This is a genomic window from Streptomyces fagopyri, from assembly GCF_009498275.1.
GTDB lineage: Bacteria > Actinomycetota > Actinomycetes > Streptomycetales > Streptomycetaceae > Streptomyces > Streptomyces fagopyri.
Genome location: NZ_CP045643.1, coordinates 2,412,274 through 2,469,944, shown reverse-complemented (window position 1 = coordinate 2,469,944; position 57,671 = coordinate 2,412,274). Strand labels below are relative to the sequence as shown.

The 57,671-nt window shown below is 73.6% G+C and carries 36 protein-coding genes and 1 pseudogene (1 of these 37 running past the window's edge); 19 read left to right on the top strand and 18 right to left on the bottom strand.

Translation table 11 applies throughout. From position 1 onward, the window contains the following. The first annotated feature begins 101 nt into the window (after positions 1-101). Positions 102-1,196, top strand: a complete 1,095-nt coding sequence (locus GFH48_RS10500; RefSeq protein ID WP_153288000.1) for an alanine racemase — start codon at positions 102-104, stop codon at positions 1,194-1,196. Between the two features lie 271 nt (positions 1,197-1,467). Here GFH48_RS10500 and GFH48_RS10495 read toward each other — a convergent pair whose 3' ends face one another. The 3 genes from GFH48_RS10495 to GFH48_RS10485 form a co-directional block, all read right to left on the bottom strand. Beyond that, positions 1,468-4,377, bottom strand: coding sequence for a glycoside hydrolase family 2 TIM barrel-domain containing protein (locus GFH48_RS10495; RefSeq protein ID WP_194280548.1), 2,910 nt, complete (start codon positions 4,375-4,377; stop codon positions 1,468-1,470). Between the two features lie 130 nt (positions 4,378-4,507). Beyond that, positions 4,508-5,830, bottom strand: coding sequence for an ROK family transcriptional regulator (locus tag GFH48_RS10490; protein ID WP_153292847.1), 1,323 nt, complete (start codon positions 5,828-5,830; stop codon positions 4,508-4,510). A gap of 154 nt (positions 5,831-5,984) precedes the next feature. After that, positions 5,985-7,235: an FAD-binding protein gene (locus GFH48_RS10485; protein WP_153287999.1), complete on the bottom strand. Its 1,251-nt coding sequence runs from the start codon at positions 7,233-7,235 to the stop codon at positions 5,985-5,987. A 179-nt stretch (positions 7,236-7,414) separates the two neighbouring features. Here GFH48_RS10485 and GFH48_RS10480 point away from each other — a divergent pair, with 179 nt between their 5' ends. The 6 genes from GFH48_RS10480 to GFH48_RS10455 all read left to right on the top strand — a co-directional run bounded on the left by GFH48_RS10480 (position 7,415) and on the right by GFH48_RS10455 (position 16,069). Next, on the top strand, positions 7,415-8,422 hold the full coding sequence (locus GFH48_RS10480) for a hydroxyacid dehydrogenase (RefSeq protein WP_153287998.1): 1,008 nt from the start codon (positions 7,415-7,417) through the stop codon (positions 8,420-8,422). Positions 8,423-8,569: 147 nt separating this feature from the next. After that, a complete protein-coding gene (locus tag GFH48_RS10475; RefSeq protein ID WP_153287997.1) occupies positions 8,570-9,232 on the top strand; it encodes a pyridoxamine 5'-phosphate oxidase family protein in 663 nt (220 codons plus the stop codon). Between the two features lie 72 nt (positions 9,233-9,304). Then, positions 9,305-10,660 (top strand): radical SAM protein, encoded by a 1,356-nt coding sequence (locus tag GFH48_RS10470; protein ID WP_153287996.1) that lies wholly within the window; start codon positions 9,305-9,307, stop codon positions 10,658-10,660. A 260-nt stretch (positions 10,661-10,920) separates the two neighbouring features. Continuing rightward, the gene (locus tag GFH48_RS10465; protein ID WP_153287995.1) at positions 10,921-12,399 is read left to right on the top strand and encodes a cellulose-binding domain-containing protein; all 1,479 of its coding nucleotides are present in this window, start codon (positions 10,921-10,923) and stop codon (positions 12,397-12,399) included. A gap of 335 nt (positions 12,400-12,734) precedes the next feature. Beyond that, positions 12,735-13,826 carry a ribosome small subunit-dependent GTPase A gene (gene rsgA, locus GFH48_RS10460; RefSeq protein ID WP_153287994.1) on the top strand — a complete coding sequence of 364 codons (1,092 nt, stop codon included), beginning with the start codon at positions 12,735-12,737 and terminating at the stop codon, positions 13,824-13,826. A gap of 770 nt (positions 13,827-14,596) precedes the next feature. After that, a complete protein-coding gene (locus tag GFH48_RS10455; protein ID WP_153292846.1) occupies positions 14,597-16,069 on the top strand; it encodes a DNA-3-methyladenine glycosylase 2 family protein in 1,473 nt (490 codons plus the stop codon). Here GFH48_RS10455 and GFH48_RS10450 read toward each other — a convergent pair. Further along, a pseudogene (locus GFH48_RS10450) lies at positions 16,011-16,388 on the bottom strand (PPOX class F420-dependent oxidoreductase); the annotation flags it as partial. The gene GFH48_RS10455 and the pseudogene GFH48_RS10450 sit on opposite strands and share 59 nt — an antisense overlap. Before the next feature lie 149 nt (positions 16,389-16,537). Between GFH48_RS10450 and GFH48_RS10445 the strand changes: the two are divergent. Further along, on the top strand, positions 16,538-17,782 hold the full coding sequence (locus GFH48_RS10445; protein WP_153287993.1) for an SGNH/GDSL hydrolase family protein: 1,245 nt from the start codon (positions 16,538-16,540) through the stop codon (positions 17,780-17,782). Positions 17,783-17,945: 163 nt separating this feature from the next. On the opposite strand, the gene GFH48_RS10440 is transcribed toward GFH48_RS10445, so the two are convergent. Continuing rightward, positions 17,946-18,428, bottom strand: a complete 483-nt coding sequence (locus GFH48_RS10440; protein ID WP_153287992.1) for a DUF456 domain-containing protein — start codon at positions 18,426-18,428, stop codon at positions 17,946-17,948. 36 nt (positions 18,429-18,464) lie between these two features. Then, positions 18,465-19,445 (bottom strand): helix-turn-helix transcriptional regulator, encoded by a 981-nt coding sequence (locus tag GFH48_RS10435; RefSeq protein ID WP_153287991.1) that lies wholly within the window; start codon positions 19,443-19,445, stop codon positions 18,465-18,467. Positions 19,446-20,757: 1,312 nt separating this feature from the next. Between GFH48_RS10435 and GFH48_RS10430 the strand changes: the two genes are divergently transcribed. The 3 genes from GFH48_RS10430 (at position 20,758) to GFH48_RS10420 (ending at position 25,422) form a co-directional block, all read left to right on the top strand. Continuing rightward, a complete protein-coding gene (locus GFH48_RS10430; RefSeq protein ID WP_407698624.1) occupies positions 20,758-22,326 on the top strand; it encodes a PP2C family serine/threonine-protein phosphatase in 1,569 nt (522 codons plus the stop codon). Positions 22,327-22,401: 75 nt separating this feature from the next. After that, positions 22,402-24,144, top strand: coding sequence for a pyruvate dehydrogenase (locus GFH48_RS10425; RefSeq protein WP_153287989.1), 1,743 nt, complete (start codon positions 22,402-22,404; stop codon positions 24,142-24,144). Between the two features lie 855 nt (positions 24,145-24,999). Continuing rightward, complete coding sequence (locus tag GFH48_RS10420; protein WP_153292845.1) at positions 25,000-25,422, top strand: ATP-binding protein; 423 nt, start codon at positions 25,000-25,002, stop codon at positions 25,420-25,422. Between the two features lie 172 nt (positions 25,423-25,594). Here the strand turns inward: GFH48_RS10420 and GFH48_RS10415 are convergent, their stop codons facing one another. Continuing rightward, on the bottom strand, positions 25,595-26,641 hold the full coding sequence (locus tag GFH48_RS10415) for a DUF2637 domain-containing protein (protein WP_153287988.1): 1,047 nt from the start codon (positions 26,639-26,641) through the stop codon (positions 25,595-25,597). 302 nt (positions 26,642-26,943) lie between these two features. Beyond that, positions 26,944-27,822 (bottom strand): (2Fe-2S)-binding protein, encoded by an 879-nt coding sequence (locus tag GFH48_RS10410; RefSeq protein ID WP_153287987.1) that lies wholly within the window; start codon positions 27,820-27,822, stop codon positions 26,944-26,946. A gap of 156 nt (positions 27,823-27,978) precedes the next feature. Here GFH48_RS10410 and GFH48_RS10405 point away from each other — a divergent pair, with 156 nt between their 5' ends. Continuing rightward, a complete protein-coding gene (locus tag GFH48_RS10405; RefSeq protein ID WP_407698623.1) occupies positions 27,979-28,860 on the top strand; it encodes a GntR family transcriptional regulator in 882 nt (293 codons plus the stop codon). Positions 28,861-29,378: 518 nt separating this feature from the next. Next, positions 29,379-29,684 carry a hypothetical protein gene (locus GFH48_RS10400; protein ID WP_153287986.1) on the top strand — a complete coding sequence of 102 codons (306 nt, stop codon included), beginning with the start codon at positions 29,379-29,381 and terminating at the stop codon, positions 29,682-29,684. Positions 29,685-29,755: 71 nt separating this feature from the next. Here GFH48_RS10400 and GFH48_RS10395 read toward each other — a convergent pair whose 3' ends face one another. Both GFH48_RS10395 and GFH48_RS10390 read right to left on the bottom strand, forming a co-directional pair. Continuing rightward, entirely contained in the window at positions 29,756-30,529 is a 774-nt protein-coding gene (locus GFH48_RS10395; RefSeq protein WP_153287985.1) for a hypothetical protein, read from the bottom strand. A gap of 149 nt (positions 30,530-30,678) precedes the next feature. Beyond that, a complete protein-coding gene (locus tag GFH48_RS10390; protein ID WP_153287984.1) occupies positions 30,679-32,352 on the bottom strand; it encodes a helix-turn-helix domain-containing protein in 1,674 nt (557 codons plus the stop codon). Positions 32,353-32,685: 333 nt separating this feature from the next. On the opposite strand from GFH48_RS10390, the gene GFH48_RS10385 reads away from it, so the two are divergent. The 5 genes from GFH48_RS10385 to GFH48_RS10365 all read left to right on the top strand — a co-directional run bounded on the left by GFH48_RS10385 (position 32,686) and on the right by GFH48_RS10365 (position 39,531). Continuing rightward, complete coding sequence (locus GFH48_RS10385) at positions 32,686-33,573, top strand: FAD binding domain-containing protein (protein ID WP_153287983.1); 888 nt, start codon at positions 32,686-32,688, stop codon at positions 33,571-33,573. Further along, the gene (locus GFH48_RS10380) at positions 33,573-34,145 is read left to right on the top strand and encodes a (2Fe-2S)-binding protein (RefSeq protein ID WP_153287982.1); all 573 of its coding nucleotides are present in this window, start codon (positions 33,573-33,575) and stop codon (positions 34,143-34,145) included. The genes GFH48_RS10385 and GFH48_RS10380 overlap by 1 nt, the downstream gene beginning before the upstream one ends. Before the next feature lie 2 nt (positions 34,146-34,147). Continuing rightward, positions 34,148-36,529 (top strand): xanthine dehydrogenase family protein molybdopterin-binding subunit, encoded by a 2,382-nt coding sequence (locus GFH48_RS10375; RefSeq protein WP_153287981.1) that lies wholly within the window; start codon positions 34,148-34,150, stop codon positions 36,527-36,529. 166 nt (positions 36,530-36,695) lie between these two features. Beyond that, a complete protein-coding gene (locus GFH48_RS10370; protein WP_153287980.1) occupies positions 36,696-38,153 on the top strand; it encodes an NCS2 family permease in 1,458 nt (485 codons plus the stop codon). Positions 38,154-38,379: 226 nt separating this feature from the next. Then, complete coding sequence (locus tag GFH48_RS10365; RefSeq protein ID WP_153287979.1) at positions 38,380-39,531, top strand: XdhC family protein; 1,152 nt, start codon at positions 38,380-38,382, stop codon at positions 39,529-39,531. Between the two features lie 54 nt (positions 39,532-39,585). Here the strand turns inward: GFH48_RS10365 and GFH48_RS10360 are convergent, their stop codons facing one another. After that, the gene (locus tag GFH48_RS10360; RefSeq protein WP_153292843.1) at positions 39,586-40,059 is read right to left on the bottom strand and encodes an SRPBCC family protein; all 474 of its coding nucleotides are present in this window, start codon (positions 40,057-40,059) and stop codon (positions 39,586-39,588) included. Between the two features lie 125 nt (positions 40,060-40,184). On the opposite strand from GFH48_RS10360, the gene GFH48_RS10355 reads away from it, so the two are divergent. Beyond that, a complete protein-coding gene (locus GFH48_RS10355; protein ID WP_153287978.1) occupies positions 40,185-41,192 on the top strand; it encodes a DUF2278 family protein in 1,008 nt (335 codons plus the stop codon). Between the two features lie 298 nt (positions 41,193-41,490). Here GFH48_RS10355 and GFH48_RS10350 read toward each other — a convergent pair whose 3' ends face one another. The 7 genes from GFH48_RS10350 to GFH48_RS10320 all read right to left on the bottom strand — a co-directional run. Continuing rightward, complete coding sequence (locus tag GFH48_RS10350; RefSeq protein WP_153292842.1) at positions 41,491-42,264, bottom strand: polysaccharide deacetylase family protein; 774 nt, start codon at positions 42,262-42,264, stop codon at positions 41,491-41,493. A 173-nt stretch (positions 42,265-42,437) separates the two neighbouring features. Next, entirely contained in the window at positions 42,438-44,183 is a 1,746-nt protein-coding gene (locus GFH48_RS10345) for an ABC transporter ATP-binding protein (protein WP_407698707.1), read from the bottom strand. 74 nt (positions 44,184-44,257) lie between these two features. Then, the gene (locus GFH48_RS10340; RefSeq protein ID WP_153287977.1) at positions 44,258-45,520 is read right to left on the bottom strand and encodes a glycosyltransferase; all 1,263 of its coding nucleotides are present in this window, start codon (positions 45,518-45,520) and stop codon (positions 44,258-44,260) included. Continuing rightward, entirely contained in the window at positions 45,521-46,324 is an 804-nt protein-coding gene (locus GFH48_RS10335; protein ID WP_153287976.1) for an alpha/beta fold hydrolase, read from the bottom strand. It abuts the gene before it with no gap. Between the two features lie 2 nt (positions 46,325-46,326). Then, positions 46,327-46,674: an acyl carrier protein gene (locus GFH48_RS10330; protein WP_153287975.1), complete on the bottom strand. Its 348-nt coding sequence runs from the start codon at positions 46,672-46,674 to the stop codon at positions 46,327-46,329. Then, on the bottom strand, positions 46,664-51,484 hold the full coding sequence (locus GFH48_RS10325; RefSeq protein ID WP_407698706.1) for a beta-ketoacyl synthase N-terminal-like domain-containing protein: 4,821 nt from the start codon (positions 51,482-51,484) through the stop codon (positions 46,664-46,666). Before GFH48_RS10325 ends, GFH48_RS10330 begins: the two co-directional genes overlap by 11 nt. A 44-nt stretch (positions 51,485-51,528) precedes the next feature. Beyond that, positions 51,529-57,671 carry the 3' portion of a type I polyketide synthase gene (locus GFH48_RS10320; protein ID WP_194280546.1) on the bottom strand. The gene runs 1,081 nt beyond the window's last position, so only the last 6,143 of its 7,224 coding nucleotides appear in the window; its start codon lies off the right edge, out of view; it ends in the stop codon at positions 51,529-51,531.

Sequence of the window (57,671 nt, the reverse complement as noted above, 5' to 3'; positions counted from 1 at the left end):
GCGGGTCGCGGCCGGCCGGGTACCGGCCGACGACCGACTCCGTGGAGGATCCGGGTTTCGCCAAATATGCACAGCCGTGTGGGGAGTGGGAGGCTGGTGTGGTGGTGGAACAGTTGCCCGAGGGGCTTGTCACGCCGGTTCTGGTCGTCGACGCGGACGTGCTGGACCGGAACATCGCACGGATGGCCCAGGCGGCCAGGACCGGTGGGTTCGCCCTCCGGCCGCACGCCAAGAGTCACAAGTGCGCGGAGATCGCGGGCCGTCAACTGCGGGCAGGGGCAAGCGGTCTGTCGGTGGCGACCCTGAGTGAGGCGGAGGTCCTCGCGGCGGCCGGTGTCGACGACCTCTTCGTCGCGTGTCCGCTCTGGCTCGACGCGGGCAGGGCGCGGCGGCTGCACCGGCTGGCCGACAAGGTCGCGTTGCGGGTCGGGGCGGACTCGGTGCAGGCGGTGCGGCGGCTCGCGGACGCGGTGCGGGGCAGCGACCGCCGGGTGGAGGTGCTCGTGGAGGTGGACTGCGGGGCCCGCCGTACGGGGGTGCGGGCCGCCGACGCGGGCCGGGTGGCCGAGGCCGGCGCCGACGCCGGTCTGCGTGTGGTGGGTGCGTTCACCTTCCCCGCGCACGGGTACGACCATGATCCCGGGGCCCGCGAACGGGCGGCCCGCGACGAGGAACAGGCGCTCGCGGAGGCCGCGGAGTCCCTGCGGGAGCGGGGCCTCGACGCCCAGGTCCTCAGCGGCGGCTCCACCCCGACGGCCGGCCGTCACCGGGCCGGCCCGGTCGGTGAACTCCGCCCCGGTGTCTATGTGTTCAACGACGCGCAGCAACTGGCCATCGGCACCTGCACGGCCGACGACCTGGCCCTGTGCGTCGCCACGACCGTCATCAGCAGACCGGCCCGGGACCGTTTCGTCCTGGACGCGGGCAGCAAGGTCCTCGGTGCCGACCGCTCGCCGTGGGTGACGGGGCACGGCCACCTGCCGCGGTACCCGGACGCCACGGTCACCGCCCTCTGGGAGCACCACGCGATGGTCCGCCTCCCCGAGGGCGCCCCCGCCCCCGCCCTCGGCTCGGTCCTCGCACTCGTCCCCAACCACGTCTGCACCCCGGTGAACCTCGCGGACGAACTGCTGATCGCCCGCGGCGGAGTGGAACTGGACCGGTGGCGGGTGGCCGCGCGCGGGGCCAACACCTGAAGTCCGGCCGCCGGTCCCCGGACGCTCCCGCGGTCGGCCGGGCCCGTCCGTCGGCCGCCCCGTCCGTCGGTCTGTCCGCCCGTCGGTCAGTCCGCCGCGGCCGCCTGAGTCCTCGCGCGCCCGTCGACCGCACGCCCGGCCGGCTCCTCGGGCGGCCCGCGATCCCCTCGGCGGGGGCTCCGGGGCCGCCGTTCGCGGGGACCCGCTGAGGCCGGCTCCGTCCGGGGATGTGGAGCCCCTGTCCGACCGTCCCGGCGCGACCCGGCAGGGGTCAGCCATCCGTCTCCGTGAGGTGGAAGGTGAACTCCGAGGGAACGGCGCGCAGTTGGTAGCGCGGTAGTACACCGGGGCCGCAGGACTGGGAGCCGATGCCGTGCTGGCCGTGGTCGAGGTTGACCCACACCGTGTCGCCCGCCGACAGGTCCGTCAGGTGACCGGCGGCGTCGAGCTGCTCCGACGTCCAGCGGCGCGCCGTGAACCAGAACTCCGGCTCACCGTCGACCCGCAGTCCGCCGATCTCCGCCCAGCGGACGTCGGCGCGGGCGCCGTTCTCCTGCGGACGGACGTACGGCGTCTGGAGCTCGTCGACCGTCGACTCCCAACGGGCGACGCGCGAAGCCGACTTGGTGTCCGGATAGCCCTCTCCGGGGCCGCCGCCGAACCACCTCACCCGGTCGGCCGTGCCCGCGAGCCCCAGCCGGACCCCGAGCCGGGGCAGCGGCAGCGTCCAGTCGCCCTCCGGAGCCACGGACACGGTCAGCCGCAGCCGGGTCCCGTCCGACGTCCACCGGTACACCGTGCGCAGGGCCGACTCCGCCGCCGCGGGCGCCACCCGGGTCCGTACCGTCAGCGCGTCGTCGTCCCGCTCCACCGCCTCCAGGCGGTGCCGCATCCGGTGCAGGCCCAGCTTCCGCCAGAGCGGGCCGAGGCGTGGATCCGTCTGCCAGGCGGCACCGTCGTCGTTGTCGGTCGGCGCCCGCCACACGTCCAGACGCAGACCGGTGACCGCGACCCCGCCGACCGAACGCAGGGCACCCGTACGGGCGTCGAACGCGGCGGGACCCAGAGTGATCAGGTCGTCGCCGTGAACCGGTCGCTCACCGGCGGTCATGGTGATCGGTGCGCGCGCGGCGACCGGGATCTGGGTCCAGGCCACCTCGTGGCCCTTCGGCGCCCACGCCGTGTCCGCGGCCAGCAGCGCCCGTACCGTCCACCCCGTCTCGGCGCCCCCGGTGCCGCCGACGGGCCGCTCGGGCAGTTTCACCACGGCCGACTCGTCCGGCGCCAGGGCGGGTACCGCGAGCGAGCCCGCCCCGACGGTCTCGCCGTCGACCTGGAACGACCACACGAAGGCCAGCGCGGAGAGGTCCGCGAAGTCGTGGGCGTTGGTGACCCGTACCGTCCCGTCGGTGCCGTGGCCGTCGATGCGGACCGGCTCGACCACCTTCTTGTACTCGGCCAGGCCGGGCGAGGGCGTCCGGTCCGGGAAGAGCAGCCCGTCGCAGACGAAGTTCCCGTCGTGCAGCTCCTCGCCGAAGTCACCGCCGTACGCGAACCCGTACCGCTGGTCCTGGACGCCGTGGTCGATCCACTCCCAGACGAAGCCGCCCTGGAGGCGGTCGTGGGCGGTGAACAGGTCCTGGTAGTCGGCCATCCCGCCGGGGCCGTTGCCCATCGCGTGCCCGTACTCGCAGAGCAGGAAGGGAAGTTCACGCCGTCTGCGCGGGCCGCCGTCCAGGCCCCGGCCGATCCGCTCGACCTCGTCGTGGGCGGTGTACATCCGTGAATACACGTCGGTGTCACGGCAGTCGTGGTCGCCCTCGTAGTGGATGGGCCGCGAGGGGTCCCGGTCGCGGATCCACTTCGCCATCGCGGTGAGTCCGCGCCCGGTACCGGCCTCGTTGCCGAGCGACCAGACGACGACGCAGGGGTGGTTCTTGTCCCGCTCGACCATGCGGGCCGCGCGGTCGAGCAGGGCCGGGGTCCAGCGGTCGTCGTCGGCCGGGTTGCCGCGCCAGCCCTGCGCGACGAAGCCGTGGGTCTCCAGGTCGCACTCGTCGATCACCCACAGGCCCAACTCGTCGCACAGGTCGAGGAAGGCGGGGTGCGGCGGGTAGTGCGAGGTGCGGACGGCGTTGACGTTGTGCCGCTTCATGAGCAGCACGTCCGCGCGCATGGTCTCCGGGTCCAGGGCCCGGCCCCGCTCCGGATGCCATTCGTGCCGGTTGACGCCCTTGAAGAGGACCGCCCTGCCGTTGACCCTGATCAGGCCGTCCTCCAGGGCCACCGTGCGGAAGCCGATCCGCAGGGTGACGCGCTCGCCGGCGGTCGCCAGCACCCCGTCGTACAACCGTGGTGTCTCGGCGGTCCACGGCTCGACCGGTACCGTCGCGGACTCGCCCGTCGCGGCGTCGATGCCGAGGGCGGGCACGGTGACCCGTCCGTCCACGTCGGAGTCGACGCGCAGCGTCCCGGCGCCCGTGGCGTGGTCGTACGAGGCGTGCACGAAGAAGTCGAGCACTCCGTCCGCCGGACGGTGCAGCAGGGTGACGTCACGGAAGATGCCGGGCAGCCACCACTGGTCCTGGTCCTCCAGGTACGAGCCCGCCGACCACTGGTGGACGCGGACGGCCAGCACGTTGCCCGTGGGTTTCAGGAGATGGCCCACCGCGAGTTCGTGGGGCAGCCGCGAGCCCTTGAACTCCCCGACGTCGGTGCCGTTCAGCCAGACCCGGGCGCAGGACTCGACCCCGTCGAAGCGCAGCACGGCCCCGCCGTCGGCGGGCCACCCGGGCGGCAGGTCGAAGGTGCGCAGATGGTCACCGGTCGGGTTCTCGGTCGGCACACGCGGCGGGTCGACCGGGAACGGGTAGCGGTGGTTGGTGTAGATCGGCGCGCCGTGTCCCTGGAGCACCCAGTGACCGGGCACGGACACCCGGGCCCAGTCGCCGGCGTCGTGGCCCGGCGCCGCGAAGGAGTCGTCCTGCGCGTCGGCGGTGGGGGACAGCCGGAAGCACCAACTGCCGTTCAAAGAAAGAGACATGGCGTCCGAGGACGTGTACCGGGCACGCGGCGGGAGTGTTTCGCCGCCGGGTGAGAGGTCCTCGACGTAGTCGACGGCGGACGGAGGATTCACGGGGCCTTGGACGGCCGGGAGCCTGGGCGGGGTGCGCGAGGACATGACTCTCCTGGTTCAGCCCCGGACGCCGGTCCGCGCGGGCTCCCGCACCGGTCGGTGCCGAGGAGCGGACGCACACGGACACCAGGGGCGCGACGAGTGGGACGGTGCGGCGGGAGCCTCCTTTCGGGCGTCATGACAGCGGTGCGGTACGGCCTTCCACAGGGGTGGAACCCACGGTGACCGGCCGCACGGTGACCGGCTCGGCGGGGAGGGGCTCGGCGGGGACGGAACGGCGCCCGGCGGTCGCGCCGTTCACGGGTCTGAGCCCCGCCGCGTCGAGGGCGCCTTCCAGGGCGAAGGTGGCGGCGCCCAGGCAGACCGGGTCGCCGGGAACGGGGGAGAGGACGATCTCGGTGGCGGCCAGCGGCCGTTGCAGCGCGTGCCGGGCGACGGCGTCGCGTACGTCGCGCAGCAGCGGTTCGCCGAGCGCGGCGGCGACCCAGCTGCTGAGCACCACGACCTCCGGGTTCAGCAGGTTGACGAGGGCCGCGATGCCCGCGCCGAGGTAGCGGGCGGTGTCCCGGACGACCTCGACGGCCACCGGATCGCCGGCGGCCGCGCCGCGCGCGAGCGCCTCGATCGTGGCGGTCTGGTCCCCGGGGCGCAGCAGCGGACTGTCCGGGCCGGACTCCCGCAGATTGAGCATGATGCCGGGCGCTCCGACGTACGTCTCCACGCAGCCGTGGTTGCCGCAGTGGCAGGGCCGTCCGTTCAGGACCAGTGTCGTATGGCCCCACTCGCCCGCGCTGTTGCTGACCCCGCGGTGCAGCCCGCCGCCGAGCGCGAGTCCCGCGCCGACCCCGGTGCCGAGATTGACCACGACCGCGTCCCCGCGTCCCCGTGCCGCGCCGAACCACAACTCGGCGACCGTGCAGGCGCGCAGGGGGTTGTCGAGGTGGATCGGGTGGGGGAGGCGCTCGGCGAGCAGGTCGAGCAGCGGTACGTCGTGCCAGTCCCAGTTCGGGGCGTACTCGGCGATCCCGGTGTCACGGTCGACCTGACCCGGCACGCTCACCCCGACGCCGAGGACGCGCGCGGCCCCGCCGCCGGCCCGGGCCACCACCGCTTCCACGGCGGAGGCGACCCGCTCGACGACCTGCTCCGGGCGGCTCTCGCCGGGCCGCATGTCCTCGGCGGCGCGGGCGAGGACGTTCAGCGCGAGGTCGAACAGCTCCACCCGGACGTAGGTCTCCGCGATGTCGACGCCGATCAGCGCGCCCCCCGACGCGTCGACCGCCAGCAGACCCCGCGGGCGGCCCCCCGCGGAGTCCTCGAACCCGACCTCGGTCAGCATCCCGAGGTCGAGCAACTCACCGACGAGCGTGGCGACCGTGGCCAGACTGAGGCCGGTGGCCGTCGCCAACTCCTGGCGGGAGACGGGGGACTTGGCGATGATCTGGCGCAGTACCTCGTAGCGGTTCGCGGTGCGGATGTCGCGTGACGTGCGCTTCAGGGGTCGTGCCACCTCGGTCCTCCGAACCACGAGCGGACTCCCGGACGGCTCGTCGCCGATCCGTGACGCGCGGTGCGGACCGGAGCCCCGGACGGAGTGCGTGGGCCCCGGCGCGGCGCAAGGCTACGGCCGGGCCGGGACGTTCGGCAAGGGGTTAGGAAAGGGGGTGGAGGAAGTCCGACACGAAGGCGTTGGCGAACTTGCCCGCCGGGTCCGTCGTACGGGCGAGCTCCCGGAAGTCGTCCAGTCGCGGATAGCGCCCGCGCAGCGCGTCCGGCGGCACGGTGAACACCTTGCCCCAGTGCGGCCGCGGATCGAACGGCTCCAGAACCGCCTCGACCCGCCCCACCACCGGCAGCACGGCCTCGGTGTCGTCGACCCAGGTGAAGTGCAGGGCCACGGTGTCCCGTCCGTGGGCGGGGCTCAGCCACTGCCGGTCGGCGGCGACCGTCCGCACCTCGCAGATCTGCAGCAGCGGAGCGACACTCCCGCGGATCGCGCCGAGCGCGCGCAGCGCGTCCGCCGCGTACGGGCGTGGCAGCAGGTACTCGGACTGCAGCTCGGACCCGCTGCTGGGGGTGAACTCCGCCCGGAAGTGCGGCAGTCGCTCGTGCCACGGGCCCGGGACACCGAACTGCCGGGTGCAGTTCCCGGCGGGCATCCCCGGGACCGGGTGCATGGCCTCGGTGGCGGGCGTGCCCCACGGGAAGTCCGCCTGCGGCTGGTCGGTGCGCCGTTTGAGCCACGCCTGCCTGAAGCCCGGCCGTCCCCAGTCGGTGAACAGACTCACGCTGTACGCGGCCGCCGCCACCGTCTCGAAGTCCGGCCCGTCCTCGGGGAGTTCGGTGAACACGTACTGGCTCACCTCGAAGTCCGGCTCCAGGTCGAGGGTGAGCGCGGTGACGACACCGAGCGCGCCGAGAGAGGTCACCGCCCCGTCGAAGCCGGCGTCCTCGCGGCCGATCGTCCGGGTCGAACCGTCGGCCGTGATCAGCTCCACCTCGCGGACCGCGGAGGCGAGCGAACCGTTGCGGACGCCGGAGCCGTGCGTGCCGGTCGCCACGGACCCCGCGACGGAGATGTGCGGCAGCGACGCCATGTTGTGGAGGGCGAGCCCGTGCTCGTGGACCCGGCGTGCCAGCTCCGCGTACCGGACGCCGCCCGCGACCCGGACCGTACGGGCCGTCGTGTCGACGTCCACGACCGGGGGCAGCGCGGACAGGGAGAGCAGGACGCCGTCCCGGCCGGGGTCGGCGATCTCGTTGAAGGAGTGCCCGCTGCCCAGCACCCGCACCCGGGCGCTCTTCGCGACCAGGGCGGCGAGCGCGTCGAGCGACCGTGGCCGGTGCAGTTCCTCGGCGGTGTACGTGATGTTGCCGGCCCAGTTGGTCAGGGGCTTGGTCATCCCTGTCGTCCCTCCCCGGGAAGTCGCGGTCGGTGGCCCTGCGGTGCGCGGTGGCCACGGCTGAAAACTACCTGGTCGCCCCGGGCGTCCCAGCGGCCCGTCCATTGACCCTCTCACGCGGCGGCGCCTAACGTAGAGAACGCTTTCTCCCGAGGTCACCGAGCCGGAAGGCCGACTCCTTGTCCGAGCGTCCCGTCGCGATGTTCGCCATGACCGCGGAGAACGTGCCGCGGATCTTCCCGCCCGGGGTACTGGCCCGGCTGCGGGACCTGGTCGACATCGATCCCGCCCTGGTCGCCGAGGACTTCACCCGGCCCGCCGTCCGTGAGGCGCTGGCCCGGACCGAGATCCTGATCAGCGGCTGGGGCTGCCCGCCGCTGGACGCTGCCGTGCTGGAGGCGGCGCCGAAGCTGCGTGCGGTGCTGCACGCCGCGGGCTCCGTGAAGGGTTTCGTGACGCCCGCGGTGTGGGAGCGGGGGCTCGTCGTGTCGTCGGCCGCAGGGGCCAACGCGCTGCCCGTCGCCGAGTACACGCTCGCCATGATCCTGCTCGCGGGCAAGGACGTCCTCACGCACCGGGACCGTCTGCGCGCCGAACGGGCCTTCCCGCACCAGGGCGTCCTTTTGGGCATCGGCAACTTCGGACGCCGGGTCGGTGTCATCGGGGCCTCGCGCACCGGGCGTCGTCTCATCGAACTGCTGCGGCCCTTCGATCTGCGGGTGGGTCTGGCCGACCCGTACGTGGACGAGGCCGGCGCCGCCGCGCTCGGGGTCACGCTGCTGCCGCTCGACGCCCTGCTCGGCGGCAGCGACGTCGTCAGCGTGCACGCACCGCAGACCGCCGAGACACGGCATCTGATCGGACGCCGCGAGCTCGCCCTGATGCCCGACGGATCGGTGCTCGTCAACACCGCGCGCGGCTCGCTCGTCGACCACGACGCGCTCGTCGAAGAGCTGCGGCCGGGGCGGCTCGGGGCGATTCTCGACGTGACCGAGCCCGAGCCGCTCCCGGCGCACTCCCCGCTGTACGACCTGCCGAACGCCTTCGTCACCCCGCACCTCGCGGGCTCCCAGGGCAACGAACTCGCCCGGCTCGGCCTGGTGGTCGTCGGGGAGGCCGAGCGACTCGCCGCGGGCCGGGTGCCGGAGTTCCCCGTGGACGAACGGGAGCTCGGCCGGATGGCGTGACGGGACGCGGGGCAGCGGCGGGATGTTCCCGGCGGCCGCCGGAAGCGCTTCACAGGACGGCGACGGATTTCGTCGAAAATGACACCTTGATCGACCTATTCAGTCGACAGCTGGTCTCGCGTCTGCGCTATCGGTAGCATCCGGCTCATGGCCCGTGATCCGCTCCCCGAGACCGACCTCACCCGTCACCGCCGTCTGCGCGAGCAGGGTTCCCTGGACAGGGACGACCTCGACGCCATCCTGGACGCGGGATTCGTCTGCCATCTGGGAGTGGTCGTCGAGGACCGGCCGTTGGTCGTGCCGACGGTCTACGGACGGGACGAGGAGTCGCTGTACGTGCACGGGTCGGTCGCCGGCCGGAGCCTGGCGGCGGAGTCGCCGGTCTGCGTGACCGTCACGCACGTCGACGGGCTCGTCCTGGCGCGGTCCGTGTTCGAGCACGGGGTGAACTACCGGAGCGCCATGATCCACGGCGTCCCGCGGAAGGTGACCGACCCGGCGGAGAAGACGGAAGGGCTGCGCCGCCTCACCGAGCACGCCACGCCGGGCCAGTGGGCCTACGCCCGCCGCCCCAGCCGCAGGGAACTGGCCGCGACCACCCTCCTTGCGCTCTCCCTCGAAGAGGCCTCCGTGAAGATCCGTACGGGCGCCCCGGACGACGGGGACGGCCCGGACGCGGCGCTCGGACTCTGGGCCGGGACGCTGCCGCTCACCGCGGTCTGGGGCGCACCCGACCCCGACCCCCTGCTGCAGCCCGGGCTGGCCCCGCCCGCGCACATCGCGCGACGCGAGGGGACCCGGCACGGCTGACGCACAGGCAGGGGCATACCGTGAGGAGTCGAGCCACGGGGCTCGGCACGAGCCGGGAGCGAGGAGAACGGGATGGACGGCAGCCGCACCGCGCTGGTCGAGGATCTGATGGAGCGCTTCCCGCACGTACCACGGGAAGCGGTCTTCAAGGAGGACCTGCTCCGCGGCGGTGTGGCCTTCGATGCCTCGGCGCTGAGCGACACCACCAACGAGGCGACGGGTGACGTCAAGCCGAAGTCGTACTTCATCTTCTCCTTCGACCACGGCACCCTGCCCGAGCTGGGCGAGGCGGCCCTGAGGCGCCCCCCGGAGGAGATCATCCTCACCGGCGGCCCGTACGACCTGCGGCGGACGGTCGTGTCCGTGCGCGTCAACCTCGCCTCGCCGTACCGGGTGGCCGCCGACGAGGACGGCGTGCTCGGGCTCTACCTCGACGGGAAGCGGATCTCCGACGTCGGCGTGCCGCCGATGCCCGAGTACTACCGGCACACCCTCTCCAGCGGGAAGTCCGTGATGGAGGTGGCTCCCACCATCCAGTGGGGCTACCTGATCTACCTCACCGTCTTCCGCGTCTGCCAGTACTTCGGCGCCAAGGAGGAGTGCCAGTACTGCGACATCAACCACAACTGGCGCCAGCACAAGGCGGCCGGACGGCCGTACACCGGCGTGAAGGACGTGGACGAGGTCCTGGAGGCGCTGGAGATCATCGACCGGTACGACACCGCCAAGGCGTCCACCGCGTACACCCTCACCGGCGGCGCCATCACCTCGAAGGTCGCGGGCCGTGACGAGGCCGACTTCTACGGGCACTACGCCAAGGCCATCGAGGAGCGCTTCCCGGGGCGTTGGATCGGCAAGGTCGTCGCGCAGGCGCTGCCCCGCGACGACGTACAGCGGTTCAAGGACTACGGGGTGCAGATCTACCACCCCAACTACGAGGTGTGGGACCGCCGTCTCTTCGAGCTCTACTGCCCCGGCAAAGAGCGCTACGTCGGCCGCGACGAGTGGCACCGGCGGATCCTCGACTCGGCGGAGATCTTCGGCGCGCGCAACGTCATCCCCAACTTCGTGGCGGGCGTGGAGATGGCCGAACCGTTCGGCTTCACCACGGTCGACGAGGCCATCGCCTCGACCACCGAGGGACTGCGCTTCTTCATGTCGCACGGCATCACACCCCGCTTCACCACCTGGTGCCCGGAGCCGACGACCCCGCTCGGCAAGGCCAACCCGCAAGGTGCGCCGCTGGAGTACCACATCCGCCTCCTGGAGGCGTACCGCTCCACGATGGACGACTTCGGGCTCTCCTCCCCGCCCGGATACGGCCCGCCCGGCCCCGGCAACGCGGTCTTCTCGGTCAGCTCCTTCATGGACAGCCTCCCGGCGCTGGAACCCGCGGTGGCGGACGTGAGCGGGCCGCCGGCTTCGTGACCGCCGGCTGACCGAGACGTCCGGGCCTCCCTTCCGTACTCCTACGGAAGGGAGGCCTTCCGTCGTGGCGGGAGAGGCGCCACGAGAGGCGCCGCAACCGCTTGCCCCATCAATGAATGCCTCGCTTGTCAGTTGTGTGGGAACCGTGAAAGGCTCGGGCCCCGTCGTTGAGATGGTTACCAACTCTCCAGTACGGAAGATGAGTTGGAATTTGCGTTCTTTGACGTAGCACATGGAAGCAGTTGATGCAGGAGCCCCCCATGCCCGACCTGCCGACCCCCCAGGACGCCGCCGAGGCCGCACTGCTCTCGGAGTGCTGGGACGCGGTCCTGTCGTACGCCGATCTGTGCACGTCGGGTTCGGCCGCGGCCACGCAACTGGCGACCGAGGCCTTCACGCACGGCATCACCGAACTGCGCGCCGCCACCGCGGCGTCGAAGACCACCGGCACCGGGCGCAGGGCGCTCAGGCTGCCCCGCATCCCCCTGATGCTGACCTCGGTCCGGGTCGCGGCCGCCGCCTGGGAGGCGGGCGGTCTGGGCCACCGGCTCGACCCCGACCTGCGTCTGTGGCTCAACTCCGAGAAGGCCGGGCGCTACACCGGGCCGCCGCTGCACCGCCCCATCGCGCTGCGCGGCCTTCAGGACATGCAGGAGCCGGACGCGGCTCTGCTCTGGCTGGCCGAGGTCGAGTCGCTGCCGCTGCCCGCCGTGGCCCGGCGGCTCGGCCTGGACCCGGCGGCCGTCACCACCGAACTCACCCAGGTGCGGGCGCTGTTCCGGGACCGTTGCCATCGCAATCACCTCGACACGCCGATGGACGCCGACTGCCGCAGCTACGCACGGCTCCTCGACGCGGTCACCCGCTCGTCCGGCGCCGAGACCCCCGGAGACCTCTCGCGGCACCTCGCGCGCTGCGTGCGGTGCGCGGAGGCGGCCGCCTGTCTGCGGCTGCACGAAGGGGGACTGCCCGCGGCGATCTCCGGCGGCGTGATCGGCTGGGGCGGCCTCGCGTATCTGGAACGGCGCCGCCGTGCCGCGGAGGCGGGGCTGACCGGCGGCCGGACGGACGCGGCCGTGGACACCGGCCTGGCCGAGGGCAGGCCGGTCCGGCCCCGGATCGGCCGGACCGGGATCCTGGTGGCGGCCCTCGTCGTGTCGGCACTGGCACTCGCGGTCTCCTTGATGCCCTTCGGCGGCTCCCACGACGGTGGTGCGCCCGCGAGCGACGCGCCGGGCGAGCGACAGCCGGTGGCGGAGCCCGTGCCACCCTCGCCGGCGGCCGTGTCCGATCCGCCCGCCACCGCCACCGCGGCTTCGACGACCCGGCCGGAGGTCGGTTCCGATCCCGAGGCCCAGGGAGAGTCGTCCGAGCCCGCGAACAAGTCGGACCCACCGGCGGACGTCACCAAGAGCGCGCCGGCGTCCTGCGAGGTGAAGTACGAGATCGTCAACGAGTGGCCCGACGGCTTCCAGGCCACCGTCACCGTCACCTCGGCACGGGCCCTCAGCGGCTGGCGGCTCGGCTGGACCTTCGACGACGGCCAGCGCGTCGGCCAGATGTGGGACGCCGCCTTCGCCCAGCACGGCGCCGGGGTCACCGCCACCGCCGCCGACTACAACAAGTCCGTCGCCGCGAAGGGCACCGTCGCCTTCGGCTTCCTCGGTTCGTGGAGCGGCACCAACTCGGCCCCGCGCGACTTCACTCTGAACGACGACAGGTGCGACGACGGCAGTTGAGTCCGTGGTGGGTGGGGGCAAAGGGGTTGGCCGGGGAGGGCGGAAGGGCTCGCCCCGGCCGCGTGGGCGGGTGCGCCGGCCCGGTCCCCCGAGGGAGCGGAAAACCGGTGGCGCCGAATACGGGCCCTCTATATGGTGAAGATCGCTTCACGCGGTGGCCGTCGGCCGCCGTCACCGGCTGAGCGTTGAAGGAGGTGTGACCGATGGCTGTCACTGAGATGGGCGTTGCCCGCATCCAGAAGTTCATCAAGTCCACTTCCGTGGCCGCCGGCTGACCTTCCACCTTCTTCGCGCCACAGTGCGCGCGCCGGGGCCACCCTTGTGAAGGGTTTCCCTTGACTTCCTCCGTTTTTCCTGCGGCACACGCTCTCCAGTCGTACGGCTGGGACGACGCCTGGGCGGATGAGTTCGCCCCGTACGTGGCCGAAGGGCTGCTGGCCGGCCGGGTCGTCCGCGTCGACCGCGGTCAGTGCGACGTGGTCACCGCCGACGGTGTCCTGCGCGCGGACACCGCGTTCGTGACCCCGCACGATCCGCTGCGGGTCGTGTGCACCGGCGACTGGGTCGCCGTCGAACCCGCGGGCACCCCGCGCTACGTCCGCACGTATCTGCCGCGCCGCACCGCCTTCGTGCGCTCCACCTCCTCCAAGCGGTCCGAAGGACAGATCCTGGCGGCCAACGTCGACTTCGCCGTCGTCGCCGTGTCGCTCGCCGTGGAACTCGAACTCGGCCGTATCGAACGCTTCCTCGCGCTGGCCTGGGAGTCCGGCGCGCAACCGGTCGTCGTCCTCACCAAGGCCGACCTGGTGCCGGACCCCGTCACACTCGGTCACCTCGTACAGGACGTGGAGACCACCGCGCCGGGGGTCGCCGTACTCCCGGTGAGCGCCGCCACCGGGGACGGGCTCGACGTGCTGGCCGCCGTCCTGTCCGGAGGCACGACCGTGCTCCTCGGACAGTCCGGCGCGGGCAAGTCGACCCTCGCCAACGCGCTGATCGGCGAGGACGTGATGGATGTGCGGGCCGCGCGTGACGTGGACGGCAAGGGCCGCCACACCACGACCACCCGCAACCTCCTCGCCCTCCCCGGCGGCGGCGTCCTCATCGACACGCCCGGACTGCGCGGCGTCGGCCTCTGGGACGCCGAGTCCGGGGTCGGGCAGGTCTTCTCGGAGATCGAGGAATTCGCCGCGGGCTGTCGTTTCCACGACTGCGCGCACGTCGCGGAGCCCGGCTGCGCCGTGCTCACCGCCGTCGAGTCCGGTGCCCTGCCCGAACGGCGCCTCGACAGCTACCGCAAGCTCCTGCGAGAGAACCAGCGCATCGTCGCGAAGACCGACGCGCGGCTGCGGGCGGAGATCCGCCGGGACTGGAAGCGGAAGGGGGCGGAGGGGAAGGCGGCCATGGAGGCCAAACGGGGACGTTGACACTGGGTCTGGGCAGGGGGTGGGGGGCCGGCCCCCCCCGGCTCCGGCAATGGGGTGCGGCCCCCTGGACCCCCGCCAAGGGGCTGCGCCCCCCGGACCCCCGCCAAGGGGTTGCGCCCCCTGGATTCCCGCCTTCGCCCGAAAGGCTCGTCCTCAATCGCCGGACGGGCTTGAAATGCGCGGGCCTGGCGTCGGTTTCTTGGTGTGGGCTCGTACGCCGGGCGCGTCCTGGATTCCCGCCTGCGCCCGAAGGGCTCGTCCTCAATCGCCGGACGGGCTTGAAATGCGCGGGCCTGGCGTCGGTTTCTTGGTGTGGGCTCGTACGCCGGGCGCGTCCTGGATTCCCGCCATCGCCCGAAGGGCTCGTCCTCAATCGCCGGACGGGCTGAAGTGTGTGAGCGCGGCGTCGGTTTCTTGGTGTGGGCTCGTACGCCGGGCCCGTCCGGGACCCCCAGGTCAGGGGACTGTGTCCGCTAACGCCGGACAGGCTGAAGTGGGTGAGCCTGGCGGCGGTCTCCCGGCGTGCGCCCAGCCTGTCCGAAACCATGTAGCGCACGCCCGCACGCCCGCACGCCCGCACGCCCGCACGCCCGGGCCCATCGGGAACGATCCGGCGCAGGCCCGCATCCCCAGCCCGTCCGGCGCTTGAGGACGAGGCCCTTGGGGCCGATGCGGGGGTCCGGGGGCGGCGGTCCCCGGGAACGGGTAGCAGCGTCAGGTCCGATTCCCGCCAGCCCCGGCGGCAGCCGCCCCGCACACTGGGACTCGTGATCGATGAAGAGACCAGGTACGAGGCCGTGCGGAGCAGGGACGCCCGGTTCGACGGGGAGTTCTTCTTCGCCGTGGAGACGACGGGGATCTACTGCCGGCCGAGCTGCCCGGCGGTGACGCCGAAGCAGCGGAACGTGCGCTACTACACCACCGCGGCCGCCGCCCAGGGCTCAGGCTTCCGGGCCTGTCGCAGGTGCCGCCCGGATGCCGTGCCCGGCTCCGCGGAGTGGAACGTGCGCGCCGACGTCGTGGGTCGCGCCATGCGGCTGATCGGTGACGGTGTGGTGGACCGCGAAGGCGTCGGCGGCCTCGCCGCACGACTCGGGTACAGCACCCGCCAGGTGCAGCGGCAGCTCACCGCCGAGGTCGGCGCGGGCCCCGTCGCACTGGCCCGTGCCCAGCGGGCCCACACGGCGCGGGTCCTGTTGCAGACCACCGGGCTGCCCGTCACGGAGATCGCGTTCGCGGCCGGGTTCGCCAGCGTGCGGCAGTTCAACGACACGATCCGCGCGGTGTACGCCTCGACACCCAGCGCACTGCGCGCCGCGGCCTCGCGCGAAGGGCCCGGCGCCAGGCGCGCGGACGCCCCGGCCGCCGGGATCCCGCTGCGCCTCGCCCACCGGGGTCCGTACCGGTCGACGGCCGTCTTCGATCTCCTCGCCCAGGAGGCGGTCGCGGGGGTGGAGGACATGAGCGGACCCCGCGGCCGCCGCACCTACCGGCGCACCCTCCGCCTTCCGTACGGCACCGGGGTCGTCGCGGTGAACGAGTGTCCCGACGGGCAGGCCTCCCAGCCGGGCGGCTGGCTCGACACCCGGCTCCACCTCACCGACCTGCGCGATCTGACCACCGCCGTCCAGCGGTTGCGGCGGCTGTTCGATCTCGACGCCGATCCGTACGCGGTGGACGAGCGGCTGGGAGCCGATCCGCGGCTGGCGGCCTCGGTCGCCGCGCGACCCGGTCTGCGGTCACCGGGCGCCGCGGACCCGGACGAGCTGGCCGTGCGCGCCCTGGTGGGCCGGCCGGCCGCGGAGCGCCTGGTGCGCCGATACGGGAAGGTACTGGACGCCGCGCACGAGTCGCTCACCCATGTGTTCCCGGAGCCGGCCGTCCTCGCGGAGGCCGAGCCGGACGGCCCCCTCGGTACGCTCACCGCCGCCCTCGCCGACGGCACGCTGCGGCTCGACGCCGGTGCCGATCGCGACGCGGCGCAGGCGGCCATGCTCGCGCTGCCCGGTCTGGACGCGCACACGGTCGCCGCCATTCGGACCCGCGCCCTCGGCGATCCCGACGTGGCACCACCCGGCGAGGACGTCCCGGAGGTCTGGCGCCCGTGGCGTTCGTACGGGGTGCGACACCTCCGGGCGGAGGACGAGGAGGCGGTGGCACGGGGCGAGGGCCGCCGCGAGGTCGGTCCTCCGGACCCCGGCCGCGAATCCGCCGCGGGTGGACACGGACCAGCTCCTCGCTGAAGTGGGGGCCCAAGTCGTGCGGACCGGTGCGGAGTTCGGCCGCACGGCGGACGTCGACGCCACGGAGCTTGCACGGCCGGAGACCGACCACGCCGTCGACGACGAGGGCGACCTCGGGGTTCTTCCGCAGATTGCGCCACTTCTCGGTGGTGCCCCTCGCGTGTCCGCCGATCAGGATCGTCCCGTCGTCCCGGGGGAAGAAGCCGGCGGGGTTCGCCGGCCGCCGGCCGTGGGCGTCGACGGTGGCCGGCCGCCCGGGCCGCCGCGACGTCGGGTACGCGCGTTCGGCCTCGACGAATCGGGTCGTGGCGGCAGGCAAACACGTCGGCGCCGTGCACGCGCCGGGCCCCGGACCCTGGTCCCCGCAGGAGAACGGGCCGCCTCCGCGGGCCAATGTCCCTGCAACGGAGTGCGGCTGACGGTGTGACATACCGTTGGGGGCGCGGTCGACCGGGGAAGCCATGCCGCATGACCCGCGTGATCATGGTCCGGCACCTGGTCGCCGCCCTGGCGACCGTCCTGACGCTCGCCACGCCGTGCGCGAGAGCCGACACGGGGCCCGGCGCCGGCCCTGGGGGCGCCCCCGCCACCGGCCCGCACTGGACCGGCACCTGGGAGGCAGCCCCCTCCGGCACCACCCGGCCCCGGCCCGGCGCCTCGATCCGCAACGTCGTGCACACGAGCGTCGGCGGCGAAGCGGTCCGCGTCCGGATCTCCAACCGGCTGGGCACCGCGCCCCTGCGACTCGGGGCCGTCACGGTCGCGTTGCAGGAACCCGGCGAGCCCGCGGAACCGGACGCCGTCCCGGGATCGATGCGGACGGTGACCTTCGCCGGCGCGGCGTCGGTGGTCGTCCCGCCGGGCACGGACCTGCTCGGCGACCCCGTGCGGCTGCGGATCCCCGCCGACGCCAACCTGCTGGTCTCCGTCCACACCCCGGCCGACTCGGGCCCGGCGACGTACCACCGTTCGGCCCACCAGACCAACTTCCTCGCCCGCGACGGTGACCGGACCGCGGACGAGCGCGGTACGCGGTACACCGCCGACCTCGGCAACTGGTTCTACGTGACCGGTGTCGACGTTCTGGGCACCCACGCCAGGGGCAGCGTGGTCACGCTCGGCGACTCCATCACCGACGGGACCGGTTCGACCCCCGACACCAACCACCGCTGGCCCGACCGGCTCGCCGCCCGGCTGCGCGATCTCCCGGCGTACCGCCGGCTCGGTGTCCTCAACGCGGGCATCTCCGGAAACCGGCTCCTGCTCGCGGGCAGCGGTCCCAGCGCCCTGGACCGGCTCGACGCCGACGTGTTCTCCCGCGCCGGGGTACGGGCGGTGATCGTGATGGAGGGCATCAACGACATCAAGGGCACGCCGGAGCAGCGGGACCCCCGCGCGCTGGAAGACGCGTACCGCCGGATCGTGACGCGCGCCCACGCCCTCGGAATTCGGGTCGTCGGCGCCACGATCACGCCGTACGGCGGCCATCCCGCGTGGACCGAGGCGCGCGAGGCCGTCCGGCAGGAGGTCAACGCCTTCCTGCGCGAGGGCGGTCTCTTCGACGCGGTGGCGGACTTCGACGCCGCCGTCCGCGACCCGGCCGACCCGTACCGCATCAGCCCCGCCTACGACCCCGGCGACCACCTCCACTTCAACGACGCGGGCATGCGGGCGATGGCCGACACGGTGGATCTGAGAACGCTGGCTCCCTAGGAGAGGGCGGGGGGGCTGGGGAGGTCGGGGGAGGTCTGGGCAGGTTCGCGGCGGCCCGGGGTGGGGCCGGGGAGATCCGGGGCCGGTCCAGGGGGACCCGGGGAGGCCCAGAAAGGAAGGGCCGGGGGCCGGGGGCCGGGGAGGTTCCGGCGGGTCCTACGTGTCAGCCCCAGACCACCGTGCCCAGCCACGCGCCCGCGATCAGCAGACAGGCGAACAGCTCCGTCAGCACGCTCCAGCCGCCGCAGCGCATCAGGGTCCGCACCGTCGACCAGGCCCCCTCGTGCCCGCCCGCGGCCAGCCGCTCGTGGAGGTAGATCCCGCCGAGGAAACCCGGCACCGCGCCGATCACCGGCAGCAGACAGAAGCCGAGCAGCGCCCCGGTCCCCGCGTACAGCCCCGTACGCGGGGTGGCGCCGCCCTCCCGGAGCCGCCGGGGAGGCAGCGCCCAGCGGATCGCCTGGGCCAGCAGCAGGACCAGGGTCGCGCCCACGAGCACGCCCCAGGCCAGTGCCTGCGTGGCGCTCAGCGCCCACCACAGGACCGCGGCCCAGACGAGCCACGACCCCGGCACACCGGGCACCAGCACTCCGCACACGCCGAGCGCGATCACCACGCCGACCAGCAGGAGTTCCCACGCTCCCATCTGTCAAGGGTGCCGGAGCGGACGGGAGGGCGCAGGTCAGCCCCGGGCCACCCAGCCCTTCTCGTAGGCGTGCCAGCCCAGCTGGAGCCGGGTCGTCACGTCGGTCAGCTCCATCAGCCGCTTCACCCGGCGCTGCACGGTCCTCAGGCCCAGGTCGAGCTGTTTGGCCACGCTCGCGTCGGTCAGCCCGGCCAGCAGCAGCGAGAGGATCTCCAGATCGGTGCCGTCCGGGCCGTCCGGGCCCTGTTCGACGAAGCCCCGGCTGCCGAGCCGCAGCGGCAGCGCGTCCCGCCACACCGACTCGAACAGGCCCGACAGCAGCTCCAGCAGCCCGCTGGCGTGCACGACCAGTGCGGCGGGCTGGGCGGTGTGGGCGGTGAGGGGCACCATCGCGAGGGTCCGGTCGGCGATCACCAGTTTGGTCGGCACCTTGTCCATCACCCGGACCTGTTCCTCGCGGCCGAGCGCGGCGGACAGCTCCGTGACGCCGGTGGGCTGGTCGAGTACGGCGCGTTCGAGGACCACCCGGTAGCGGACACCGCGCCCGGCCGCCTGTTCCTCCGCTTCGTTGTCCGCCCCGGAGACCGCGATCGGGGTCCCGGTGACCAGTGCGCACACCTCCTCGCTCGCGCCGAGCTGGAGCTGCAGGAACCGCTGGGCGACCGCCGCCGCGCCGATCACCACCTCGACCAGGTCGTGCGCGGCGGGTTCGGTGGCCTGGGTCCGGTACTCCTCGGCGAGCAGCGCGGCCGCCAGCTCCGCCTTGTCCAGCTCGTGCCGTTGCTGGGTGAGCAGCGCACCGAGGGCGACCCCCGGTGGCGCCGCGACCCAGCGTCCCGGCCGCGCCGACGACTGGGCCGCGAGACCGTGCCGTTCGAGCCGGCGCAGGGCGCGTTCGGTGTCGTACTCGCCGAGCGTGAGCCGGCGCGCGAGATCGGGCACGTCCGCGGCGCCCACGGACACCAGCGCCCGGTACGCCGACTCGTGCGTCTCGTCCAGACCTATCGCTCCCAGCATGCGGCGACGCCCTCCCCAGATTCCGTTCCGGCCGGGCCGTGGCGGAAACCGGCCACGGCGCAAACCCGCCTCGGCACATCATCGCCGCAGCACCCGCAACTCTGCCAAGCTCACGTCACCGGGGCAGCGGCCACCGCCGGCGGAGGCCCGCCGGGAATCTCGGGGGAGTCCCGGGAAAGTCCTGGCGGGATCTCACGGACGTCCCAGGGAAGCAGGTCACGCTGAGGGGTGAACCGGCCTATCTGGAAAACGTGTTGGGCGGGTCCGACCGTGGCACGGGACCGCGGGGCGCGTGAGGCCCGGTCGTCCAGGCGCCGCCGGGCGGTTCTCCCGTGGGGGGTGGGACCGTCCGGCGGTTTCTCCCGAACCTCCTTTGCCCGTCGTGTTGTTCGACATTTCGGAGGCGGGACGCCCGGCGGACCGGTCCGGGTGGCCGGATTTCCGGATGCCCCGTTTTCAACCGGCTCCCGCGGTGACAATTAGGGGCATGAGCCAGCAGGGGGAGAGCCGCACCGGTCACGAGGACGATTGGTGGGGGCAGTTGTACGACGACTCCACCCAGGACACCGGGGCGGTCGCCGCGCCGGACTCCCTCGACGACCGGTTCGCGTCGGCCGCGGGGACGGTCGGGGCGGAGTCGGTCGGGGCGGAGTCGGCCGGGGCGGGTCCCGCCGCCCGGTCGCAGCCGCCGGAGTGCGACGCACCGGCACCACCGGGGGAACCACCCGCTCCGCCGGAACGGCGCGGCGGTGGCGCCGGGCCCTGGCACGGCGCCTCACGCCGCGGCGTGGCTCCCGAGCCTCCCGCGACCCCGCCGCGCCGGGACGAACCCCTATGGGGGCGGGCCCCCTGGGAACCTCCGGCCGACCCGCCGGCTCCTTTCACCCCGCCCGCTCCCGCCGGTCCGTGGACACCCGCGCCCACGGATTCGTCCGAGCCCGCCGCTCCGCCGAGGTCCGCCGCTCCACCGACCTCCGCCGGATGGTCGGCGCCGGCCGCTCCGCCCGCGTCGGCCGGGCCGTGGGCGGGTGCGGGTTCGTCGGCGCCGGCGGGTCCGTCCGTGCCCGCGGGGCCGCCCGCCGCCTCCGACCGGCCGGGGCCCGGCGGTCCGTCCGTGCCCGCCGATCCGCCCGTGCCCGCCCCTCCGCCGACGTTCACCCAGCCGCCGGGGTCCGCCGCTCCACGGACCTCCGCCGGGCTGCCGGCGCCCGGCGCCCCGCCGGCGTCCCCCGGCCCGTGGGCAGGCACCGATGCGTCGGCGCCCGCCGGTCCGTGGGCGGATGCCGGGCCTTCGGCGCCGACCGGTCCGTCCGTGCCCGTCGGTCCGTCCGGGCCAGGGGGTCCGTCCGTGGCCGCCGGCCCACCGGCGCCGGTCGGCCCGTCCACACCGGGGAGTGCGCCCGCGCCCGCCGGTCCTCCCGCGCCCGCCGCCGACCCGCCCAGGCCCGCCGCTCCACCGACCGCTGAGGGATCGCCGGCACCCGCCCGGCCGTCACCCGCCGGTACCGCCGGCTCCTCCGCGCCCGCCCCCGCGGCCCTCCCGCCCGGTCCGACGCCTCCGGGGTTCCGAGCCGAGCCTCCGTGGGGTTCGGCGTCCCCGCCCGCACCCGCGTCGCCCGCACCCGGGTCGACCGGGACTGCCGCGCCCGGGACTGCCGCCGTGCCGCCGTGGCCCCCCGGGGTCCCTCTGGACACCCGGGCCACGCTTCCGCCGCCCACCGCCTCCCCGGGCGGCGCACGGCCCGACCCATGGGCCCCGCACGCCCCGGCCCTCCCCACCGCCCCTTCCCAGGGGCCCCCGGCCCTCCCCGCGGCCCCATCCCGCGGGACCCCGCCCGCCGGTCCGCCGCCCACCCGTCCCGACCTGCCCGTCCTCGCGCCGTACGAGTCCCTGCCCGCCGCTCCGGGAGAACGGCCCTCCGTGGCCCACGTGGGCTCGGGCCCGCCCACCTACGACGCCGAACCCACCACGCTTCCGCCCGCCGACCCGGACGGCCTCGACGACCTGGTCTCCGACACCGTGCTGGACGGCGCGCGCTACGGGACCAGCACGCTGCGGGCGGTCTCCGTGCGCGGGGACTCCGCGCGCTACCGGGGAGAGCCGCGCCGTGACGCCCTGCTGACCGCCCGCTTCGGTACCGCGGAGGAGGCGCTGGTGCTGGTGGCGATGGCGACCGGGGCCCGCGCCACCCCCGGCGCGCACCGGGCGGCCGCCGAGGCCTGCCGGTGGATCGGGCGTGCCGTCGGCCGCAGTCACGCACGGCTGGCCGAGGACATCCGGGCCGCCCGGCGCGGGGATCTGAAGTCGGGGCTGCACCGGCTCACCGACCGCAGTCTCGGCAAGCTGCGCGCGAGCGCGGCCGAGCAGGGTGTCGAGCCCGAGGACTACACCGCGAGCCTGCGCTGCCTGCTGCTCACCGCGGACCCCGAGTGCCGTACGCGCGTGTTCTTCGGTGTCGGCGACGGCGGGCTGTTCCGGCTGCGGGACGGCGAGTGGCAGGACATAGAGCCACGGGTGGGCGATGCCACCGGGGAGCCTGTGGTCGGCTTCGGGTCGCTGCCCCACGAGACCCCCGAGGGCGACCGGCTCACCATGGACCTGGGCATCACGACGCCCCCGAGCCCGTACGAGCCCGCCCCCGCGCCGCCGCGCGCCCCCTTCCGCTTCCGCGCCTCCGTCGCCCGGCCGGGTGACACGCTCCTGCTGTGCACGGGCGGCCTCGCCGATCCCCTGCGCGGCGAACCGGGTCTCTGCGAGCACCTGACGACCCGCTGGTCCACGGGTGGCCCGCCGGGACTGGCCGCGTTCCTGGCCGACACCCAGGTGAGGGTCAAGGGCTACGCGGACGACCGGACGGCGGCGGCCGTTTGGGAGGCGTAACCGCGTTCCCTGTGAATTCATGGACCCCAGAGGACGGACTCAAGGGTTCCAGGACCACTAAGGGGTGCGTGCAGCATGGCCAAGCAGAACGTCGCCGAACAGTTCGTCGACATCCTCGCCCGCGCGGGGGTCAAGCGCCTGTACGGCGTCGTCGGCGACAGCCTGAACCCGGTCGTCGACGCGATCCGGCGCAATTCCGCGATCGACTGGATCCATGTCCGGCACGAGGAGACCGCCGCCTTCGCCGCGGGCGCGGAGGCCCAGATCACGGGCAGCCTCACCGCCTGCGCGGGCTCCTGCGGCCCCGGCAACCTGCATCTCATCAACGGTCTGTACGACGCCCACCGTTCCATGGCCCCGGTCCTCGCCCTCGCCTCGCAGATCCCCTCCAGCGAGATCGGCCTCGGTTACTTCCAGGAGACCCACCCCGACCGGCTCTTCACCGAGTGCAGCCATTACAGCGAGCTGATCTCCCACCCGAAGCAGATGCCCCGGCTGCTGCAGACGGCCATCCAGCACGCGATCGGCCAGTCGGGCGTCAGCGTCGTCTCCCTGCCCGGCGACATCGCCGCCGCGCCCGCCCCGGAGAAGACCGTCGAGACCGCCCTCGTCACCTCCCGGCCGAGTGTCCGCCCCGGCGACACCGAGATCGACAAGCTCGTCGCGCTCATCGACGAGGCCGACCGGGTCACCCTCTTCTGCGGCAGCGGGACGGCGGGGGCGCACGCCGAGGTCATGGAGTTCGCGGAGAAGATCAAGTCGCCGGTGGGACACGCGCTGCGCGGGAAGGAGTGGATTCAGTACGACAACCCGTTCGACGTCGGCATGAGCGGTCTGCTCGGCTACGGCGCGGCCTACGAGGCCACGCACGAGTGCGACCTGCTCATCCTGCTCGGCACCGACTTCCCCTACAACGCCTTCCTCCCCGACGACGTGAAGATCGCCCAGGTCGACGTCCGTCCCGAACACCTGGGCCGGCGCTCGAAGCTGGACCTGGCGGTCTGGGGCGACGTCAAGGAGACCCTGCGCTGTCTCATCCCGCGGGTGCGGTCCAAGGGGGACCGCCGCTTCCTGGACAAGATGCTGAGGAAGCACGCGGGCGCGCTGGAAGGTGTGGTGAAGGCGTACACCCGCAAGGTCGAGAAGCACGTTCCGATCCACCCCGAGTACGTGGCCTCGGTGGTGGACGAACTCGCCGACGAGGACGCGGTGTTCACCGTCGACACCGGGATGTGCAACGTCTGGGCGGCACGCTACATCTCGCCCAACGGCCGCCGCCGCATCATCGGTTCGTTCTCGCACGGCTCGATGGCGAACGCGCTGCCGATGGCGATCGGCGCCCAGTTCAGCGACCTCGGACGCCAGGTCGTGTCGATGTCGGGCGACGGCGGTTTCTCCATGCTCATGGGCGACTTCCTCACCCTCGTCCAGTACGACCTGCCGGTGAAGGTCGTCCTCTTCAACAACTCCTCCCTGGGCATGGTCGAGTTGGAGATGCTGGTCGCCGGACTCCCGTCGTACGGGACCACCAACAAGAACCCCGACTTCGCGGCCGTGGCCCGGGCCTGCGGCGCCTACGGCATCCGCGTCGAGAAGCCCCGGCAACTGGCCGGCGCTCTGAAGGAGGCCTTCAAACACAAGGGCCCCGCCCTCGTCGACATCGTCACGGACCCCAACGCCCTGTCCATCCCGCCGAAGATCAGCGCGGACATGGTGACCGGGTTCGCACTGTCCGCGTCGAAGATCGTCCTCGACGGCGGGGTCGGCCGCATGCTCCAGATGGCCCGCTCGAACATCAGGAACGTGCCGAGGCCGTAGGGCGGTCCGGAAAGCCCCGCCGCCCGCTCTAAGGACGTGCGGGGCGTCGCGGGGCGGGCGGGGCCTCCGCGGCACGGTCGGTGCCGTCGCCGGACCGTGTGCCCCGTCGAGTACGGCCGGAGGCGCAGCCGAGGGTCGGTAGATGGGCCGAGCGCCCGCACTCGGCACGCCACCGCGCACCGGCGGCTCCGGGTGGTGCGCCGTCGTCGGACGCGCCGCCGGCGCAAGCCGTCCGCGCTCCGGTTCATCTCCCCCTCGCGCCCCGCGGGAGGCGGTACGCGGAGGGAATGCGCGGCGCCGGGGGTGGCCGGATCCAGGGTGCCCCGGGCCCGCTCCGAGGCGCGCAGGACGTTCGGGTACGGAGGACAGGGCGCCGCACCCGAGGCGGCGGGCCGTCCGCCCCGTGGCCGATTCCCGCCCGCCCACCAGGGCTTTCCCGCCGGCGCCGGGACGGCCGCGAAGGGCTCGTGGGCGGCCCGGAGCGCGGGCTCCACAGGTCATCGGCCCCGGGCGTGCGCGCCGTCGCCACTCCATCGACGGCGTCCGGACCGGGCCTCGCGCCGGCCGGCCGGAGCGCCCCGGTACGGGTGCGCCTCCCCGGACGGAAGCAGGTCCCCGGAGCGGGGGCGGACGGGGCGCGCGGGCACCGGCCCGTCACGCCGCCGCGCCCGCGCTCCCGCATGGCACAGGGTTGACGAATCGACATGACTGCCGCCTCGCGTAGGAGGGCATGGATTCCCGTGAACATGTTCGATCACGAGGGGAATCGGCATCGGCATGCAGGCGGGGGTCATGAGAAGGCAGGTACGAGGGCGCGGTCCCGTGGCGATCGGGGCCTCCACGGCAAAGGCGATGATGGAGGAGACGTCCGGCAGTACGGCGGATCAACCCGCCACCGCGCAGCTCAGGCGCAGGCTGGCGAGGGCGGACCTGCGGGCGGTGCCCGAGGCCCGCAGAGCGCTGAGGGAACTCTTACGGCACTGGGGGAGGCCGGGAAAGTCCGAGATAGCCGAGCTGCTGACCAGCGAGCTCGTCACCAACGCCCTCATCCACACCGATCACGACGCGATCCTGACGGCCACGGTCCGCCCCTCCGGACTCCGCGTGGAGGTACGGGACTTCGTGGGACGCAGGCCCAGACCGCGGGTACCGGACGCCGACGACGGTACGCACGGCCGGGGACTCGTCCTCGTACAGTCCCTCGCGGACGCGTGGGGTGTCCGGGCCCACGGGGTGGGCAAGTCGGTCTGGTTCGAACTGGACGGCGGCGCGGTGTAGTCACCGCGCCGCCGTAATTCCTGTCCGGACGGAATTCCCGTCCGGGTGTCACCCAGGGCGGGGCCGACTCCCCGTCCGGGCGTCGTTCGTGTCCCGGCGTCGTTCGTGTCCGGGTCCGGCCGGATCCCGGCCGGACCACCCGGACTTCACCGGGGACCTGTCCGACGGCCTGTCAGCCGAACTGCTGCTCCAGGTCCTTGAGCTTGCGCTCCAGGGAGTCGAGCCGCGGCAGGGCCATGGTGTCGTCCTCCGTGGTGAGGTCGACGGTTATCGGGTCAGCGCTCTTGCGGACGGGCTGAAGGGAGGGCCGCGAACGTACGGGCAGGGGATCCGACGCCGATAGAGCAGGCTCCGTAGAGGCCTGAGCGGGAGCGCGCTCCACGGTCGTCTCCAGCTGCGCCCGTGCGCTCGCGCGGCCCGGCAGACCGCGGTGACCACGGCTGAGCGCCTTCAGGTGCGCCCGCTCGACCCGCTCCTCGTTGCGGCGGCGCAGACGCGTCTGCTCCTTCTGGCGCTTGTCCTCACGCACCTCGTCCACGGCCTCGTCCAGCGTACGGACGTTCTCCAGGAGCATCAGCGACCAGGCGCTGTACGTCTCGCGGGGTGCGCGCAGCCAGCGGACGATCCGGATCTGCGGCAGCGGACGCGGGACCAGGCCCTGCTCGCGCAGCGCGGCACGGCGGGTCTGCTTCAGCGCCCGGTCGAACAGGACGGCGGCCGACAGGGACATGCCCGCGAAGAACTGGGGAGCGCCCGAGTGGTCCACGCCCCGCGGCGCGTGCACCCAGTTGAACCAGGCCGCGGCACCGGCGAAGGTCCACACGAGTATGCGGGAACCGAGCGCCGCGTCACCGTGGCTGGCCTCGCGCACGGCGAGTACGGAGCAGAACATGGCCGCGCCGTCCAGGCCGAACGGGACGAGGTACTCCCAGCCGTCGGTCAGCCCGAGGTTCTGCTGGCCGAAGCCGACCAGACCGTGGAAGGACAGCGCGGCGGCAACCGCGGCACAGCAGAACAGCAGCACGTAGGAGGCCGTGCCGTAGACGGCCTCCTTGCGCCGGCGGCGCTCCTCGCTGCGCTCCCATGATTCCTCGTTACCGCTGCCCGCGCCGCCCCCGGACCGCTTGCCGCGCGCGAGCACCGCCACCGCCGCCAGCAGTCCCAGGAGCAAAACGGCGCCCGGAAGCAGCCAATTCAGCGATATGTCGGTCAGTCTCATCTGGGGTCCCTTGCATTGGGATAGGGCGTAACGCCCGCCATATTGGCCCAAGCCCGTCGCCCCTCAAGGGGTTTCGCGGCAAGAGGCCGCCAAGGGAGTGCCAAGGGATGCGCAGGGCGACATTCTGCTCGAACTGCCGCGCGAGGGACGGGAGCTGAGTGCGAATAAGATTACCCGTACGGATGGTTCAACGGAAAGTTCCTGCGACGAGTGAGGAAGTTGTGAAGCATCTGTAACCCTAGGGGTGTCTCAGTCGCAGTTGATCTTAGGGCATCCGGAACCATGCCTCTGCCGCGGGGTCCTCAACTGGCGAGGTCGGCCGTCAACTTGGCGGCGCGCTCGGCGTCGCGGACGCGCGGGCAGGTGGGGCAGGCGTCGTCGGGGCGCAGCGTGTAGAAGAAGCAGCAGCTCGCGCGGTCGCGGGTGGTCAGGGTTTCGCCGTCCGGGCCGGCCAGCTCACGGAACGCGGCGGACCCGACGTAGGGCCGGGTCGTCCCCGGCAGCAGGAGTTCCAGTTCGCGCAGCGCGCGCTCCTCCTCGCCGAGCAGGCCGGCGACGTACCAGAGGCCCTCGACGATCTCGTCGGTGGCCATGCCCCACAGGGCGCGGCCGCGGCGACGCATGCGGGGGCCGAAGCCGCCGAGGACCGGCTCCAGGTGCTCGGCCACCGCGGCCCGCACCTCGGCCCGCAGGGCCTCCTCGTCCGGTACGACGCGGGCGCCGGGCAGGCCGGCCGCCGGGTCGCCCGGCAGGCAGGCGAACCCGGTGGTCCGCACGGCCATCCGGCCGAGGGTGCGCTGGAATGTGACGTGCTCCACGGGGAACCGGGGCACGCGGCGCTCCAGGAACCACGGGACGGTGATCAGGAGGCAGGCGGGCCAGGCGTACCGGTGCAGGCCGAACGTGGCGACGACGTCCGGACGTGCCCGCTCTCCATAGTCCCGGACGATCTGCGCCTCGTCCCAGGCGAGAAAGGCGTCTAGCTCCGGACCGCCCGCCGCGAGCCGGGCCGCGCCGGCCCAGCCGACGCCCTCGGGGGCGGCCTCGCCCGGTTCGAGCTCGGTGACGCTCAGGTCAGGAAGGACCTCGGTCAGCCGGGTGTAGGCACCCGTGACCGCCGAGAGTGCCGGGCGGGCGTCCGGGCGGGCCGGGACGCCTGCGGCCAGGGCGGGAGCGGACATCCGGTGACCACCGCTTCACGATCGTTGACAGGTAAGGCTTACCTTACCCATATTTCCGGATGTTTGAACTGGGGCCGTGTGCGCCTATGGTGCTTGACGGACAGGTGACAACCACCCCATTGACCCCAAGTACCACCAAGCCCGGAGGAGGCCCCCGTGGAGCAGGCCGGTTCGCTGGGCACGCACGGCTCCACCGGGCACGGTGCCCCGGACACGCGCACGCCGGCCGCCCGGGTGCCCGCCCAGTCGCGGATGCCGGAACGGCGCCGGGAGCGGGAGTGGGACGTCGCCGCGGGCACCTCCACGGCCGGTGCCGCGGCCCGCGGTGAGCACACCCACAGCGAGGTGCCCCTCCCGTCTCCTCCCGTCCGCCCTCCCGCGGAGAACCGGCCGTCCCGCACGGAGACCGCGCGTCCGGTGGTCCAGCGCGCCTCGGTCCGCGGGCAGATCCTCGACGCCCTGCGCACCGCCCTCGTCCAGGGGGACCTCGCCCCCGGCGAGGTCTACTCGGCGCCCGTGCTCGGTGAGCGGTTCGGCGTGTCCGCCACGCCGGTCCGGGAGGCGATGCAGCAACTGGCGCTGGAGGGCGCCGTCGAGGTCGTGCCGAACAGGGGCTTCCGGGTCGTCCGGCGCGGGACGCGCGAGCTGGCCGAACTCGCCGAGATCCGCGCGCTCATCGAGGTCCCGGTGATGCTGCGTCTCGCGCGCACGGTGACCGCCGCGCGCTGGGCCGAGCTGCGCCCGCTCGCCGAGGCCACGGTGCGGGCCGCGTCCACCGGGTGCCGCGCCACGTACGCCGAGTGCGACCGTGCCTTCCACCGTGCCGTCCTCGGCCTCGCGGGCAACGACCAGCTCGTACAGATCGCCGAGGACCTGCACCGCCGCGCCCAGTGGCCGCTGGTCGGCGGCCCCGTCTCCCGGGGCCGCGCGGACCTGGTGGCCGACGCCGCCGAGCACACCGCCCTTCTGGAGGCCCTGATCGTCCAGGACCTCCCGGTCGTGCAGTCCCTCGTACGGGAGCACTTCGCGGGCGCCTGACGGCTGCCCCGCGATCCCTGGCGGGCGGACGGGGCTGGTCCCTGATCCCCGGCGGGCGCGCGACGCGGTTCCGTGTACTCCCGCGGGCGAGCGACTCCGTGTACGCCTGCGGGCGCGCGACGACAGCGACGGCACCCACCGTCCCGCCGGATCCCCGAACACGCCCCCTACGGGCACGGCCCCCGCCTCGCGACACAGTGGCCTGCGGCCCCCTCGCCGGGCGACGCACCGGACCCGACGCCGGGCACCGGTCCATCGGGGAGCGCGGACGGCCCTTGGTACGTGCTGCCACAGGGGGGACGTCGCCTGTCGCGGCATCGGTGTCCGGGTGTCCGGGTGTCCGGGTCCACTGTCCGTAGGGCGGGCGTTCCCGGCCGGCCGGTATGTGGCGTTCCCGCCCTGGACGTAACGGCTTCGTACGGGCCCGGTCGCGAGACCCGTCGACGGGAACCCGCACGACCCGGTCCGCGTGCCCACCGGTACACGGCGCGAGCCGACCGAAACCGGGGGAGACACCGATGCCCGACCCGTCCTGGCAGGCGATGCGGCAGGCCGAGCAGGCCCAGCGGATCCATCGGAACCACGTACGCCGGCATCTCGACGCGCACCACATGGCGCGCGCCCGTCACACCGGCGTGCCGCACCGGTACCGCCCCGTGTCCCACGGCTCCGTCCGGGGCGGCGTTCTGGGCGGCGTCCTGCTCCTCCTCGTGGTCGTGGCCGCGGTCCTCTACGCGGCCCACGACCCCGAACTCCGCACCACCGTCGAGACGTTCGCCCGCGACATGCTGTCGAAGGTGCAGAGCGGCCGGCCGGAGCACTGACGGCATGCCGCGGCAGGTGACGGCGTCCGGCGGTGACGGGGAGCGGCCCGCGCCCCGTGTCGGCCACGGTGTCAGGCGGTGGCGGCGGGCGGGGTCAACTGCCGCGCCAGCCAGGTCGGTACACCCCCGAGGAGCCGGAACAGCCGTCCCGCCTCCGCCCGCAGCCGGGACGCCTCGGGCTCGGTCTCGGCGTCCGCGAGGGACGCCAGCGCCGGAGCCGTCCCCACCAGATATCCCAACTCCTCGCGAATCCTGAGAGATTCCCCGAATCCGTGCCGGGCCTCCGCCAACTCACCCTCCCGCAGGGCTAGTCCGGCCAGGTGCCGCCAGGTGAACGACAGCAGCAGCGGGTCGCCCAGGGCGGAGGCGCCCGCGTGGGCGCGCCGGTAGGCGGCGCGGGCGGACTGCGGGGACTGCGCGAGGTTCTCCGCCAGCAGCCCGCGCCGGAAGTCCAGGAGCGCGCGGCCCGGCGCCCCGGGCGCGATCAGGGCGGCGGCCCGGCCGAGCGCGGCCCGCGCCTCGTCCGCCCGGTCCCGTACCCCGAGCAGGGTGGCCGCGTAGGCGAGCTGTCCGCGCTCACAGGCGGCGGCGCCCCGTTCGTCGTCGCTGCGGGCCACCGCCTCGGCCGTGCGGAGCGCGTCCTCGGCCTCCGCCCAGCCCTGCTCGGTGTACAGGCACCGCTCGACGAGGAGCGAGGCCCGCTGCAGCGAGGCCTGGGCCGTCAGGGGCTCGATCAGCGCGGCCGCGTCGACCCAGCAGGCGCGCGAGCGCAGCCGCCATACCGCGGTCTGGAGTGGATCGTCCCCTGCGTTCGTTCCGGAACCAGACATGGCGGAATGCGCCACGTTGCCCTCCCCGAGCACGCCATTGAGCTGTTGAGTGGTGGCATCTCAGCACGGATCAAGGCACCCGGCCAAGGGGCTGGGTGAAGGATTTCACAAAGTCGTGCGACAGGGGCGCCACTTGGTGACACGCCCCACACCGCCCCGTGACCTCAACTCATGCGCAGGGCCAGGAAGAAGTCGAGCTTGTCCTCCAGGCGCGAGAGGTCACGGCCCGTCAACTGCTCGATACGCCCCACCCGGTAGCGCAGTGTGTTGACGTGCAGGTGGAGACGGGCGGCGCAGCGTGTCCAGGAGCCGTCGCAGTCGAGGAAGGCCTCCAGGGTGGGGATCAGTTCGGCGCGGTGACGGCGGTCGTAGTCGCGCAGCGGGTCCAGGAGCCGGGCGGTGAAGGCCCGGCGCACGTCGTCCGGTACGAAGGGCAGCAGCAGGACGTGGGAGGCCAGTTCCTGGTGTCCGGCCGCGCACACCCGGCCGGGGCGTGCGGCGGCGACCCGGCGGGCGTGCCGGGCCTCCTCCAGGGCGCCGCGCAGCCCCTCCGCCGAGTGCACCGCGGCGCTGACGCCCAGGGTGAGCCGCCCGTCGTCGTCCAGGCCCGCCGACAGCGGATCGCGGACGGCCGCCAGGAGCGCGTCCGCGAGCAGTCCGGTCTCCGAACCGTCGTGCTCCGAGGAGACCGCCGGAAGGGGGACGAGCGCGATCGCCTCGCCGTCCGTGTGGGCGACGGCGATGCGGTCCGCGTGCTCGGGGCCGGTCGTCAGCGGGTCGACGAGCATCTCCTCCAGGAGCGACTGCGCGACCGGTCCGCCGTCCATCCCGCCGCCGTCCCATTCGACGCGGGCCACCACCACCTGCCAGTGCGGGGCCGCTCCGAGTCCGGGCAGCAGGACCGGTGCGGCGACCCGCAGCCGGGCGGCGATCTCCGCGGGCGCGGCGCCCGACTGCACCAGTTCGAGCACCTCCTGCGCGAGACGCCGCCGTACCGTGCGTGCCGCGTCCCGGCGGTCCCGTTCGACGGCGATCAGCTGGGTGACACCCTGGAGCAGGTCGAGGCGTTCCGCCGGCCAGTCCGCGGCGTCCGCCTCGACCGCGAGCAGCCAGTCGGAGAGCACCGTCTCCCGCACGTCGCGCCCCGCGCCCGCGGAGCGTCCGGACGGCCGGACCGGGAACAGGGAGTACGCCGTCGTGCCCACCACGACCCGGTGCGGTCCGCGCCGTCCGGTGCGCACGGCCGTGAGGTGCTCGGCGGCCAGCCGGGCGCACACGTCGGCGGGCAGCGCGGCCCCCGCGAGCTTCGAGCCGGCGACGGGCCGCCCGGTGGGCGACAGCACCCAGGCCCGCAGGTCCAGGTCGGATCCGAGCAGGTCGAGCACCACGTCGGGTCCGCCGCCCGCCGGACCGGACGTCATCATCCGCCGGTGGCGGTCCACCACCGCCGCCAGGTCCCCGGCGCGCTCGCCCGAGACCTGCCGTACGACGTGCTCGGTGATCGTCGCGAAGGCCACCGACTCGTTCACGGCGAACAGCGGCATCCGGTGCCGGGCGCAGGCCAGGACCAGGTCCTGGGGGATGTCGCCGAGCTCCGCCTCGCCCGCGGCGAGGGCCGCGACCCCGGCGCCCGCGAGGATGCGTACGAAGGCCTCGGAGTCCGCGGCGCCGTGCCGCCAGGCCAGACCGGTGAGGACCAGTTCGCCGCCCGAGAGATAGCGGCTGGGGTCCTTGAGGTCGGTGGTCATCACACCGCGTACGGTGCGGTCGAGCTCGCCCTCGCCGCCGAGCAGCCGCAGGCCCAGCGCGTCGGTGTCCAGCAGTGCGCGCAGCCGCATTCTCGTCGCCGCCGTTCTTGTCTCGAAATCTACGATGGAACTGAAGGTGGGCACGGGGCGGACGCGCCCGTGAGCCGTATTCCCAGGTCCCGGCATGTGCTGGGTGTTTCACTGGGAAACCGGAGAGGTTACTGACGCCTCTCGTTCATATGAATCTACAAGATGAGTGCCCTGGCCAGCCAACTCCTTCATGGTTTCGGTGACTGACCCCGGTGGAGCACAGCGCTGTGTACTGGCCTCGATCCGCGTGAACAACTCATGGACGAGCCGGGGCCGCCGCACACGATCTGGCTTGATCGACACGACCTTCGACGAAGAAGAAGAGAGCCACTCATGGACTTCCTTCGCCCCGCCGGCTGGGAGGAGGCGCTCGCCGCGAAGGCCGAGCACCCCACCGCTGTGCCGATCGCGGGGGGCACCGATGTGATGGTCGAGATCAACTTCGACCACCGCCGGCCCGAGTACCTCCTCGACCTGAACCGCGTCGGCGAGCTGAGCGAGTGGGAGGTCGGTGAGGAGAGCGTGCGTCTGGGCGCCTCCGTCCCGTACACCCAGATCATGGAGAACCTGCGCGGCGAGCTGCCCGGCCTGGCCCTGGCCTCGCACACCGTGGCCTCCCCGCAGATCCGCAACCGCGGCGGCGTCGGCGGAAACCTCGGCACCGCGTCCCCGGCCGGTGACGCACACCCGGCCCTGCTCGCGGCGGGCGCCGAGGTCGAGGCCGAGTCGGTACGCGGCTCCCGGCTGATCCCGATCGACGCGTTCTACACCGGGGTGAAGCGCAACGCGCTCGCCCCCGACGAACTGATCAGGGCCGTCCACATCAAGAAGGCCGACGGCCCGCAGCAGTACTCCAAGGTCGGCACCCGCAACGCGATGGTGATCGCGGTGTGCGCCTTCGGTCTGGCCCTGCACCCCGCGACCCGCACCGTGCGCACCGGCATCGGCTCCGCGGCGCCGACCCCGGTCCGCGCCAGGACCGCCGAGGAGTTCCTGAACGCGGCCCTCGACGAGGGCGGCTTCTGGGACAACGGCCGGATCATCACCCCGTCGGTCGCCAAGCAGTTCGCGGACCTGTGCTCCGCCGCCTGCAACCCGATCGACGACGTCCGGGGCACGGCGAGCTACCGCCGCCACGCGGTCGGCGTGATGGCCCGCCGCACCCTGACCTGGACCTGGGAGTCGTACCGCGGCACCGCCGGCACGGAGGGAGTCGCGTAATGCGCGTCAATTTCACGGTCAACGGCCGTCCCCAGGAAGCCGACGACGTGTGGGAGGGTGAGTCCCTGCTCTACGTGCTGCGGGAGCGGCTGGGCCTGCCCGGCTCCAAGAACGCCTGCGAGCAGGGCGAGTGCGGTTCCTGCACCGTCCGCCTGGACGGTGTGCCGGTGTGCTCGTGCCTGGTGGCGGCCGGTCAGGCCGAGGGCCGCGAGGTCGTCACCGTCGAGGGGCTCGCCCAGTACGCCCAGCAGCGTTCCCGCGCGGCGGCCCCGTGCGGGACGTCGCTGGACGAGGCCCGGCGGTGGGGCGCCCGGGGCCATGACTCGCAGACCGGCGAGGGCACCGAACTCTCCCCGATCCAGCAGGCGTTCATCGACGCCGGCGCCGTCCAGTGCGGCTTCTGCACCCCGGGTCTGCTGGTCGCGGCCGACGAGATGCTGGAGCACAACCCGACCCCGACCGACGCGGACATCCGCGAGGCACTCTCCGGCAACCTCTGCCGCTGCACCGGATACGAGAAGATCATGGACGCGGTCCGCCTCGCGGCCGCCCGGCAGTCCGAGGCGGTCTGACCATGGGAACCACCGGCACACCTACCAAGATCACCCAGGGTACCGAGTCCAAGGGCGGCATCGGCGAGTCCACGCTCCGCCCGGACGGCACCCTCAAGGTCACCGGCGAGTTCGCGTACTCCTCCGACATGTGGCACGAGGACATGCTCTGGGGCCAGATCCTGCGCTCGACCGTCGCCCACGCCGAGATCGTGTCCCTCGACACCTCCGAGGCCCTCGCCCAGCCCGGCGTCTACGCGGTCCTCACCTACGACGACCTGCCCACCGCCGTGAAGACCTACGGCCTGGAGATCCAGGACACCCCGGTCCTCGCGCACGGCAAGGTCCGCCACCACGGCGAGCCCGTCGCGATCGTCGCCGCCGACCACCCCGAGACCGCGCGGCGCGCCGCCGCCAGGATCAAGGTGGAGTACAAGGAGCTGCCCGTCATCACGGACGAGGCGTCCGCGACCGCGCCCGACGCGATCCTCGTCCACGAGAATCGCGACGACCACCACATCGGCCACGTCCCGCACCCCAACATCGTGCACCGGCAGCCGATCGTCCGCGGCGACGTCGAAGAGGCCGCGAAGAAGGCCGACTTCGTCGTCAAGGGCGAGTACACCTTCGGTATGCAGGACCAGGCGTTCCTCGGCCCCGAGTCCGGTCTCGCCGTGCCCTGCGAGGACGGCGGCGTCGAGCTGTACATCGCCACCCAGTGGCTGCACTCGGACCTCAAGCAGATCGCCCCCGTCCTCGGCCTGCCCGAGGACAAGGTCCGCATGACGCTCTCCGGCGTCGGCGGCGCCTTCGGCGGCCGCGAGGACCTGTCGATGCAGATCCACGCCTGCCTGCTGGCCCTGCGCACCGGCAAGCCCGTCAAGATCGTCTACAACCGCTTCGAGTCCTTCTTCGGCCACGTCCACCGCCACCCCGCGAAGCTGTACTACGAGCACGGGGCGACCAAGGACGGCAAGCTCACGCACATGAGGGCCCGTATCGTGCTGGACGGCGGCGCCTACGCGTCCGCCTCCCCGGCGGTCGTCGGCAACGCCTCCTCACTGAGCGTCGGCCCGTACGTCGTCGAGGACGTCGACATCGAGGCCATCGCGCTCTACACCAACAACCCGCCCTGCGGAGCCATGCGCGGCTTCGGCGCCGTCCAGGCGTGCTTCGCGTACGAGGCGCAGATGGACAAGCTCGCGGACGCGGTCGGCATGGACCGGGTCGCCTTCCGGCAGCTCAACGCGATGGAGCAGGGCACCCTGCTGCCGACCGGACAGCCGGTCGACTCACCGGCCCCGGTCGCCGAACTGCTGCGCCGCGTCAAGGCGATGCCGCTGCCGCCGGAGCGCCAGTGGGAGAGCTCCGAGGGGGCCGACGTACGCCAGCTGCCGGGCGGACTGTCCAACACCACGCACGGCGAGGGCGTCGTTCGCGGTGTCGGCTACGCCGTCGGCATCAAGAACGTCGGCTTCTCCGAGGGCTTCGACGACTACTCGACCGCCAGGGTCCGCGTGGAGGTGGTGGGCGGCGAGCCGGTCGCGACCGTGCACACCGCGATGGCGGAGGTCGGCCAGGGCGGTGTCACCGTCCACGCGCAGATCGCCCGCACCGAGCTCGGCGTCGCGCAGGTGACCATCCACCCCGCCGACACCCAGGTGGGCAGCGCCGGTTCGACGTCCGCGTCGCGTCAGACGTACGTCACCGGCGGCGCCGTCCGGAACTCCTGCGAGCTGGTGCGCGAGAAGGTCCTGGAGAGGGGCCGCCGCAAGTTCGGCACGTACCACCCGGCATGGGCGACGGCCGAGCTTCTGCTGGAGGGCGGCAAGGTCGTCACCGACGCCGGCGAGGTGCTCGCCGGCCTGGCGGACGTGCTGGAGGACGAGGCCGTCGAGGTCGAGGCCGAATGGCGGCACCGTCCGACGGAACCCTTCGACCTGCGCACCGGACAGGGCTTCGGCCACGTCCAGTACTCGTTCGCCGCGCACCGCGCCGTCGTCGAGGTCGACACCGAACTCGGCCTGGTCAAGGTCATCGAACTGGCCTGTGCCCAGGACGTCGGCAAGGCGCTCAACCCGCTGTCGGTGGTCGGCCAGATCCAGGGCGGCACCGTCCAAGGCCTCGGCATCGCGGTGATGGAGGAGATCATCGTCGACCCCGTCACCGCGAAGGTCCGCAACCCCTCCTTCACGGACTACCTGATCCCCACGATCCTCGACACGCCGACCATCCCGGTCGACGTGCTCGAACTCGCCGACGACCACGCCCCGTACGGGCTCCGTGGCATCGGCGAGGCCCCCACCCTGTCGTCCACCCCGGCCGTCCTCGCGGCGATCCGGAACGCGACAGGGCTGGAGCTCAACCGGACGCCGGTACGGCCCGAACACCTCACCGGCAAGTAACCCCCAGGGGCCGGGCGGGACTTGTTCCGCCTGCGACCCCTTCGTTCGTCTCGGGCCGTCCCCCGGGTCGTGCACCTTCCCAAATCCCGCAACCGCAACGGCGGTTCACCTCGGTCGCCTCCGGCGACCGACGCGGGTGCCCCTGTGAACCTTGGGAGTTGGCACCATGACCCACCAGTCAGTGGAACCCAGGACCGTCGCCGACGACGCGGGTGCGGGTAGCCGCGTCCCGGCCGGACGGTCCTGGCTCGACCGGTACTTCCACATCACCCGGCGGGGATCCACCGTCGCGCGCGAGGTGCGCGGCGGCGTCACCACCTTCATGGCGATGGCGTACATCCTGCTCCTCAACCCCCTGATCCTGTCCGGCAAGGACGCGGCCGGGAACACGCTCGGCCAGCAGGCACTGATCACCGCGACCGCGTTCGCCGCCGCTTTCAGCACGCTCCTGATGGGCTTCGTCGGCAAGGTGCCGCTCGCCCTGGCGGCCGGACTCTCCGTCTCCGGAGTGCTCTCCTCCCAGGTCGCCCCGCAGATGACCTGGCCGCAGGCCATGGGCATGTGCGTGATGTACGGCGTCGTCATCATGCTGCTCGTCGTCACCGGCCTGCGCGAGATGATCATGAACGCGATACCGCTCGCGCTGAAACACGCGATCACCATGGGCATCGGCCTGTTCATCGCGCTGATCGGCTTCTACAAGGCCGGCTTCGTGCACCAGGGCAAGGCCACCCCGGTCACCCTCGGGGCGAGTGGTGAACTCGCCGGCTGGCCGGTGCTGCTCTTCGCGGCGACCCTGCTCGCCATCTTCATGCTCCAGGCGCGGGGCGTCCCCGGTGCCATCCTGATCGGCATCGTCGGCGGCACCGTACTGGCCGTGGTCCTCAACACCCTCGGCGTCATCGCCCCCGGGCAGTGGGCGAGCGGCGCCCCCGAACTGCACGGCGGCGCCGTCTCGATGCCGGACTTCTCGCTCTTCGGCCAGGTCGAGTTCGGTGGCTGGGGCGACGTGGGCGCGATGACGGTCGGCATGATCGTCTTCACCCTCGTCCTCGCCGGGTTCTTCGACGCGATGGCCACCATCATCGGCGTCGGCACGGAAGCCGGACTGGCCGACGCGAAGGGCCGGATGCCGGGCCTGTCCAAGGCACTGTTCGTCGACGGCGCCGGCGGAGCGGTCGGCGGGGTCGCCGGCGCCTCCGGCCAGACCGTCTTCGTCGAGTCCGCGACCGGGGTCGGCGAGGGGGCCCGTACCGGCCTCTCCTCCGTCGTCACCGGCCTGTTCTTCGCCGCCTGCCTCTTCTTCACGCCGCTGACCGCCATCGTCCCCGGCGAGGTCGCGGCGGCGGCACTGGTCGTCATCGGCGCCATGATGATGATGAACGCCCGCCACGTCGACTGGGCCGACCGCGCCACGGCGATCCCGGTCTTCCTCACCGTCGTGATCATGCCGTTCACCTACTCCATCACCGCGGGCGTCGCGGCCGGAGTCCTCTCGTACGTCGCCATCAAAGTCGCCCAGGGCAAGGCCCGGGAGATCGGGGCGTTCATGTGGGGCCTGACGGCGGTCTTCCTCGTCTTCTACGCCCTCCACCCCATCGAGAGCTGGATGGGCGTCCACTGAGGGCCGTCCCGTGATCCCCGGCGGGCCCACGACGACGGCACGGCACCCCGCCGCGTCGTCGGGGCCGCCCGGACACACCCGGTACGAGGACGCCCCTCCGCCTCGCGACGCACCGCGTCCGACGCCGCGCGCCGATCCACCGGGAATCACGGGACAGCCCTCGGCGCCGCGGCGCCGGACGCCCGCCGCGAGGCCCCCCGCAACCGCTGCCGAAGGAGACCGAGACATGCTGGACATCGCCGAGGAGCTGTACCGGTGGGTCGGGCAGGGACGTGACTTCGCCGTCGCCACCGTGGTGGCCGTCGGCGGCAGCGCACCCCGCAGGCCCGGCGCCGCGCTCGCCGTCGACACCGACGGCACGGCGATCGGCTCGGTGTCCGGCGGCTGCGTGGAGGGCGCGGTCTACGAACTGTGCCGACAGGCGCTCCAGGACGGTGAGACCGTCCTGGAGCGCTTCGGATACAGCGACGAGGACGCCTTCGCCGTCGGCCTGACGTGCGGCGGCGTGATCGACATCCTCGTCACCCCGGTACGGGCGGGCGGCCCGGACCGGGCGGTGGCCGCAGCCGCGCTGGCGGCCGCCACCGGGGGAGAAGCCGCGGCCCTCGCGCGGATCGTGAACGGTCCCGCGGAACTGCTGGGGCGCGCGCTGCTCGTCCGCCCCGACGGTTCGTACGAGGGCGGCCTCGGCGCCCACCCGGAACTCGACCGGGCCGTGGTCGCCGAGGCGGGCGCCTTCCTCGACGCGGGCCGCACCGGGACCCTGGAGATCGGTGAGCAGGGCTCTCGTTGCGGAGCACCGCTCACGGTTCTGGTCGAGTCCTCGGTGCCGCCGCCCCGGATGATCGTCTTCGGCGCGATCGACTTCGCGGCGGCGCTGGTCCGCATCGGCAAGTTCCTCGGCTACCACGTGACGGTCTGCGACGCCCGCCCGGTCTTCGCGACCACCGGCCGCTTCCCCGACGCCGACGAGATCGTCGTGGACTGGCCGCACAGATACCTGGAGCGCGCCCAGGTCGACGCGCGCACCGTGCTGTGCGTGCTCACCCACGACGCCAAGTTCGACGTGCCCCTGCTCCGGCTCGCACTGCGCCTGCCGGTCGCGTACGTCGGCGCGATGGGGTCCCGGCGGACCCATCTGGACCGCAACGAGCGGCTGCGCGAGGTCGGAGTCACGGAGCTGGAGCTCGCCCGCCTCCGGTCTCCCATCGGCCTGGACCTGGGCGCCCGCACCCCCGAGGAGACGGCCCTGTCCATCGCCTCGGAGATCGTGGCCCGCAGGCGCGGCGGCAGCGGCGTCTCCCTCACCGGCGCGCACACGCCGATCCACCACGACACGACGCCCGCTGTGGTCCGCCGGATCGGGTCCTTCGCCTGACCGGGGCCCTCGACCCACAGGGTGGTTCGCCTTACCGGGCAGGTGACCCGGAGGTCACGGCGAGGACGGCCCCGGGGCACGCTCCGCCAGGGGCTCCCGCAGCAGTCCGTCCACGGCCCGGCCGAACATCCACCTCCCCGCCCACGCCAGCGGCCGGTCGCAGAACCCGGGCAGCCAGCGCACCCGCAGATCCTCCCGCCACAGCACCAGCGAGCCCCCGCCGGCCGCGCGACGCACCTCGATCTCGGCCCACCCCGTGACGAACGTGCCGTGCTTGACCAGCCGGCACCGCCCCGGGTCCCCTCCCCGGGGCGGCCGCCAGGTCACGACCTCCATCGGGTCGTCGAACGCCACCGGCCCGATCCCCGACCGGGCGACGAACACCGTGCCCTCGGACGTCGGCGGCGGGGTGACCACGCTGACCCGGGTCAGCGGTACGACCCGCGCGTGCCGGGGCCACTCGGTGAGGCGGCGCCAGGTCTCGGCGGGGGGAGTCGGGGACAGGCGTTCCAGCAGGAAGAGGACCACCGGCCGATCGTAGGCGGCCGGCCGCCGGACGAACTTCCCGCGCAACCGGACGAAAGGGCGCGCCACGGACCTACCATTCCCCATTGAGCGGCCAACCGCACTGTCTACAGGGGGAGTTGACGGGCATGCCATTGAAGGCCTACGGCGTACTGATCACCCGGGCGGTCGACGTCCGGCGTGAGGGCTCCACCGGCACTCCGCACTACCAGATCCACCTGGCGGACGATCAGGGAACGCACTACCGGGCGGCGGTCAACGTGCGGTCCCAGGAGGAGCCCTCCGAGCTGCTCTACCTGGTCGCCGACGACCTCCGGCATCCGGTCACCGCGCACCTGGAGGGTCTGCCGTCCGGCTGGAACACACTGCCGCCGGGGCCGGACGGCCCGAACCTCGACTTCGTGCGCGGCAACCTCTTCGACCCGGCGGCGATGCGTTCGCTGCCCCCGGACGCACAGGGGCCCGACAACGACCTGGCCGACCTGCTCGACCACTACGTCCGGCGCGCGGTGGCCGACCCGGCCGCCCGGATGTACGTCTTCGGCGAGCGCTTCGGACCCGAGGCCGCCGTCCGCGACAAGGTCTTCGGCTTCCTGCCCGGCAACGGCGTCCACGACATCCATATGAACCAGGGCAACAGCGCGCGGTTCCAGGGCGACGACGGCGTCTGGCAGGACGGCGGGCTGCTCCTCCACTTCCCGGCGCAGTCCCGGTGGGTCGGCATCTTCCTCGCCTTCCAGAGCCAGGCCTGGCACACCGACGACATCACCGGGCACACCCTCCCCGTGGACGGCTCCCGCCCCGATCCGGAGGGCCGGCCGGTGCGCATCGTGGCGGCCCTGGTCAACCCGCGGGGCCCGGCCCCCGAGTCCGAGACCGTCACGCTCCTCAACGCCTCGCCCGATCCCCTCGACCTGACCGGCTGGCGCCTCGCCGACCGGCTCGACCACGGCTGCGCGGTGCCGCCGGGGCCGCTCGCCCCCGGCGCCTGCCTGGTGGTGCCCCTCACGGACGGCGTCCAGCTGGGCAACCAGGGTGGCCGGATCACCCTGCTCGACGCGCACGGCCTGAAGGCCGACGGTGTCTCCTACACGGCCGGGCAGGCCGGGCGCGAGGGATGGACCGTCGTCTTCTGACACGCCGCTCCGGTGCGCGGACCGTCCCGTGCGTCCCGGCTCCCGTGCGCCCTGAGGTCCGGTCCGTCCTCTTGTCCGGTCTGTCCTCAGGCCCGGTCCGTCCTCAGGTCTGGTCCGTCCTCAGGTCTGGTCCGTCCTGCGGTCTCGCCCGCCTTCAGGTCCGGTCCGTCCTGTGGCCGCGTTCCTCCAGCGCTCCCGTTCCGGTCTCGCGGGGCGCCTTGTCGGCCCGGCGTGCCGGTTGCCGGCCGCTCCCGGTGCACGGGCGGGTACGGGCGGGTACGGGCGGGACCGGGCGCGGTCAGGGCCGGTAGACCGTGCCGGGCTTCGGCTTCCCGGGTGCCAGCAGCTGCGGCACGGTCACGAACACGTACCCCCGCTCCTTGAGCGCGTCGATGATCCCGGGCACCGCGGGCACGGTGCCCGGGTAGAGGTCGTGCAGCAGGATGATCCCGTCCCGGCTCGACTGCTTCAGGACGCGCTCCTTTATCACCTTGGGGTCGTACGTCTTGTAGTCCTTGGCGGTCACGCTCCACAGCACCTCGGAGAGACCCATCTCACGGCAGATCTTCTGCACGGTGTCGTCGGTCCGGCCCTGCGGCGGCCGCATGAGGGTGGGACGGCGCCCGGTGAGCTTCTCTATCGCGTCGTTCGGGCGTCGCAGCTCCGCGCGTATCTCGTCGGGCCCGATCTGCGTCAGGATCTTGTGGTCCCAGGTGTGACTGGCGACCTCGTGCCCCTCGGCGGCCATCCGCCGGACCAGCTCCGGGTACTTCTCGATGTGCCGCTTGCCGAGCAGGAAGAAGGTGGCCGGGACCTTCTTCTCCTTGAGGATGTCCAGCAGCTGGGCCGAGTGCTCGCTCGGCCCGGCGTCGAAGGTCAGCGCGATGCACTTGGCCTCACGGCAGTCCACGGTACCGAACCGTCCGGCGGCCTCGGCGCCGGACGCGGTCTGCGCGCGGACGGCCGCCGGCGCGGTGGTGTGGACGGTGGTGCACCCGGTCAGCGGCAGTGCGAGTGCGGCGGCCGTCACGACGGCGGCCATCGGACGGAACCCGGGCCGCGGTCTTCTCATCTTCCTGCTCAGAAATGGCATGCCGCGACTATACAGGTGGTGTATACACGACATTTATAGCGGCCCCTGGCAACCGCGGCCGCCGCTGTCCCCGCCGTCGTCCGAGAAGCCGCGACGAGCGCAGCACCCGGACGCGTGGCTCCCCGGCGGCCCCGACGGGGCGCGGGCTCCGCTCACGGGGCGCCCGCCGCCGGCGCGGCGGTTGACGCCGCGCCGACCGGACCGGCCGGTGGACGTGCCGGGGGCCCGGCCGCCGGCAGCTGGGTGGCGGCCAGTTCGCGGTAGAGCGTGTCCTCCACGACCAGGGAGTCGTGGGTGCCCACGGCGCGGACCAGGCCGTGTTCCAGGACCACGATCTGGTCGGCGTCGGTGACCGTGGACAGCCGGTGGGCGATCACCAGCACCGTGCACCGGCCCGCCGCGCGTGCGACCAGCTCGCCCAGGGCCTGTTCGTTGCGGGCGTCGAGCTGGGCCGTCGCCTCGTCGAGCAGCAGCACCCGGGGGCGGCGCAGCAGGGCGCGGGCGATGGCGAGGCGCTGGCGCTCACCGCCCGAGAGGGTCACACCGCGCGAGCCGACGGGTGTCTCCAGACCCTGGGGCAGGCGGGCGACCAGAGCGTCGAGACGGGTCAGGGACAGTACCTCCACCAGTTGCCGCGGGGTCGCCGAGGGCGCCGCGTACACCAGGTTCTCGCGGAGCGTGCCGGCCATGACGGGGGAGTCCTGCTCGACGTACGCGATCCGGCGCCGCACCTCGGCGCGCGACAGCGTGGAGATGTCGTCGCCGCCGATCCTGATGGTGCCCGCGGTCGGTTCGTAGAAGCGCTGGAGGAGCGAGAAAAGGGTGGTCTTGCCGGCTCCCGACAGTCCGACGAGCGCGGTCCGGGTGCCACCGGGGACGGTAAAGCCGACACCACGCAGGGCGGGCGCGCGGCCCGGGTAGGTGAACTCGACCCCGCTCAACTCGACGGCGGGCGGGGCGGCGTGGTCGGGGACGGAGGCGGACGCCACCTCGATGTCGTCCTCGGCGGGCAGACCGTACACCTCCTGGATCCTGCCCACCGCGCCCAGACCCTGCTGGAGTTGGGCGGCCCCGCCGACCAGTTGCGAGACCGGGCTCGCCAGGAAGAACACGTACAGCAGGAAGGCGATCAGTTCGGAGACCGACATCGTGCCGTTCGCGACGAAGGTGCCGCCGACGCCCAGGACGACCAGGAACGCCGTCTGGATGGCGGCGCCGCCGACCATGGCGACGAGGGCGCCGTAGCGGGCGCCGACCAGCCCGGCCGCGTACGCCTCCTCGACCGCGTCCTCGGCGGCGCGCGTCTCGCGGCCCTCGGCGCCGTTCGCCTTGACCGTGCGGGCCGCGCCGAGGGTGCGGTCGAGGACGGCGCCGACCGCGCCGACGGATGCCTGGGAGCGGGCCACGGCGGCCTTGATCCGGGGCAGTACGACGGTGATGACGACGGCGACCAGGGTCAGCACCAGCAGGGTCACGGCGAGCAGGCGCACATCGAGCGTCGCCATCATGAACAGCGCCCCGGCGAAGGTCAGTACACCGTTGACCGTCATGATCAGGCCCTCGGTGGCGGCGCTCTTGAGCAGGGTGCTGTCGGAGGTGACGCGGGAGATGAGGTCGCCCGGGGCCCGCCGGTCCAGTTCGGACACCCGCAGCCTGATCAGCCGGTGCACGAGACCGCGTCGTACCTGCCGGACCACCCGCTCCGAAGTCCGTTGCTGGAGCCACGCGTTGAGGCCGGTGAGCAGGGCGCCCGCGACCAGGAGCGCGGCGAGCAGCGCGACCGGCGCGGTGACGCTGCCGCCGCCGTCCAGCCGGTCGAGGACGGTCTGCGCGAACTTCGGCTGCGCGAGCCCCGACGCCCCGGCCAGCAGGGTGAGGAACAGGGAGAGCAGCAGCACGCGCCAGTGCGGTCTCGCATGCCCGACGAGAGCGGACAGCGAGCCCGGGGGAGCGGCGGGCAGGTCGTCGGCGGTCACGGGACACGCACCTCGCCGCCGGCGTCGTCGACGCCGCCGGTGCACCCGGAGGAGCCGGTGCCCCGGTCGGCCCCGGTGACCCCGGTGGACGCGGCCGCCCCGGCCGCCAGCGCTTCGAGGCGGTCCGCGGCGGATTCGCCGCCGCCCGCCGCCCGGAAGGACTTCCCGACGGCCTCGGCCGCCTCGCGGTGGCCCCGCGCCGGATCGAGCACGGCCTCGACGGCGGCGCCGATCCTCGCCGCGTCGGCGCGCCCGAACCGCAGCCGTACACCGGCGCCCGCGTCCACGACCTGGCCGGCCACGATCGGCTGGTCGTCCCGGATAGGCGCCACGACCAACGGGACACCGTGCCACAGCGCCTCGCACACGGTGTTGTGCCCGGCATGGCAGACGACCGCGTCGAGTCGTTCCAGCAGCTGGAGTTGAGGAACGTGCGGGCGGACGAGGAGGTGGTCGGGGAGCCGGCCCCCGACGAGTCCGCCGGGATCGACGAGGACGGCCCGCACTCGGCCGGCCATGGCGCCCAGTGCCTGTGCGGCCGCGTTCAGGAAGCGGGCGCCGGCGTCGTTGTTCGCGGTGCCGAGACTCACCAGGACGGTGGGCAGCGCCGAGGCGTCCAGCCACTCCCAGGGAAAGTCGTCGGCGGCCGTCGGCCGGGCGGCGACGGAGGGGCCCACCAGCCATACCCGGTCCGGGAGTTCGACCGGCCCGAGCAGCGCGCGGGTGGTGTACGCGAGCACGCCGTACGGCGAGAACCGCGGGTCCGCCCCGCCCGCGGTACCGATCCTGGAGCGCAGTTCCGCGAGCAACTCGTCCAGCCACGCGGCCACTTTGGGCATGGCGGCCAGCGGGTCGACCAGTTCGGCGGAGGTGGTGGCCGACGTCGCCCAGGTCCGCCCGAGCGACTCGGCGACCAGCGCGCCCGCCACCGCCTGCTGGTCGCAGACGACGACGTCCGGGTCGTACGCCCCGATCGCCGAACGTACGCCGGGGGCCATGGCGTCGGCCAGCGGGACGAGGAAGTTCTCCCAGAGGAAACGGAAGGCGGCCGGTCCCTTCAGTCCGGCCGGCCGGGGCGGCAGGTCGCCGGGGAGCGCGCACGGGTGGACGACGGCGCCGGCGCCCGCGAGGCTCCGGACCAGTTCCGGGTGGCCCGCCCAGGCGATGTCGTGGCCGCGGGCCGCGAGCACCGCCGCGGTGCCGACAGCCGGGTTCACGTGCCCGACCAGCGGCGGCACCACGAACAGGAAGCGGCCCATCTAGCGGGCCTCCCGCAGCGCGTGCGCCTCCGGGCGCAGCAGCCAGTCACGGACGAGGACGTACGTCTCCTCGGTGGCCTCCACCAGCACCGAGTGACCCCGGTCGGGCAGGACGACCGTACGGCAGTCGGCGAGCGAGGCCTCCAGCATCCCGGTCTGCGCGCTGAGTTCGGACGCGCCGCCGAAGACGGCGAGGACCGGGCAGCGGATCGCGGACAGATCCTCGTCGAGGAGGGCGCTGAGCGGGATCTCCCGGGCGAGCGCGGTCTCGTCGAGCACCCTGCCCGCCGCGCGGAACGGCCGGGCGTTACGCTCGCCCGGGTTCTCCCGCAGCCACGCGGTGACCTCCCGGACGACCTGGCCGCCCTGCTCCCCGACAAGCCCCTCGTACATGTTCTTCGCCCAGGCGCGGGCCGGTGGTTCTGCCTCGATCGCGACGACGCCGGTGACCCGTCCGGGATGCGCGGCGGCCATGGCGTAGGCGACGGCGCCGCCGAAGGAGTTGCCGACCAGCCGCACCGGGCCCTCGACCGCCAGCGCGTCGAGCAGTTCGTCGAGGTCGCGGACGAAATCCTCCATCCGGTAACCGGTCGGCGGCCGGGAGGTCCTGCCGTGCCCGCGCAGGTCGTACATGACGACGTCCATGCCCTCGTCGGCGAGCCGCGGCGCGAGGCTGAAGTAGTAGCTGGCGAGGCTGTCGATGAGCAGGCCGTGGATGAGCACCACGACCGGACGCGGGACGTCGGGGTCGTGCCCCAGCCGCTGGACGTGGACGTCGATGCCGTTCACCCGGAGCGTCGCCACGGTCAGCGCACCTCCGCGACGGCGAGCGTGTCCACCACATGGCCGACGAGATCACCGACGGTCAGCTCGATGATCTCCTCCAGACCGCGGTCGGCGATGAACGCGGCGAAGTTGACGCGCTCGCCGTAGAACTCCCGCAGTTGGGCGGAGAGGGTGACGAGGTCGATGCTCTCCACCTCCAGGTCGTCGTGGAAGGACGTCTCCAGGGTGATCTCGAAGTCGTCGAGCCCGTACTCCTCCAGCACGACGCGCAGGATGGCCGAGATGTCCGCGAGGACGGTCGCCGTGTCCGGCGCCGGGCCCTTCGCCGACCGCGGATCCGTGCGGGGGCCTTCGAGTTCAGTGGTCATCTTCGCTCTCCTGATCGTTGACGGCCGTCCAGGCCACGACGTACTCGGTGCCGGGTCCCGCGGACGGCTGGGGGGCGGTCAGCGCGCAGTGCCGTACGCGGTGGTCCTCGCCCGCGGCGCGGACGGTCAGGCGGGTGTCGTCCGCCGCGGTGACCTCGAACTGCTTCGGCTCGCCGCCCAGTCCGGTGCCGCGCGCCTTCGCGACGGCCTCCTTGGCGGCCCAGAAGCGGGTGAACCAGAGACGCTCGGCAGCGGCAGCGGCAGCGGCAGCGGCAGCGGCAGCGGCAGCGGCACCGGCGTCGGCGTCGGGATCGGCACCGGCCTCGGGACCGGCACCGGGATCGGCAGCACCGCGTTCGTGCTCGGGCTCGGCGGTGGGCGCCGGTTCGTGTGCGGGTTCGCGCGCGCCGTCGGTTCCGGCCTCGCGGACGAGGGTCCCGAGCAGTTCGCGCTCGCGGGCGGTGAGGGCGACGGCGAGGGTGGCGGGCGGACGGTCGGTCACTTCCTCGATGTCGATCCCGCAGGGCCCGTCGGTCCTGGCCATCGCCACGGCGGTCGTCCCCCGGTGGGCGATCGACACGTGCAGCGCGGGCAGCCTCCTGCCGTAGCCGCCGGTCACGCGGGGGCGGCCGGTCGGCTCGTTGCCCACCCTTATCTCGGACGGGTAGAGGGGGCCCGCGCCCCGTTCCCACAGCAGGTGGCGCACCGCGTCCTTGACGGCGATCCTGCCGAGCAGCCACTGCCGGCGGCCGCGCGGCGTGTGGGCCGCGTACTGCTCGCGCTCCTCGCCCGCCAGGATGTTCCGCATGATCAGCTCGCGGGTGGCCAGATCGGGCCACTCCTCGTGGAGCAGGGCCCAGCCGCCGGGCCGCATCCGCGACAGCGTGTACCGCTCGGGCTCCCGGTCCACCGCGCGGATCCACGGGTTGCTGTCGAACCGGCGGTCCTGCCAGCCGCTGAACTCGGCCCACACCCTGCCCCGATGGACCAGCTGCATATCGGCTTCGAGGGCGCTGTCGGTGACGGACGTGATCCGGATCAGGCACTCCAGCCGCTCACCGGGGGCGGGATGCGGGCCGTGGAAGCGGATCTCCTTCATGCCCACCGGGAACACCGTGGTGCGCACCGGCAGTCGGGACATGATCCAGTAGCCGAGAAGCTGTCCGACGTTGTCCAGCAGGGCGCCGGGCGCGGGCGGTGTGACGAGCACCCCGCGTACGTGCCGGTCGCCGACCGCCGTCAGTTCGCTCAGGCCCTGGAAGAGGGGACCGTGGAACATCCAGCGGCGTGAGTAGAGTTCCGCGGCGGTGAGTCCGGGCCTCTCCTCCTCGGCGGCCGGAAAGGTCCAGGGCCGGCCGGGCGCCGACTCGGCCCGCTCCGGCGCCAGTTCGACGACGGCCTGGGCGTAGGGGCCGAACGAGGCGGCCACCCGGTCCGGGCCCTCGGGCACGATCCGTACGGGGATGTCGACCGCCGGGACGGCCGTGACCCACTGGTGCAGCCGCACGTCGTGGACGGCGACGGCCCGGCGGCCGGGGGCGGCCCGCTCGGCGTGCTCCATGAGATGGGCGATCACGGTGGTGCCCGGGACCACCGGCCATCTGTCGGCCGGGTCGGCCTGTGCGGGCTGTCTGAAGAAGCAGTGGTCGAGGAGGTAGGGCATGGTGTCGACGGAGACACGCAGAGTCGCTTCGAGCGGCCGGAGTCCCGGGAGCGGACTGTTCGTACGAGGGACGGGCGCGCCGGTGTCCGGGGAGGCCGGCGGGGACCCGCGGCGCGCCGTACGGGCGGCCGTCACCACGTCCGAGGCGAGGGCCGTCGCGTCCCGCAGCAGCGCCGCCAACTCGGCTCCGAACGGGCCCTGTTCGTCCAGCGCGCCCGGTTCCGCGGGCGCCGCGGCCGGGGTGCGGTGCCGGGTCAGCGCGGCGGCCACCCGGTCGCGGGTCGCCGCGTCCAGGGAGACGTTCGCACCGCCGAGGTCCAGCCGGACCGGCCGTGCCGCCCGGCGAACGGGGCGGGCCGCGGCGGCGGCGGTCCCCGGCGGCCCGGCGAGCAGCGGAGCGAGGTCCGGCGCCGCCCCTTCCGCCCACAACGCGCTCGCCACTCGGTGGAGTTGGGGAAGGCCCGAGCGGTGCGGGGAGTGCGCGGGGACCACCAGGTGGTCGCGTCCGTGCAGGGTGTCACCGATGAGGGAGCCGAGCTGTCCGGCCCCGAGCTGGACGAAGGCGCGGAAACCCGCCGCGTACATCGTGTCCACCAGCGGCCGGAAGCGGACCGGTTCGAGCAGATGCCGGACGAACAGCTCGCGGATCGCGCCCGGTTCGTCCGGGTACGGGGTGACGGTCGTCGCCGACCAGAGCGGGAGCGCGGCCGGGCGCAGGGTGTAGGCCTCGGACGCCTTCCTGATCGGGTCGAGATAGGGCTCCAGCATCGGGGTGTGGAACCCGGAGCGGAACGGCAGGATCTGCGAGACCACCGCCCGGGAGCGGAACACGCCGACGAGCGCCGCGACGGCGGGCTCCGGGCCGCAGATCATCGACTGGTTGGGGGCGTTGTCGTGCGAGAGGACCACGTCCGTACGGCCGGCCAGCTCCGTGAGCACCTGTCCGGCGGGGGCGCCGATCGCGGCGAACGCCAGCCCGGGCACGCTCAGCGCGTCCGGGTCGAAGTCGGCGAGGAAGGCGTCGACCTCGTCGGGCGGGTGGATCCCGGCGACGGCCATCGCGGTCCACTCGCCCAGGCTGTGCCCGGCCAGGGCGTCCGGGACCACACCGAGCCGGCGCAGCGCCGCGTCCAGGAGCCGCCCGAGCTCGAAGACCCCGGTGCCCTGCCGGCCCACGTGCCCCACGGTCGCGTCGGTGACGGCCGTGGACCAGGGGAGTCCGAAGTGACGCGAGATGTCACCGGAGTTGGGCGCGAACTCGGCCTCCAGACCGGGGAAGACGAACGCGAGCCGGCCGCCGCCCGGTCCCAGCAGCGGCCTCGGCACGAACCACACGTCGTTGCGGCCCCGCCACGCCCTGCCCCTGGCGACCGCCTTGCGGGCCAGCGCCAGCCGTTTCGCGGTGGGCGCGACCACGGCGAGCCGTACCGGATCGGTGGCGGGCGCGGTGGCCCGCTCGTCGAGACCCGCGGCGAGCAGCGCGGAGTCGGAGCGGTCGAGCAGCGCGGCCATCGCCGCGGGCGTCGGCGCGGTGAGCCGCAGCACCCGCTCCGGCTCATGGACCTCGTACGCCGTGACCGTCCCTCGGGCCGCCGCCTGTTCGAGCACCACGTGCGCGTTGATGCCGCCGAAGCCGAAGGCGTTGACGGCGGCCCGGCGCACCGGCTGCCGGTCGTCGGTGTGCCAGGGACGGGCGGTGCCGATGGGGGCGAACCGCGTGCGGGCCAGGGCCGGATGCGGTTCGTCGCAGTGCAGGGTCGGCGGCAGCACCCCGTGGTGGACGGCGAGCGCGGCCTTGATCAGTCCGGCGATGCCCGCGGCGGGCATGGTGTGCCCGATCATCGACTTCACCGAGCCGATGACGGCGGGGCTACGGGTGGGCGTACCGCCGGGCGGCCCCCCGGACGTACCGCCGCGCCGGTCATCCGGGGGGCCGGCGGACCGGCCGCCGGAGGTCCCCGCGTGGCGTGGCCCGGCACCGGCCGGTGCCGGGCCGGGCCCCTCACCGGCTGCTCCCGGTCCGGACCCCTCACCGGCCGGCCGCCTGTCGGGCCACTCGTCCGCCGGCGGTCCGAACACCTCGGCGAGGGTGGCGAGTTCGGTGCCGTCGCCGGCCGGGGTGGCCGTGCCGTGTGCCTCCAGGAGGCCGATCGAGCCGGGTGCCGCCGGGTCGAGCCCGGCGGCCTGCCAGGCCTGGCGGACCGCGCGCACCTGACCGCCCGAGTCGGGCGCCATCAGGCTGGTGGTCCGTCCGTCGGAGGCGACGCCGGTGCCGGTGATCACCGCGTAGACCCGGTCGCCGTCCCGCTCGGCGTCGGCGAGCCGCTTGAGGACGACCACCCCGGTGCCCTCCCCGATCAGCACCCCGTCCGCGTCCTTGTGGAAGGGCCGGATGCGCTCGCTGGGCGAGAGCGCGCCGAGCTGGCTGAAGACGCTCCAGAAGGTGATGTCGTGGCAGTGGTGCACCCCGCCGGCCAGCATCACGTCGCAGCGTCCGCTGCCGAGTTCACGCACCGCGTGGTCGACGGCGATGAGCGAGGACGCGCAGGCCGCGTCCACGGTGTAGGCGGGACCACGCAGGTCGAGCCGGCCTGCCAGCCTGGACGCGGCGAGGTTGGGCACCAGCCCGATGGACGATTCCGGTGCCTCCGGACCGAGCCGGTCGGTGAACGCCGCCCGAACCGACTCCAGTTGGGCGCTGTCGAGATCGGGCAGCAGCTCGCCCAGGGTCCGTACCAGCTGGCCGGCGGTCCGTACCCGCTGGTCGAGCCGGACCAGACCGGGGGTGAGGTAGCCGCCGCGGCCGAGCACCACGCCGACCCGGTGCCGGTCGGCGGGCAGCCGGTCCGCGCCGCCCGCGTCGGCGAGCGCCTGCGCGGCCACCCGCAGCGCGATGAGCTGGTCGGGCTCGGTGGCGGGGACCGCGGCCGGCATGATCCCGAACTCGGTGACGTCCAGCTCCGCCAGTTCGTCCACGAAGCCGCCGCGTCGGCAGTAGACGCGGTCCGCGCGGGGTTCCGCGCCGGGCGCGTAGTACTCGTCGGCGTCCCAGCGCCCCGGGGGTACGTCGGTGATCGCGTCGACGCCGGAGACGAGGTTGTGCCAGTACGCGGCGAGGTCGGGGGCGCCGGGGAAGAGGACCGCCATGCCGACGATGGCGACGGGCTCGGCGCGCGTGTCGGGCACGCCGGTCACCAGCCCGAGGCGGTGTAGACGACGGCGGTGTCGGCCGCGGGGCCCCACGCCAGCTCGCGCAGCAGGCAGGCTGCGCCCTCCTCGGGGTCGATGAGGTGGACGCCCCGCCCCGCGTAGTGCCGCATCAGCTCGGGGGTGACCATCCCGTGGTGGCCGTCGCCGGTCGGAGCCCAGGGGCCCCAGTGGACGGTCAGCCCCCGGCGGCCCGTGCGGGACGCCGCCCAGCGGGCGCCGAGGGACTCCAGGGCGTCGTTGGCGGCGGCGTAGTCGCTCTGACCCCGGTTGCCGAGGGTCGCCGCGATGCTGCCGAACAGCACGGCGAACCGCGGACCGTCGGGCAACTCGCCGATCGCGTCCAGCAGTTCGTGCGCGCCGTCGACCTTCGTACGGAACACCCGGTCGTAGGACGCCGGGCTCTTCTCCGCGATCAGCTTGTCCTCGATCACACCGGCCGCGTACACGACACCGTCGAGTCGGCCGTGTTCGGCGTGGATCTCCTTCACCGCCCGGCGCACGGCGTCGCCGTCCAGCGCGTCCACGGCGCGGTAGCGCACCTCCGAGCCGAGCGCTGTCAGCGTGCGCAGGGTGGAGCGGACCTCGCGTTCCGCCTGGATCCGGCCGATCGCCCGCTCGATCTCGGCGGGGACGCGCAGACCACCCGCGATCAGCGCGGAGCGCAGGTCGCCCGTGCTGTGCGCGGCGGCGACCGCGGGGTCCTCCTCGTCCTCGGTCAGGGCGGTGCGGCCGAACAGCTCGATCCGGCAGCGGCTCGCGGCGGCCAGGGTCGCGGCGAACCTGGCGGTGATGCCCCGGGCGCCGCCCACCAGCAGGACGACCGACGTGGTGTCCAGGCCGAGCGCGGCGGCCTCGGCCGCACCGTCCCCGGCCGGGCCCGCGCCCGTGCTCCCGAGCAGGCCGAGGCCCTCCTCGGTCATACGCAGTCCGCGCCGGGTTCCGGGTGTGCGCAGCACGACCGGTTCGCGGTCGGGGGCGGTGAGTTCGGCGACGAGATCGGCGGCGAGGTCCTCGGGCCCGGTACCGGGGGTGTGCTCGACGACCCGTGCCACGGTGTCGGGGTACTCGCGGGCGATGGAGCGGAAGAAGCCGCGCAGCCCCGGCGCGGCACCGGAGGCCAGGACCCAGCGCGGGCCGCCGGCGAGCGCCTGCCGGTACGCGGGGTAGACGTCCGGCAGGGCGGGCGGGAAGTCCGGGGCGACGAGGTGGAGGAGACCGTCGAACTCCTCATCGGCTGGGGGCTCTTCGGTGGTCACCGCGTGGGCGCCGTGCGCGGTCAGCCGCGCGGTCAGCGCCTCGGCGACCGGTCCGCGGCCGAGCAGCAGAAATCTTCGGCCCACCAACTGGTCTGTGGTGGTGTCCGGTTGCGCGGGCGCGAGGTCGAACTCCCGCATCACGAGCCGCCTGGGCGCCACCACGACGGGTTCGGCGGGGGCCGGTCCACTGTCCGTGGCACCGGTCCCGGCCGCCTCGCCCAGCCCGCCCGCCAGCAGCGCGGTGATGGCGGCGGCGGTACGGGCCTTGGCCAGTTCCTCGATGCCGGTGTCGGTGTCGCCTGTGGTGGTGAGTCCGAGTCGGGTGGCGAGTTCTCCGGCTATCTCGGCTCTTTTGATGGAGTCGACGCTGAGGTCGGCTTCGAGGTCGAGGTCGGGTTCGATCATGTCGACGGGGTAGCCGGTGCGCTCACCGATCACTTCGAGTACGAGGGCGAGGACGGTCTCCGGGGTCGGGGTGGTGTCCACCGCGGCGTCGGCGGAGGTCCGGGCGGGCCCGGCGGTTCGTGTCGCGCTCGCCTGTTCCACGAGCGCGGTGATGGCGGCGGCGGTACGGGCCTTGGCCAGTTCCTCGATGCCGGTGTCGGTGTCGCCTGCGGTGGTGAGTCCGAGTCGGGTGGCGAGTTCTCCGGCTATCTCGGCTCTCTTGATGGAGTCGACGCTGAGGTCGGCTTCGAGGTCGAGGTCGGGTTCGATCATGTCGACGGGATAGCCGGTGCGCTCACCGATGACCTCCAGCACCACGGACAGCACCGAGCCGCCCGCCGCCTCGGCGCGCGGAGGGACGGTGACGGCGGGCAGCGCCGTCACCGTGACAGGGACGTCGGCGTACGTCACCGGGGCGGAGGCGCCCGCGTACGCGACGGGGGAGGGGGGCCGTACCCCCGGGTCGGCGCCCAGATACCCGAGCATCACGTCCCGCTGCGCCGCGATCATCTCCCGGCTGGTCCGCAGGAACTCGCTGATCAGGGCCTCGGAGCCGGTCGGGGACGCCGGTCCGTGCGAGGTGTCGCCGCTGGTCATCAGGGCCTCCGGGACGCGCTCGGCGGGGTGGAGTGCGGCGGTGGGGATCACACCGTCCGCCGTACGGAGCAGATGGCCGTCCACGGTCCAGGCGGCGCGCCGGTGACGCGTGGCGCGGGTGGCGTCGCGCGCGTCCCGGTCCTGGAAGAGCCACCCGGTCCTGACGTCCACCCCGGCGACGGCCAGTCGGGCGAGCGCGGCCAGGAAGCCGGTGAGGCCGGTGCGGTGGCCGTCCTCCAGGGCGACCGTGCGATGCGGCCGGTCGCCGAGCACCGCGCCGACCAGCCGGGTCAGCACCGAACCGGGGCCTGCCTCGACGAAGACCCGGGCGCCGGCCTCGTACATGGCCTCGATCTGGTCGGCGAACCGGACCGGCGCGCCGATCTGGGCCGCCAGTTCGGCCCGGACCGCCCCGGGTGAGAGCGGGTAGCGCTCGGCCGTACGGTTCGACCAGACCGGGAAGTCGGGCTCACGCAGGGGGACTTCGGCGAGGGACTCGGCGAACCGTTCGCCGGCCGCCGCGACCAGCGGGCTGTGGAACGCGCAGGCCACCGGGATGCGCTGGGCGCTCAGTCCCCGGGCCCGCAACCGCTCCACGGCACCGAGCACGTCCTCGGTCGGACCCGAGATCACCGTCTGGCGGGGGGAGTTGCGGTTCGCCGTCACCACCGACCCGTCGAGGCCCGCCTCCGCCAGGGCCGTCGCGACCTCCGGTTCGGACGCGGTGACGGCGGCCATGGTTCCGGGGTCGCCGCCGCCCGTGGCGCCCAGGATGGCGGCGGCCCGGTCACGGCTGGCCCGCAACAGGGCCCCGGGCGTCAGGACACCCGCCGCGGCCAGCGCGGCCAGCTCTCCGTAACTGTGCCCCGCGGCCATCGCCGGGCGTATCCCGGCCCTGCCGAGGAGCTGGAAGGCGGCGAGAGAGGTGAGGCCGAGCGCGGGCTGCGCGAGGGTCGTGTCGGTGATCCGTTCCCGCTGCTCCTTGCGGCTCGCCTCGTCGAAGGGAGCGGGCGGGAAGAGCACACGGGCCGTCGTCTCGTCGAGCCGCAGATGACGCTGCAACTCGGGGAAAGTCACGAACAGTTCCGCGAACATCCCGGGCCGCTGGCTGCCCTGCCCGGGGAAGAGAACCGCGACGGCCGCGGCACCCGGTACGGGGCCGGGCGCGCCGTCGGCCGGACCGGACCGGTCCATGGTGGCCGGCGGGGCCCCGGCGGCGTCCGGGGCACCGGAGGGCCGGCCGGCCTCGGCGGCGGAGAAGGACGGGCGGTTCCCGGGGTCGGCGGCGGCCCGGTCTTCCTCCGGGTCTGCGGTGAACAGGCCTCCCGCTGGCGCGTGTTCGCCCGCCGCCGCCCGCCCGAGCAGGTCCCTCAGCTCGTCGGTGGAGGCGGCGACCAGCGCGATGTGTACGGGGAGGCCGCGAGGCGCGGCGGCCTCGGCCCGCCGGGACGCGGCGAGGGCGAAGTCCCGCAGCCGCCAGGGCTCGTAGGGTCCGGGATCCGCCTCGACCAGGGTGAGCAGCTCGGCGGCGGCACGCTCGGCGGACGCCCGGTCCGCGCCACGGAAGGTGAACAGCTCGGCGGGCCACTGCTGGGCGGCGCTGGCCGGCGGTGGCCCGTCCTCGTGGGCCCGCAGTACGACGTGGAAGTTGGTGCCGCCGAAGCCGAAGGCGCTCACACCGGCGACGCGTTCCGCCGGGGCGGTGGCCCAGGGCCGGGCCTCGGTGTGGAAGGCGAACGGGCTGCTGCCCGCGTCCCAGGCCGGGTTCGGCTCGGTGAGGTGCAGGGTCGGCGGTCGTACGCCGGTGTGCAGGGCCAGCGAGGTCTTGATGAGCCCGGCCAGCCCGGCGGCGCACTTGGTGTGACCGATCTGCGACTTCACCGACCCCAGCGCGCAACTCCCGGGCTCGGCACCGGCCTCCTCGAACACCCGCGTCAGCGCGCCGAGTTCGGTGCGGTCGCCGACGACGGTCCCGGTGCCGTGCGCCTCGACGAGTCCGACCTCGGCGGGCGAGACACCCGCGTTGCGGTACGCCCGGGTCAGCGCGTTGTACTGGCCCTCGGGCCGGGGAGCGGTCAGTCCCAGCGCCCGGCCGTCACTCGCGCTGCCGACTCCCTTGATGACCGCGTACACCCGGTCCCCGTCGCGCTCGGCGTCCGCGAGGCGTTTGAGGACGACACAGCCGACGCCCTCGCCGAGCGCGATGCCGTCGGCGGCGCTGTCGAAGGGCGCCGAACGGCCGGACGGCGACAGGGCGTGGGCGGAAGCGAAGAGCAGGTAGTCGTTGATGCCGTTGTGCAGATCCGCGCCCCCGCACAGCACCAGGTCGCTCGTCCCGCCGGTCAGTTCCTTGCACGCCACATCGACCGCGGTGAGCGAGGACGCGCACGCCGCGTCCACGGTGTAGTTGGCGCCGCCGAGGTCGAGCCGGTTCGCGATCCGGCCCGCGATGACGTTGGCGAGGACGCCGGGGAAGGAGTCCTCGGTCAGACGCGGCAACTGCGCGTCCAGGGCGGGCGGCAGGGCGCCGAGATAGGAAGGCAGCACGGACCGCAGGGTCATGGCGTTGGACAGGTCGCTGCCCGCCTCCGCGCCGAACACGACCGAGGCGCGGGAACGGTCGAAGGGCCTGCTCCCGTAACCGGCGTCCTCCAGGGCCCGGCGCGCGGCGTCGAGGGCCAGCAGCTGCACGGGCTCGATGGCGGGCAGCGAGGCCGGCGGAATCCCGTACCGCAGGGGCTCGAAGGGTATTTCGGGGAGGAACCCGCCCCACCGGGACGGGGTCCGCTCGCCGGTTCCGGAGCCGTCGGCGGCGTGGTAGAGGCCGGCGTCCCACCGGGTCGCGGGCACCTCGGTGACGGCGTCCTCGCCCGCCAGCACATTGGCCCAGAAGGTGGCGAGGTCGGGGGCACCGGGGAACATGCAGGCCATACCGACGACGGCGATGTCCAGCGGCTCGGGGGAGGGGGCGGTGGCGGGTTCGGCAAGGCCGAGAGCGGTCCGCCGGTCGGCCAGGAAGGCGGCCGCCCCGGTGGTGACCGAGGCGTGCAGAGCGGCGACGGTGGTGACGGCCGAGCGCAGCACGGCCACTTCACCGGCCATGAACATGCCCTCGGCGAGCTGTCTCTCCTCACCCACCTCGCGCAGTGCGCCCCCGGCCCGCTCGATCCCCTTGCTGGCCAGCCGCAGCCGGCCCACGTTGAGCCGTTCCAGCTGTTCCCAGGCCTCGCGGCCGGGCACGGCACGGGCGGCCAGGTCCTCCTTGACGGCGGCGAACTCGTCGGTGAACGGGCTGCGCACACAACGGGTGGCGTGCCCCGGGGCGGTCTCCAGCAGGTCCGTGCGCTCGGCGGCGATCACCTGACGCTGGAACAGGGGCAGCACGGCGCCCGCGCCCACCGCCTCCTCGGTGAACAGGTAGGCCGTGCCCATCAGTACGCCGACGGCGGCACCCCGGGTGCTCAGCGGCGCGGCGAGTGCGGTGACCATCGCGGCCGACCGTTCGTCGTGCACCCCGCCCGCGAACAGCAGCTGCAGTTCGGCCGCCGTGCCGTTCCTCGCACTCGCCAGGAAGTCGCCGAGCACGCCGAGTTGCGCCTCCCACAGCGGGAAGCTGTTGCGCGGCCCCACGTGTCCGCCGCACTCGGCGCCCTCGAAGACGAACTTGCGCGCGCCCGCCTCCAGGAACTGCTTCAGCAGGCCCGGGGACGGCACGTGCAGGAAGGTGGAGATGCCCGCCTCCTCCAGCACGGCGGCCTGTGCGGGGCGGCCGCCCGCGATGATCGCGTGGGAGGGGCGGATCTCCCGCACGACGGCGAGCTGGGCGG

Coding starts and splice junctions, on each gene's coding strand:
- GFH48_RS10340 (WP_153287977.1), bottom strand. CDS start 45,520: ATGGGCCGCTTCCTGTTCGTGGTGCCGCCGCTGGTCGGGCACGTGAAC.
- GFH48_RS10465 (WP_153287995.1), top strand. CDS start 10,921: ATGCCCGACCTGCCGACCCCCCAGGACGCCGCCGAGGCCGCACTGCTC.
- GFH48_RS10380 (WP_153287982.1), top strand. CDS start 33,573: ATGCGCGTCAATTTCACGGTCAACGGCCGTCCCCAGGAAGCCGACGAC.
- GFH48_RS10435 (WP_153287991.1), bottom strand. CDS start 19,445: ATGCTGGGAGCGATAGGTCTGGACGAGACGCACGAGTCGGCGTACCGG.
- GFH48_RS10355 (WP_153287978.1), top strand. CDS start 40,185: ATGCCATTGAAGGCCTACGGCGTACTGATCACCCGGGCGGTCGACGTC.
- GFH48_RS10325 (WP_407698706.1), bottom strand. CDS start 51,484: ATGGCGGTCCTCTTCCCCGGCGCCCCCGACCTCGCCGCGTACTGGCAC.
- GFH48_RS10410 (WP_153287987.1), bottom strand. CDS start 27,822: ATGTCCGCTCCCGCCCTGGCCGCAGGCGTCCCGGCCCGCCCGGACGCC.
- GFH48_RS10425 (WP_153287989.1), top strand. CDS start 22,402: ATGGCCAAGCAGAACGTCGCCGAACAGTTCGTCGACATCCTCGCCCGC.
- GFH48_RS10445 (WP_153287993.1), top strand. CDS start 16,538: ATGACCCGCGTGATCATGGTCCGGCACCTGGTCGCCGCCCTGGCGACC.
- GFH48_RS10375 (WP_153287981.1), top strand. CDS start 34,148: ATGGGAACCACCGGCACACCTACCAAGATCACCCAGGGTACCGAGTCC.
- GFH48_RS10495 (WP_194280548.1), bottom strand. CDS start 4,377: ATGTCCTCGCGCACCCCGCCCAGGCTCCCGGCCGTCCAAGGCCCCGTG.
- GFH48_RS10475 (WP_153287997.1), top strand. CDS start 8,570: ATGGCCCGTGATCCGCTCCCCGAGACCGACCTCACCCGTCACCGCCGT.
- GFH48_RS10390 (WP_153287984.1), bottom strand. CDS start 32,352: ATGCGGCTGCGCGCACTGCTGGACACCGACGCGCTGGGCCTGCGGCTG.
- GFH48_RS10365 (WP_153287979.1), top strand. CDS start 38,380: ATGCTGGACATCGCCGAGGAGCTGTACCGGTGGGTCGGGCAGGGACGT.
- GFH48_RS10415 (WP_153287988.1), bottom strand. CDS start 26,641: ATGAGACTGACCGACATATCGCTGAATTGGCTGCTTCCGGGCGCCGTT.
- GFH48_RS10400 (WP_153287986.1), top strand. CDS start 29,379: ATGCCCGACCCGTCCTGGCAGGCGATGCGGCAGGCCGAGCAGGCCCAG.
- GFH48_RS10350 (WP_153292842.1), bottom strand. CDS start 42,264: ATGAGAAGACCGCGGCCCGGGTTCCGTCCGATGGCCGCCGTCGTGACG.
- GFH48_RS10385 (WP_153287983.1), top strand. CDS start 32,686: ATGGACTTCCTTCGCCCCGCCGGCTGGGAGGAGGCGCTCGCCGCGAAG.
- GFH48_RS10370 (WP_153287980.1), top strand. CDS start 36,696: ATGACCCACCAGTCAGTGGAACCCAGGACCGTCGCCGACGACGCGGGT.
- GFH48_RS10485 (WP_153287999.1), bottom strand. CDS start 7,235: ATGACCAAGCCCCTGACCAACTGGGCCGGCAACATCACGTACACCGCC.
- GFH48_RS10330 (WP_153287975.1), bottom strand. CDS start 46,674: ATGACCACTGAACTCGAAGGCCCCCGCACGGATCCGCGGTCGGCGAAG.
- GFH48_RS10440 (WP_153287992.1), bottom strand. CDS start 18,428: ATGGGAGCGTGGGAACTCCTGCTGGTCGGCGTGGTGATCGCGCTCGGC.
- GFH48_RS10420 (WP_153292845.1), top strand. CDS start 25,000: ATGGAGGAGACGTCCGGCAGTACGGCGGATCAACCCGCCACCGCGCAG.
- GFH48_RS10470 (WP_153287996.1), top strand. CDS start 9,305: ATGGACGGCAGCCGCACCGCGCTGGTCGAGGATCTGATGGAGCGCTTC.